This is a genomic window from Legionella quinlivanii, assembly GCF_900461555.1.
GTDB lineage: Bacteria > Pseudomonadota > Gammaproteobacteria > Legionellales > Legionellaceae > Legionella_C > Legionella_C quinlivanii.
This window is the reverse complement of the sequence record NZ_UGOX01000002.1, coordinates 57,672-104,035: the sequence shown is the minus strand read 5'-3', so window position 1 is coordinate 104,035 and position 46,364 is coordinate 57,672. Positions and strand designations below refer to the sequence as shown.

Sequence of the window (46,364 nt, the reverse complement as noted above, 5' to 3'; positions counted from 1 at the left end):
GGAATGCTATAGCCTTTTGATAGCACCAACTGAACAGCATCCTGTTTGAATTCTAAACTAAAATACGGTCTCTTTCTTTGATTCATTACTTTCACTCCTATTGGTTATATTTTAACCTATAAAAGTGTCCAGGCATATTAGACCACTACAAGCCTTATGAAAGAAAGATGGCAACCTTAGTTGCATTTGCTCATCATTTTGAAGATACGACACAGGATGATGCCCTTGATATATTATCTATTGTCTTAAGTGAGCTATTTTCAAAAGCAAAGCGCTCTAATCATAAAAAGAGATTACGAACAATTAAGGATTTAGACTCTGCTGCAGCTACATTGATTGATGCTTGCAAAGTTGTCTTAGATAACAATCTTACTGATCAAGAAAGTTCGTAATAAAATCTTTAATACCGTTGGATATGAGGAATTAATAATTGCTGTTACCGAAGCAAATGCACTAATTCAGCCGCCGGATGATGTTTTTTATCAAGAACTTGAAGATAAGGAACAAAACAATTTAAAAATTTTTTGCCGGCACTTCTTCGTGTGATTCACTTTGAGGGCAATGAAGCAGGAAAACCCATTATCCAGGCTCTTGATTGGTTAAAAAATAAATCAAAAAAAGAAGCACCAATGGTTTTAGTCAGCAAAACATGGAAACGATATGTTCTGGATAAAGGAAATCAGTTCAATAAAACTGCGTATATTTTTTGTGTTCTTGAGAGATTACAAGGAGCATTGAAACGCCGCGATCTCTTTGTTAGCCCAAGTTGGCGTTATTCTGATCCTAGAGCCAATCTTCATGGAGGAACAGAGTGGGAAGCTATACGCCCAGTGATTTGTCGCTCCTTGAACTTAACAAGTGAACCCATGGTTATTTACAGGAGTTTGTTAATGAATTAGATGAAACATATAAATTGGTAGCTAAAAATTTTGATAATAACCCTTTTATAAGATTTGATCTGATTAAAGGCAATGAGGAGCTTATCCTAACCCAATTAGACAAGTTAGATGAGCCTGAATCGCTAAAACTATTGCGCAGTGGTTAAATCTAGACTTCCTCGTGTAGATTTGCCTGAAGTATTGCTAGAAATCGCTAAGCGAACTAACTTTATTTCAGCATTTACTCATATTAATGAAGGTAATGCTCGGGCTGTTGATTTAGAAATCAGTATTTGTGCTGTTTTACTCGCCCAAGCTTGTAATACTGGACTTGAACCTTTTGTTAGAGAAGACATTCCAGCATTAAAAAGAGATCGCTTGATCTGGGTTGATCAAAATTATATTCGCGATGAGACAATAACGGCATCTAACGCCATATTAGTTGCGGCACAAAACCAGAGTAAATTAGCAAAAAAATGGGGTGGTGGAGATATAGCCTCTGCTGATGGGATGCGTTTTGTTGTACCTGTCCGCTCGTTGCATTCAGCTCCCAATCCAAAGTACTTTAATCAAGGGCGTGGGGTAACCTGGTATAATTTACTTTCAAATCAAAGAACGGGATTGAATGATGTTACGGTGCCTGGAACATTGCGAGACAGTTTGATTCTACTAGGAGTAGTGCTAGAACAACAAACAGAGTTAAAACCTACTCGTATCATGACAGATACAGGTGCATATAGTGATATTGTATTGGTTTGTTTCGTCTCTTGGGATACCGTTTTAGTCCACGATTAGCTGATTTGGGAGATGCTCGTTTTTGGCGGGTTGATCCACTAGCAGATTATGGCAAACTCAATATTCTGGCTAAACATCGTGCAAATCTTGATCGTATTATTCCTCATTGGGATGATGTGTTGCGTTTGGTTGGATCTTTAAAACTTGGCCGAGTACCAGCAACAGGGATTATGAGAACTCTTCAGGTTGGTGATAAACCAACAAGATTAGCGCAGGCGATTGCTGAAATTGGGCGTATAGATAAGACTATTCATATGCTTAACTATATTCATGATGAATCCTGTCGTCGTAGCACTTTATTGCAACTGAATTTGACAGAGGGAAGGCATAGCTTGGCACGCTCTGTCTTTCACGGAAAAGAGGAGAACTACATCAACGCTATCGTGAAGGCCAAGAGGATCAATTAGGGGCACTAGGATTAGTGCTGAATGTTTTGGTTCACTGGAACACTATTTATATGGATGCAGCGCTAGATCAGCTAAAGAGCGATAACTTTCCTGTTAATGAAGAAGATGAAGTGCGACTATCACCGTTTGCAAAAGCACATTTTAATATGCTTGGTCGATATTCATTTTCAATGCCTGATGAAGTAAAAGATGGAAAATTAAGGTCACTAAGAGATCCTAATAATCCTTAAGTCGGTTGGCCGTTCCATTACTCCCCAAGCCCCGAATTTAAAATTCAAAATGACGCATCTGATGAGCAATAACCAACGCCTAATAACGTAGTAGCTACACACGTAGTAATACCTGAGGGTAACTTTCGTCCTATCGCAACCAATAAGAGCGCTAAAATTAAAGAGTTATAGTCGAAAGTGGTGTATGACAAGTTAAGTTAGGTGGCGTATTCTGTTGATTGTTTTAGCGGGAACAAAAATCAACAAAGGAGATACGCCATGAAGGATTGTAGTCTAAAGCTTGCGTCAGCACCAGAGAGAGAAAGAGGTCTAGAAGACCCGTTAACTGAGGTGTTAAGGGAAGGAGCCAAGGAATTAATAAGAAAAGCAGTAGAAGCGGAGTTATCCGAGATGCTGTCAGCCTATTCTGAAGTGCGTTTACTGGATGGCCGTCCTTCAGTGGTTAGGAATGGTTATCTGCCTTCTCGCCAGATTCAGACAGGAATCGGCGAGGTGGAAGTTCAGGTACCTAAGGTAAGGGACCGCAGTGGCTCAGGCATTCACTTCAACAGCCAGCTATTGCCGCCTTATTTAAGACGTACTAAAAGCCTGGAAGAACTCATTCCCTGGCTGTATTTAAAGGGGTTATCCACGGGTGATTATACGGATGCCTTATCGGCATTGGTTGGAGAGAGTGCGCGAGGTTTATCGGCCAATACAGTATCCCGCTTAAAGGAAAAATGGCTTTGAGCACAAGGAGTGGCAGCGCCAGGATTTAAGGAGCAAACGCTATGTTTATTGGTGGGCAGATGGTATTTACAGCAAGGTTCGTATGGATGATAAACTGTGCCTTCTAGTGATTATTGGTGTCACCGAGAGCGGATTAAAGGAACTTGTTGCCGTTTGTGATGGCTATCGGGAATCAACGGCTAGCTGGGAAGAAGTGCTGTTAAACTTACGTCAACGCGGTCTTCCTACAGCGCCTAAATTAGCGATTGGGGATGGTGCCTTAGGGTTTTGGGGAGCGATAAGCAAGGTTTATCCAGAAACCCGGCATCAACGATGCTGGGTGCACAAAACAGCTAATGTGTTGAACCAAACTTCCCAAGTCTATGCAGCCTAAGGTAAAAGCCTCGCTACATGAGATTTGGATGGCTGAAAAAGCGAGAAGATGCCTATAAGGCGTTTGATAATACAGTTGCGCTCTACAGTGCTAAATACCCAAAGGCCATGGAGTGCCTTGTCAAAGACAAAGAGGAGCTGCTGGCTTTCTATGACTTTCCAGCAGAGCACTGGATCCACATACGGACAACTAATCCTATTGAATCAGCCTTCTCCACAGTACGCTTGAGAACTCATAAGTCTAGAAACTGCGGCTCTAGAGACACCACTTTGGCCCCTGAGGGCTCCCCCTCATAAATAGGGATATTAAAAAGTGGCAGTGCATGAAGATATATGATCAAATAGTTTTTGCGAACAATTTTGATTAGGATATCTCATGCACATAAAAGCGATTTTTACACAATTTGCTATCAAGTACTATCCATGGAAAACGATTTAATACTCTTAATTTATTTATCAATGCCTTACTCAGGGAAAAAAAGCTGTCGTTAACTCAGTTGGGGCGAGCATTAAAAAATAAGGCTCAAGAAAAGAATAATATTAAACGCTGTGATCGTTTTTTAGGGAATAAAAAACTGCATGGAGAGCGATTCTCGATATACCAAAAAACAGCCCATAGGCCTAGCGCTCCGGAACTTGCGCCCTGACGCAAAAATTTAAAAATACCGTTTCATAGAAAGATTCGGTAATCTACTTCAAAAAGATCAGCGATTCGCTTCGCAAGTTCTTTACCGATAGCACGTCTTCCATTTTCCATGGCAGAAAGATTGGTTTGACTGACGTTTAATTTTTTAGCAAAATCAATCTGGCTCAATCCCTCCCGATATCTTAAGCCTTTTAATAACATACCTGGTTCACCAGATCTTGAGTCAAATCACTAAATAGATCATCAATCGAAATGTACTTATCATCAGATGTAACTTTATAACGTTCCATCACTTCAATTGGAACCGCATAAAGTCCCCCATGCCAAGATATTTTGGCAACATCATCAGTATGGTGCTTTTTCGTGAGTGCCGACATAATATATTTCCGTAATTTTCAATTTTTTATCGATAACTTCCCAACAGCATACATAAGTTGGTTTCCCTTTACTCAGATGGCAGTGGCGTTTATCTCCAGGCATACCTTGTAACTTGCTATAATTTTTTCCAACCCCCACCCAGTCGCTGGGCCATGATGTTCAAGATGGCGAACCAACAATAACACGGCAGCCTGAACCGATTTTGGTAGCTTTAATATTTTTTTCCAACTTTGGTTGGTATTATTATTTTCCAGACCATAACAGTATTGTATATCCTTTTTGATATATATCAAATATTGACAACTTAATTACCTAAGCAGTTGTTTTGTTTGAGGAATATAAGGAATAATGCCGGGCTCTATATGCTTGCTCTTGGATTTCATAGGTGGCTCTTCTGGCATCGATAATAAAACCATTCACCATAATCATCCATACCATAGGGTTATTATCCAAATTACTGCGTAAAGTCCATGCTGGATGGGGTCGCCTCAGAAAACGGAAAATAAAGCACGCTAAGCGAAAGCTCGATCATGCAGTTGGCAGGTCACGCCACAGGCGCATTTGAGGCGGAAACGGCCTGGCTACAACAATCTGCCAGCCCTTGTAAGATGCCGCATGCCTTCTACCTGTCGAGCGCCCTGAGCACCTCTCGCGCAAAACGGCCAAGTGTTTCTTCAACTGTAACAACGCTTCCACGCGGGCCTCTACTTGTTGGATATGGCCATCCAGTAGCGCATTGACCTCGCCGCAATCCTGATTCGGGTTATCTCGCAGGTCCAGCAATGCCTGGATTGCTCCCAGCGTCATGTCGAGCGAACGGCAATGGCGGATGAACTGCAAGCGCTCGACGTGAGCGTCACCGTATAGCCGGAAGTTGCCGCCGCTGCGCGCTGGCTTTGGCAATAGCCCCTCCTTCTCGTAATAGCGGATGGTGACGATCTCGCACCTTGTCCGCTTGGCAAGTTCACCAATCCTGATTTCCATATTTCATCCTCATTTAAAACTTGACTCTATAGTAGCTATAGGGTCTTTAATGAGCAATACAGAAATCTGCGTAAAGGAATTGTCATGAGCGAATGCGGTTCAAAGGGGTGCGGCTGCTCGACCGTGCCGATCAGCCAGCCCCCTGCGCAAGCCCAGCTAACGGCTGAATCGGCCCAAGCGGTCTACCGCATCGAGAACATGGATTGCCCCACGGAAGAGGCGCTGATCCGAAGCAAGCTAGCCGCGCTGCCGGGCGTGGTCGGGCTTGACTTCAACCTGATGCAGCGCACCTTGGCCGTGCGGCATGAACTGCCATCGTTGACTCCGGTTGAGCAAGCCTTGAAGGCCATCGGCATGCAGGCCGTGCGCATGGATAAAGCTTCTGACGAGCAGACGACCAAGCTGGTCATCGCCAAGATGGATTGTCCAACCGAAGAAGCGCTGATCCGCAACAAGCTTGCCACGGTAGCCGGGGTGACCAATCTCGATTTCAACCTGATGCAGCGCACCCTGTCCGTGCGCCATGCTGCCCACACCCTGCCGGAAGTATTGGCCGCGCTGAAATCTCTGAACTTCGAGGCGCAAGTGCTCAATGCGGAGGAAGCCAACGCCTCGCCGGCGATATCGACAGTCGCATCTACCAACTGGGGGCCGCTTGGCATCTCCTTGGCGGCTGCATTGGCTGCGGAAGCCGTCTACTGGTTCCACAACGGCAACCATTGGTCAGTCGTTGTTCTGGCGCTCGTCGCGATCTTCGCGGGCGGCCTTTCCACCTACAAGAAGGGCTGGATTGCGCTCAAGAACCGCAACCTCAACATGAACGCCCTGATGTCAATAGCCGTCACGGGCGCCATGTTGATCGGTCACTGGCCGGAAGCAGCGATGGTGATGGTGCTGTTTGCACTCGCTGAAGTGATCGAGGCAAAGTCGCTGGACCGTGCTCGCAACGCCATTCGTGGCCTGCTCGACCTTGCCCCGGAACAAGCCACGGTGCAGCAGCCGGATGGTTCGTGGCGCGAAGAGGATGCCAAGCAGGTCGCCATCGGCAGCCGGGTTCGGGTCAAGCCGGGTGAGCGTATCGCCCTCGATGGCGAAGTGCTGGAAGGACGCTCTACGGTCAACCAAGCGCCGATCACTGGTGAAAGCCTGCCAGTTGAAAAAGCGCCTGGTGATCTGGTGTTCGCCGCCACCATCAACGAATCCGGCTCGTTTGAGTATCGCGTTACGGCCACGGCCAGCAACTCCACATTGGCCCGCATTATCCACGCGGTGGAAGCTGCCCAAGGTAGCCGCGCACCTACTCAACGCTTTGTCGATCAGTTTGCACGCTGGTACACGCCAACCGTATTCGGTGTGGCGGTTGCGGTCGCACTGATTCCCCCGCTATTCATGGGCGCAGCGTGGCTGGACTGGATTTACCGCTCGCTGGTTTTGCTGGTCGTCGCCTGCCCGTGCGCGCTGGTAATCTCCACACCGGTCAGCATCGTTAGCGGCTTGGCGGCGGCGGCGCGGCACGGCATTCTTATCAAGGGTGGCGTCTATCTGGAAGAAGGCCGCAAGCTGCGCTGGCTGGCACTGGACAAGACCGGCACGATCACGCACGGCAAACCTGCGCAAACCGATTTCGTCGCGTGGGGCGATGCGCTACCAGCCAGCAGCCGAAGCATTGCCGCCAGTCTCGCGGCTCGCTCTGACCATCCCGTGTCCAAAGCCATAGCGCAGGCAGCGCATGCCGAAGGGGTTGCGCTACACGATGTTGCCGAGTTCGTTGCACTGCCCGGTCGTGGCGTGCGAGGCAGCATTGACGGTGTGACCTATCACCTTGGCAACCATCGGATGCTCGAAGAGCTGGGGCATTGTCCACCTGAATTGGAGCAGCGCATCGCTGCGATGGAGCGCGAAGGCAAAACTGTAGTGATCCTGGTGAGCACAAAGCGTGCGCAAGCCCTGATCGCGGTGGCAGACACCATCAAGGACAGCAGCAGGAGCGCTATCGGCGAGCTGCATGCGCTCGGCATCAACACCATGATGCTGACTGGCGACAACCCGCACACCGCGCAGGCAATTGCCACACAAGCCGGGATTGATCGGGCGCAGGGCAATTTGCTGCCAGAGGACAAACTGCGCGAGGTCGAACAACTGGCGCAGACTGGCAAGGTCGGGATGGTCGGCGACGGTATCAACGATGCCCCGGCGTTGGCACGTGCTGACATCGGATTTGCAATGGGGGCCGCTGGCACCGACACGGCCATTGAGACGGCGGACGTCGCCCTGATGGACGATGACTTGCGCAAGATTCCGACTTTTGTGCGCCTGTCACGTGCGACGGCTCAGGTACTGATGCAAAACATCGTGCTGGCACTGGGCATTAAAGCGGTGTTTCTGGTACTCACCTTCACTGGTCACGCGACCATGTGGATGGCCGTGTTTGCCGACATGGGAGCCAGCTTGCTTGTCGTGGGCAATGGCTTGAGGCTGTTGCGCCGATGAACTGGAAATTCATTCTCTATGACTGGTATGGTCTGAACGTCGCGTTGTTCCAGGTCATCAATGCGGGAACGCCTGCCGCGCTGGGACCGCTGGTGTGGTTCTTCAGCCTCGTAGGCAATTACTGGACAGCGCCCTTGACGCTGCTGGGTCTGTGGTGGTGGTCGAAGTCAGCAACCAATTTAGCCCGCGCTGATGCAGTTTGGCATCGGCTCATTGTTTTTGGCACCGCCTTCCTGCTGGCCTTGCTGGCCGCCACTGTCTTGAAGCTGTGGCTCGACTTCCCGCGTCCGCCCGCCGTCTTCGGCGAGTTAGTGCGCATCATCAGTGAGCATGAGCGGCACTACAGCCTGCCCAGTGGGCATGCTACCTATTCGGCGTTAGTTATCGGCGCGCTTTGGCCTTTGATGGGTCGCCGTGGCCGCGTCGGTTTGGTGCTTTATGCCGTCTTGGTCGGATGGTCGCGCATTGCTGCTGGAATGCACTTCCCGGCTGATGTGCTGGCGGGCTGGTGTCTAGGATTGGGCAGCACCGTTCTTGCCGGACGGCTGATACCGCTTGTCGCTCCCACGTGGCAGACGGCTCGCCACACGTCGGCCTCGGTCTGGTATGTGGTGGCCGTGTGCGCCTTCATGGCCGACCAGTTCGCCAAGCTCGCCGTCGTCCGCACGTATGCCTATGGCGAACAGGTCGAAGTCACGCCATTCTTCAATTTCGTTCATGTACTGAATCCGGGGGCCGCATTCAGCTTTCTGGCAGGCGCGGGCGGTTGGCAACGCTACTTCTTCATCGTCCTTGGCTTGGCAGTCTCGGCTTGGCTGGTACGCATGCTGAAACAGCGGTTGCCAAGCCTTGTACTATTATTACATTGGGAGTTGCAAATAGTTCCAAAAAGACAATCGCACAGAACCATCGCGTGGTGGTTCTGTTTATCATTTTAATGATTACTTCGGAAGTGTCACAGGATTTGGATAATGAGATGAAAAAACATAAGGGATTTACACTGATTGAGTTAATGATTGTTGTGGCTATCGTAGGAATTTTAGCAGCTATTGCAATCCCTGCTTATCAAGATTATACGATTCGCGCTCGAGTGACAGAGGGCTTAAGTTTAGCCTCCTCTGCTAAAGCGGCAGTCGCCGAAACCACAATAGCTAGAAATGCACTTCCCACCTCTCAAGCCGCTACTGGGTATGTCTCGCCGGCCGCTACGGCAAACGTTTCCTCCATCACCATTGCAGCAAATACTGGAGTGATAACAATTACTTATACAGCAGCTGCCGGAGGCGGTACCATCCTATTAACGCCTACTCTAAATGCAAATGGTGATTTGACTTGGACTTGCACCGGGGGAACTTTAGCAAATAAATACAGACCAGCTTCTTGTAGGCCGTAAATTCAAACCAGTACAAGACCCATACTATCATTCAATTGAGTGTATCTAGTATAACATTCGTTTTATTAGTACTATTTATTCTTTAGTCTCTTACTCCAGAGCAACTATGAGCTTGCACTTCATTGAAGAATACCCATATCCTGCCTTTCTCTGTGATACAGAAGGGACTATGATTTTAAATAATCAAGCGTATAGAGATTTTTTCCATGTTGAGGAGTGTTTATTTAGTGTTTCCCTCAGTCACTACACTGAGCTTCATGCACTTTTTGAAATTTTAAAAAATTCTGCCCCCGGTTTAATAAAGACCTATCACAACACTATAGTTTTGCAATGGGTAGCAACGACTTGTTTATTTTTATTACAACATCCTGTGATAGCTTGTTTGAGTCAACCTTTGGAACAAGAACAATGATATGAATAGCTCGGTTCGTCCATGCTTTACCCAGAACACCGCCGAAGAAACGAGGTGGTATACAGGCTATAATTGATAATAGGAGTTAACTCTAATAGAAAATAATCCATCGGTAACATTAATTAAAAAAATAAAAAGGTTAATGCAGAGAACATGAAACCAAATCGCTCTCCACTACAAGACGAGTGCTTTTTGTTATTACTGGAAAGCTCTCTTAGGTCAATCCCTTTCAATGGCTTATTATCGGTATTGATATCCTTCTATCTACTCTACCGACAAGCACCACTTCATTGGGTGATGACCTGGTTACTTGCTGTCATCTTTTTAAGCATAGTACGCTTGCTGTATAGTAAGTATTGTATTAAATCAAAGCGTTATCTTCCTCAGCAAAAGCGAGCCCTACACATCTTTATGGCCTTGACATTCCTAATGGGTGCCTTGTGGGGGAGCTCTTATCTAGTATTTTATCCTTACTTTTTAAAAATGAACCAAAATATCATAACCTTGGTTCTCGGGGGAATGGCATCAGGAGCTCTCGCATCATTATCCGTTTATCTTCCTGCCTACTGTGCGTATTTATTACCGATGTTTTTACCTCTAATCGTTTACAACTATTGGTTGGGTGGATTTAATCACAGTATTTTAGCGACGATGTTCTCTTTATTTGTTCTCATGTTACTCATTACAGCAAAATCCCAATCTAAAATTTTACAAAACACTATTCGATTAACCAAAGAAAAAGAGGAAGCACTTATTGAAATCAAGCGTTTATCTATCACCGATTCACTGACGGGCCTTTATAATCGGCGATATTTTGACCAAAGACTAAGTGAAGAGTTTGCTAGAGCCAAACGCAATCATCATCCAATTAACTTGGTGTTAATCGACGTTGATGACTTTAAACGACTTAATGACAACTATGGCCACCCCTCAGGTGATTTGTTTTTAAAGAATTTAGCTGCAGCCATAAAAAATTCTGCCCAGAGAGCAAATGATACTTCTTTTCGGATTGGGGGAGATGAATTTGCTACTATTCTGTCGAACACCTCACTGGAGGACGCTATTCTAGTATGCCAGAAATTACAAAATAAAGTTCAATCTGAAGTGTCGAATGCAACTACACTGAGTATTGGTATCGTGAGTGTGTCCCCAAGCTGCCCAGAGGAAGACGTAGAGCAAATCATTTCAGTAGCCGATAAAACATTGTATGAAGCAAAGAAAAGCGGAAAAAATCAAGTTCGCTCTCAACAGCTTCATTGCCTATAATCCAGAGCAATATTGACATAAGCAGCATTTAAAATAGTTCCAAGAAATAAGGATTCTAGATGAACATACTAATCACTGGTGGCTGCGGTTTTATTGGCTCTCATCTTGCCCAATACTATCTTGGAAAAGGGCATAAGGTTGTATGCGTTGACAATTTAGACACTGGAAAAATTGAAAATATCAATGAATTCAAACAGCATCATTCATTTACATTTGAGAAAACCGATTTATTGACTTGGCCAAACTTGCAAGATACAGTGAGTTGGGCAGATGTGATTTTCCATCTAGCCGCATCGGTTGGAATGTTTAAAGTCTTACATGATCCAATCGCTGTAATAAATAATAATATTATTGCCTGCAACCATTTGCTACAGGCAATCGATAAGGCTCAAAAAAAACCTATTACGGTCATTGTTTCCTCATCTGCTGTTTATGGTGATTCAAAAGGGCTGTGCGAAAGTAGTTCCCTAAATTTGAAACCTCTTACAAACTCCCATATGACTTATTCCATAAGTAAACTAACTGAGGAAATAATCGGGTACGCCTATTTTTATCAAAAAAATATACCTGTCATACTACCCCGAATATTTAATACAATTGGCCCCAGGCAGACAGGGCAATACGGGATGGTTGTTCCACGTTTTATAAAACAAGCTTGTGAGAATGAGCCAATTACTGTTTTTGGTGATGGCCATCAGACCCGCTCTTTTTGTGACGTAAGGGATGTGGTAGCGGCTCTTGATTTACTTATCAATACTCCTGCGAGTATTGGTAAGAGTATCAATATTGGAAATAATAGAGAAATCTCTATCAATAATCTGGCGGAATTAACAAAAAGTTACTCAAATAGTAACTCTACAATTGTTCACATCCCTTATGAAGAGGCTTATGGGGTCGATTATGTGGATATTGAACAACGTTGCCCTAACCTTAACACCTTACTCACGCTAACGTCTTTTCAGCACAAATGGACTTTAGAAGAGACTTTGAAGGATTTAATTACTAAGTACAAACAATCCCCAAATAATGGATGAACTATAGGGCATCCTAATTGATCAAAGATTAGCCTCTGGTATTTGTGGAACTGGCCATCAGTGGACAAGGAAAACACCGTTGACTAGGATTAAAGAGTCTTTGGAGGAATTACCATGTGCGGCCGATTTTCTGTCGACACCGATATCGAGAAACTAAAACAGCAATTTGAAGTCACAACGGTTGAGCCTTTACCCCAAAGTCGCAATGTCGCGCCAACGGAGGCCGCCCTTTGCCTTATTCCCACTGAAGAAGGCTTAAAGGCCGTGCAAATGCGCTGGGGCATTGTGCCCTGGTATGCGAAAAGCAAAAAATCAATGCTGCTCATTAATGCACGCGCTGAACAAGCCGCCGAAAAGCCGGCCTTTAAACAAGCGATTAAATACCGGCGCTGCCTTTTAATTATGAATGGTTTTTTTGAATGGCAGCATCACCCTAAAGACAATAAAACCGTCAAACAACCCTATTACATTCATCAGAAAGACAATGCCCTTTTAGCGGTCGCTGCCATTTGGGAGCGCTTTGAACCTGAGCCAGACCTGATTATTCCTTCCTGCTGCTTACTGACCACCTCGCCCAATGAACTGGTCAGTCAACTCCATGACCGAATGCCCTGGTTTTTAAACGAGACCCAGCAAGCAAAATGGCTCTCCCCTGCCCCGTTTTCCACTGAGGAAGTGAGTAACTTACTCCATCAACCACAGTCGGTTGAGCTCGTCTGCCATCCCGTGACGCCTAAAATGAATTCCGCACTGTATAAGGGGGACGATTGCATTGAAGTTCTGCCGACTGATGCCTCCATGACAGAATGATTTTTGAGGCCCTACAATTTCAAACATCCATGCACTGGATTTTCTTTCGCGTTTAAGCCACCATTATCTGTACCGCAAAATTCCTTTTAAAGACAAGGAGTGTCTATGGAATGGCAAATCGGCGAGACCGTGTACTGGCTAGGCCAGAAACAACACACCCCAGATTTTGGTTTATTCCCTTTATCGATTGCGATTGTAAAAGAGACTATCCAAGACATTCGCACGCATACCCCTCATCAAAATCCTATCGTGACTGCCCGTTTCGCTTTTGGCCTGGATGAGGTATTTAAATGTAAAGAAGACGCATTGAACGCTTTAAAGCAACAAGCGATGGCGCTTTTAAGCAATCCGACGCAACGACTTTCCAATTTTTATCGAATGCAGTAATTCAATCGAGGTCGGCACTATCAAGACAAGCGTTTAGGCAAAGAAACGCTTCCATAACAAGGAGAACAAGGATGTTAAGCATTGGTGATACAGTATACTGGCTTTCACAAGCACAGCACGATGCCGATGAGGGCACATTTCCACTGGATATTTCAATTCAAAAAGAACGCATCGAAGAGATTATAACCGGTGAATCAGGTCACGCGCTGTATAGAACTGACTACGACCGCCACTTAAAAGCAGAAGAAACATTTCCCTCCGCAGAAGAGGCCTTAAAGGCATTGATTGAACAATGCGAAACCCTTCTATTGTCACCGGACACCGAGGAAGCCTCCTTCTTTGCTCTAAGTGACTAAGCAAGCCAGTAGTGCAAAGACCGCAATCAGATACAAAGGGTACAATCCGCTTTTCAATCCAAATCCAGGGATTGATGAAGCGTAAAAAAAGACTGCCAGGGGTTTTCTCGCAAAGTGTGAAGCCGTTTCAGTAATGAGTGAAGGGTATAAAACGTATCCTCAAACTGGTCGGTTAATTCATCCCAATGAAGCGGCACTGCCACCGGCGCTTTTGGGCGGGCTCGGGTAGAATAAGGGGCAATGGCGGTGGTGTCCCATTGGTTGCGCAAATAATCGATGAAGACTTTCCCTTGGCGCTTTTTCTTGGCCATGTTACTGACATAACGGTCAGGTGCGATGGTTTCCAGTGTTTGGACAAAGGCCTTGGTAAATCGTTTAATCGCATCCCAATCGTGTTCGGGGAGAATGGGGGCAACCACATGCAAGCCCTTGCCACCGGTGGTTTTTACAAAGGAGGTTAATTGCATTGTATTGAGATAATGGCGCACGGTTTGAGCCGCAAGAACTACTTCATTCCAGGCCACATCGGGGGCTGGATCTAAATCGAAGACGATAACATCCGCTTGTTCCAGGTGAGCGATGGTGCTGCCCCAGGGATGAATTTCCAATACCCCCATTTGCACTAAACTTAAAAGCCCTTTTTCATCCTCCACCGTGAGATAGTCCTCCCATTGCCGGGTTTTTTTGTCTTGAATGGGTATCGGTTTTAAGGCAGGGCTTGAAGAAGCCGTTCGATGCTTTTGATAAAAACAGTGCTGATAGCCCTCAGGGCAACGTAACAAGGTGAGCGGACGTTCCCGAATGAAGGGCAACATCCATTCAGCCACCGCTTCATAGTAATCATACAGCTGCTGTTTGCTAATCCCATCCTCTGGGTAAAGAAGTTTTTCCGGGTGACTCAGACGAACGCGGGATTTTTCAGATGGCTTCGCTGATTCAGGTACTACCTTTTCAAGCAACGAGACCGTAAGCGTTTCTTCCCGGTGAATCGTCTTTGCGGTCTTATCACGCCGAAGCCCCTTAAAACTCGGATGCCTTAAATTACTTTCTTTAGTCCATTCGCTAAATTCCACCTCAGCGACTAATTCCGGTTTAACCCAAGTGGCGGTGCGACAACCCGGTGGATTGGTGGTGAAGGGATTTTTTTCAATAACCAGCGGCAGTAATGCCTGATAAACTGTTTTTAACGAAGCTTCCGTAAACCCCGTACCCACATTGCCGCTGTACTCCAACTTCCCTTTCTCATTAAAAACCCCTAAATATAAAGAGCCAAAATAACGCCTGGCCCCCTGCGGCGGTGTAAATCCCGCGATAACATATTCTTGGCGTTTGACGCATTTGATTTTAAGCCAGCTTTTGCTGCGTTTGGTCTGATAAGGGCTATCCGCTAATTTAGACACAATGCCTTCAAGGCCCAAACGACAGGCATTGGCGAACACCTCACGGCCCTCGCCAATAATATGGTCGTTGTAGCGAATAGCACTTGGTGCCTGGCGAAGTACTGCTTTTAGTAGCGATTTACGCTCAATAAGCGGCAAAGATAGTAAGCTTTTACTGTGGTAATACGGCATGTCATAACAATAATAACGAAATGGTGAATGGGAACCGGCATCAATGGCATTTTGCATGCACTGAAAACTCGCGCGATTGGATTCATCAAAAATGACCATTTCGCCATCGAGAATGAGGTTTTCAAATGGCAACAGACGAATTTTATCAGCAATCACCTGAAAGGATATTGTCCAGTCGATGTGATTGCGGGACATGATATATACCGTATCGCCCTTCTTAAAGGCCAGCATCCGGTAACCATCCCATTTAATTTCATGAAGCCAGGCATCCCCTGTTGGCGGTATATCTGCCAGGGTGGCGAGCTGAGGTGACATTTTCTCAGGCATCGCCTCATTGTGTAACCGAGCCAGGCGCTCATCGATTCGTTGTTTTGCGCTTCGATGAACTAATTGTGGCTTCGCATGTGGGTTATCAGCGAACTCCTCCAGCGTTAAGCCGCTTAATACACTCGCAGGCATTCGGTCCACAATGGGGATGGGATTGAAGTCACTAAACTCATCGTTCATCTTCACTAATCGCCAGGTGTTTTCTGTGGCACTTCGAATCAGCTCCCAATCCCCCTGGAGTTTCTCACCGTGTAAGCTAAATCGTAAATGTCCTTTATAGAAACAGCCGATGGGATTGTCATCGAGCGGCTCCCAAATGCCGTTATCCCAAAGTATTACCGTACCCGCACCATATTCCCCTTTTGGAATTTCCCCTTCAAATTCCGCGTAATCCAATGGATGGTCTTCTGTTTGAAAAGCGGTGCGTTTGATAGCGGGATTAGAACTCGGCCCCCTTGGCACCGCCCAGCTTTTTAAAACGCCTTGAAGCTCTAAGCGAAAGTCATAATGCAGATGGGAGGCTTGATGCTTTTGGATAACAAAGCGGAACTGATTAGTGAAAGATTCACAGCCCGGAGGTTCACGGGTACGGGAAAAATTTCGTTTGGCGCGATACTGCCCTAAGCCCATGGTTTCTCCAATGCTTGTGACAGAAAAACAAAAACCACCCTGAGGTGGTTTTCTGATGCAGACTAAAGAGTTCGCTTTCGCGATCTTCTGTCTACACTTTAAGTATAGTAAAGCCATACGGGCTGTCAAATTGTCGCAAAAAGGCAATAAGCCGACTTTAAAAACGAACACCCATCATCAATTAATGGTCTAAGAAGCCGCATCAATCCAGGGATTAGAATAACCTTCAATACCAGCCACTTGACTAGCCCACTCTTTTTCCCAAGCCGTTGGCGGAAACTGACGATGCCAGGCAAGAAATAATTGTTTTTGTGCGCCACTTAATGCAATGCCATAGCGGTCAGCCATAAAAAGGTTTGCACGGGCAACAAGGCCTTTCACCGCATCGGCAGGCTCAATCCGACGTGTAGCGCTATCCACGTAAAACTCACAGCCGTAGGTTTTGGATTTATTAGGGAGCTCGGCATAGCGATAATCAGAACGGAGCTGATTTAACAAACCAACTTCCGGCCATAAATTATAAAGCTCAGCTTCCGCTTGACGAAACCGCGGCTCTATTTTTTCACAACAAGCCCGCCCTTTATAAGGTGTTCCGTTAGTACGTCGGCAAAGCGGCTCCCGCCAACAGGCGAATTGCCGGCCAAAATTTGCGGCGGGCATCATATGTTCCCATTCCAGGCGCAGGGCGCGTTTTTTATCGGCGGCGGCATTCATCTGGCAGCTTGCCAAATCAATTTGCTTGTTTTGGTAATGGCACTGGCAATACAGGGTGATGGGATGTGACTCAAATACGGCCGTTGCTATTTTTTTAGCTTGCGCGAAATTAGTAGGCGGTACTGCATCACACACCTGGCTAAATAAAAGAATAATTAAGAGCGATACGGTTTTCATGCGCGAAGCTTAACGATAATGCGCCGATTTTTCCAGTCTTGTCTTTTATTAAACACTCCCCTACCCTACTGTGGTCTTTCTAAGGAGTGAATACCATGTCTCTGCATCAAACCGATTGTCATTTGGATGGAAAACAAGTGACCGTTCATTTCCGCTATTACTGGCCAAAAGCATACGTCCTTTGGCAGCACAAACGATACGGGAGTATCGATATCATTGAGGTGATGGACTCTGATGAACGAATTGACGTTGAGTCCTTGCCGGTCGAATCGCAAATCGCCTGCCGCCATGCAGCCTGGGAGCATTTGCATGGCAATCAACTCCTCAAAGATGCCAACGTCTCCAGTATCTGGCAAGCAGACGAGCATCATAGTGCTCTTCGCCTCAACACAGATTAAAAAATGTCTGGGCAGTGGCTTTTTTCCTTTACTTATCAGCGCTCTAACATTCTATACACATCGTTATCCACAGATTTTGTGGATAAGTGAAACCGTGATTTCTTGTCGTTAATACGCGATAAGCCTTTGTAATCAAGGGGCTTGAAGGAGGAAAGCAATAAAAGAGGGGTTTATAGAGCGATGTTCAAAAAAACTTATCCACAAAAGCCTGGCTTTGGATAAAGATTTGGGAGATGCATTGTATCTTCTTTTTTTAAGAAGAACCAGTCTTGACTTTTTCCGCTGTTTTCTTTAGAGACATTATTTTCTCTATCTCATTGATAATTAATCAAGTTTACCTTATTTCTTTCCGCAGGCAGTGCGACTCTAGAATTTATTTTAAAACAACCCGCTTTATTAATTGATCACATATTGCTTTTTATGATTATTTCTTGTACAATCATCGTCCATGTAATTATGGATAATACATTTATGACCCAAAATCTCTCGCACCTCTTTCCTCAAGACTTTCTTCATAAACTGATTAACTTTCCTAAAGAAACATTGAAAAACCTCTTCATGCTTTGCCAGGAAGCCGTTCACCTGTTCATAACCAACGAGCTGAATGCCCTAGACCCGCTGGTTTGTGAGAATGCTTGCCACATTAGAGCATTTGCTTTATGGCATATGACTAATAAGTATCGCGATACGAGCGCTTTCTCTGTTTGGCATTCGGTGATGCAATCCTTCAATACAATCATTGAAAAAATAAGCGCATTACCGCCAATCAATGAGCATACAAGACAAACCATTGAGAGCTATCTTCAGGAACATGGCCTCTATCTTGGGTTTGATAATGAATTGCTTTTCGATGTTAAATTTATCGTGTTGTCTTATTTGCTAACCCTGACTAAAAAACAACTGCCCTCTTCGTCGTTTATGCTCTATGAAAAAACCTGTTTGGAGGCATTAAATGGTCTTGGATTAGTGCACAATAAAATAAAGTCTTTCGTTTCCAGTGCGCAGAAAGAGTTGTCCTTTATGTCGTGCCAAATTATTCAGAGACATAGTCAGCTGTATGATAACCCAGCACTAATGGAATTGTTAGTCATTCGTTACGACGATCATAAACGCAGCTATCTTCCACAGTATCCAACAGCCAAAGTGATCCTTTTGAGCGCTTTGCAACACAATATTCCACTCATCATTAAGGTTTCTCGTTTTGTAAAGCACCGCTATCATGATGAACTCTTGTTAGGGTTTACACCATCCCTCGACAAAAAAGAATTTTACTTAACACCCCGTTTCGATAATAAGTGTCAAGCGGCGATAATCTGTGAAGGAATTGTAAACTACCCAGACGGTGTTGAACGGCCCGAGACCTATGTTAATCGTTTAAATCAACAGTCGCCTATACAAATCCTTTTGGCGAATTTTGCAGCGCATCCTCAATTTTCAGGCAATCTAAGAAACACGCCCTGTATTTACAAGGAAGCCTATGAAAATAACAGCGCATTCAAGGCCCCTATCACACAGGAATGGGAGGCGTTTAATCAGCATGCTTATTTCGCAAAAAAAGAGGGATGCACTTTTGAAAACCCTAGTCTTTTGTTTTTAAACCATGTGTTTTGTGATTCAATTACTTATTATCCCCTGTATGACCCAACACCCCGTAAATATCAGGAACTATTGTTCAATGAAACTGAACTATAATTAGCTAGAAAAATAAACTATGTCAGAATGGCTAAGACTAAATGAGCGATAATCCTAACGGACTACTGCAGGATGAATTACTAAAACGTCTTCGGGAGCTTGAAGAGGAATTATCCTTTTATCATCACATGATGAATTATATTCCTGGGCATATTTATTGGTTAGATCAAAACAATCGCTATCTGGGCTGCAATCAGGAGCATGCCAACAATATTGGTCTTAGTAACCGATTGGATATTGTTGGAAAAACGAACGACGATATGCCCTGGAAAGAAATTGCCGAAACAGTGAATCAAACCAATAGGGAAGTGATGCGCACCGGAGAGCCCGTTACCATCAAAGAAACCGGGTTAATCAACGGCGTTCAATCCACTTTTCTATCTCAAAAAGTGCCTTTAAAAAATAAAAATAATGAAACGGTAGGAATAATGGGGATATCCATTAACATTACCGAAATAGAACAACTGCAAAAATCACTCATTGAAGCTAAAAAAGGCGCTGAAGCAGCCAGCCAGGCGAAAACAGAATTTCTGGAGAACATGCGCCACGATATCCGTACCCCATTAACCGGTATTGTAGGGTTTGCCGATTTACTTAAAATGGAATCGGATAACCCCCACATCAAAGAATACTCTGAGAACTTGGTAGCCTCCAGCCATGCCCTATTGGATTTATTGGATGAAGTGCTTGAAGCCATTCGTGTCAGTTCAGGAGAAATCCCCAGGCTTAAAAAGAAGTTTGATTTAAAAGCAGCATTAGAGCATGTCATTAAATTGAACATGGCGAGAGCCGCCCAGAAACGATTATCGCTGTCTTTACAATTTGATGAAGCTATCCCCCGTTATGTCATAGGGGATAAGGTGCGTATTCATCGCATTATCCTTGAATTAGTGGCCAATGCCTTAAATTTCACGGATACTGGATTTGTGAAATTATCCGCGCATCTTGCTAAACAGGAAGGGAAGCAATTGGTGTTAATGCTGGTTGTTGAAGATTCAGGCATGGGCATTCCCAAAGACAAACAGCAGGAAATCTATGTTCAATTTAAGCGCTTAACCCCTTCCTACCAGGGCATTTATAAAGGGGCTGGCTTGGGTTTATCGGTAGTGAAGCAATTTGTGGATGAATTAAACGGTGAAATTTATGTTAAAAGTGAGCCTCGCAAGGGCTCATCCTTCACCTGCGTCATCCCTCTCCAGGAGCCGCTTCTCGATAATGATTTAGGCATGGAAGAACAGGATTCGCTGGTCGATCAACTGTACGAAACGACGTATGCACAGCAAATTAAACCACCACCCTGCCCCTCCGTAGAATCCGCTGAGCACCGAGTACTCGTGGTTGAAGATAACATCATTGCACAGCATGCCGCCCGATCATTATTATCCAAACTTCAATGTGCCGTTGATATCGCAGAAGACGGCAAGACCGCGCTCGATTTATGGAAAACGCAACACTATGATTTGATCCTGATGGACATCGGCTTGCCTGATGTAGACGGTTACGAGGTGACGCATGCGATTCGCGTGCAGGAATTAACCAAAAAAACGCATACGCCTATTATTGCCTTAACGGCACATGCCGGCGATGAGAATAAAAAACGCTGTATCGATGCGGGTATGAATGCCGTACTGACCAAACCGCTTACGGCTAAAAATTGTTCTGATATTGTCACGGCGTTTATTCCGGGGCGTCAATCCCCAGATCCCCGCGCTGGAAATGCTGCTTATCGCGCAGACTTGCCAGAGGAAGAAGCGCATTTATTTCAGCTCAATGAGTTTCCACTCTTAGACGTTGAGGAAGGTTTAAAGACAACCGGAACCCAATCTCAGCTGGCTGATATGTTGGCGTTTATGGTGAAGGACTCCTTACCCCAAGATTTTTCGTTAATGCAAAAAGCGCACGATGAGGGCAACTGGGAAAAAACCCAGCAACTCGCCCATAAAATCAAAGGCGGTGCAGTGTATGTAGGCGCTACCCGCATCAAAATAGCCTGCCAATACTTGGAACGCTACTGGAAAGCGGGCCAAAGTGACTTGCTTGAACCATTATATCAGCAGGCGATCACTGTCATTAAAGACAGCACTGAAGCGATAAACGACTGGATCAAACAAACGAACGGCTCGTGATCTTGGGCTAAATGAAATGGTTATTTCTAGCCCAGTCTTTAGCACTTTAATCCTGAGTACCTTTCCACTGAGAACACCAAGTAGGCTGATTCCAGCTTCCTACAGTTCCCCCATACTTATGCACACTGCTTTATGGGATTAAATGGTTGCCGTTCATTCTCTTGCTCAATTAAAAACTGTTGCTGCCATAGCTGCTCCAGTTCGCGTTTTATCTCTTGAATACGCTCTCTAATCGAAACAATCATTTCTTCAGTGGATTGCTGATAAATACTTTGAGTCAACGTCTCAATTAAGAGGCTTTTTTCAAGCATTTGCGCTTCTAACTGGGCAAGTCGTTCGTCTTTTTGCTCTTCAATCCTCTCATAGTCGTAATTTATTTCGTTATTTTTCTGCTGCTGATATCGTTCTTCGCGCAGTGCCTGTTGGTCTTTAAAATCTTGTCCCAAGTAAAAGTGCTTATAGAACCCCTTAGGAGTTCGCCAGCGATTTTCCCGGATCATTTTTGAAAGGATGTTATTACGATGCTTAAAACAGGTCACATCCGGTAAATAAAATTCATTGTTAAGCAGGACAAACAAATATTCCGCTGCCAGTTGTTTCGGAGATGAAAGTTGCTTTTTGTGTGTAAAACTTAGATTGAAGAACGTGCCTAATACCAGTTTTTTGACTTCATCAGGGATTTCTTCCTTGATTTCTGAACAGAAGAAGTTTTGGATAGTATCGAATTGCTGGCTTAATCGCTGTAGTGTGGGTTTATCCACAGAACGAGTTAGTTTTTTAAAACTAATAGTATTAATAAAAGAAGAGGGATAAAGATCACTTATATATAATCCCCTCATTTTGAGGGGATCGATCCCCTCATTTATAGTAACATTATTGCATTTTGGTTTGATCTTGTCCTGATTTTGATGCTTATCCTCATTAGACGCATTGATATCGTTGTTAATATCTTTTATATCCGATGGTGGAATATTGGAAGCAGGTTCAGAGGGCTTAATTAATGCCAGTAGTTTATCGGTAATGTGAATGTAGTTGCCCTTTTTAACTTCAAAGCCACCCTGATCTCTGGTTCTACTATAGAGCGCCTGGCGTCTTTCAATGAATCCTTCTTCGTGTAATTCTTTGATGTATCGCTCCAGGGTGCTTTTGGGGATGCCTGTATCCTCTACGATTTGAGCGTAAGGCTTCATAAACCATTTATTACTTGAGTTTTTTAAAGTGTAGGTACTGGTTTGCCAGCCGAGCAGTATATAATCCACAAGCTGCGCTTTTCGGGCAGATGGAATAACTTTCATGAGACTTTTAAATCTCATGTGAAAAATTGAACAAAGGTTCCCCATAGATAATATCCCTTACCTTTATTGTTTTTATTGTTTTTTTAGGGGAACAAAGCTAAAATAATCCGTGGATGGATCCAAAAATTTCGATGGAACTATTCATTCCTTGATGTTTTTGGTGTTTAGCTTCGTTCCAAGCTAATTGTTATAAGCCATGACTGGTCTGCGAAACTAGTCATGGCCACTTATCTATTAAATTCTAATTGTTCTCTATATCTTTCCTCTTAATTAGATTGCCATATTCAGAAAAATTCAAAAAATATCTTATCCTAGAGGAACTTGCGGTGTCAATGATATTGAATTGGTTCCTAAATGGAACTACTATGGTTCTGCGGTAAATTATTTTAATTAAAAACAGATTTATTTAAAACCAATATGGTCATTAAAAGGGCCGTTCAATGGCGAGGATTCATGATGACAGAAGCAATTCAAGATTTAGACGTTAATGACAGAATAAAAAAGATAAGAGATTTATATTCATTGAAGCAATCGGATATATCTCAAATAACTGGGTATTCCGTCAATACTATAAAAAAATGGATGATGGGTAGGGAGCAGAAATATTATACAAAAGCACCGGTGCAAGCATTAAAAATATTGGAAAGCTGGATAAATAACGAGGGTGGTGATGATAATACTCATTCTCAAATAATGAACAAAGCTGCAGATGTTTGGAGTATTATTACAAATAAGGGCGGTGTAGGAAAAACTACACAATCATTTAATTTTTCACTTATTTTAGCTAATACTTACAAAAAAAGAGTTCTTGCTATTGATTTAGATCCTCAAGGACATTTGAGTTTATCTTTAGTCAAATCCCCTTCAAACATTGGATTATCTACGAGCGATCTCCTTCTTGGGAAAAGTGGAACTCCTTTTAAATATAACGATCACCTTGATGTAATTGCTACTGGGAAAGAATTGAGAGGTGTTTTGGACGCAATCCCACCACAAGATCTGCTGTTTAGATTAAAAGAAAAAATAGAAGGATATAGATCCATATATGATGTAGTAATTTGTGATGGGATACCTACAGACTCTCCTTGGTTTGATGCGATTTTAGCTGCAACAACCAAAGTTGTGATGCCTTTTACTATTGACTTATATGATAGTTGGGGTATGCAAGATGTTTTTGATAAGGTAGATGTTTTAAAAATGAGAAAAGTTGCAGATAATTTAAAAGTTGCAGCTATTGTAGGTAATTCTATGTCAAAGCCCATGTCCGTCTTTGATAGCGCAATTATTAACAGCTTAAAAGAAACATATCCCAAAGAGTTCTGTCCTATTGTTATTTCTAAGAGTGTAAAAGTAAAGGAATGTAAAAGCCCAGCCATTTCTCAGTCAATTGTAGATTATGAGCCAACTTCTAGAGTGGCTGAAGAATACCTTGGTGTAATTGATTTTATTTTGAAGGCGTAGGGGGTAGTGAATGAAAGTTGATATTCGAAAACAGGCTGTAACCGGAGCTATTATTAAGGACAATGCGTCAGATTGGAAAAATATTGCCACTAAAGAAATAGAAGAAAATAAAAGTCTAAAGGAGCAGATTGAATCATTAGAGGAAGAGTTAGCGAATAAAGAAAATTATAATATTTTAGAGATTGATCCTAAAAAATGTCGGAATTGGAAGTATGCAGATAGAAATCGATTTGAACTCGGTAGTATCGACGAGTTAGCAGAAGATATAAAGCAAAATGGACAATTACAACCAGCAATAGTTAGAAAGATAGATTCTTTAGATTTTGAGTATGAAGTTATTGCTGGTGAAAGAAGATGGCGAGCATGTACTATTGCTAATTTGAATTTAAAAGTGGTTATAACAAAAGAAGACGATGCGGGTTGTCTGGTAATTCAAACAAGTGAAAACAAGAAAAAAAGTCTATCAGCTTATTCTTTAGCTGTTGCTTATGAGAAACTAATGATTGATTTAAACATTAGTCAAAATGAGCTTTCTAGAAGATTGAATATACCTAAGACATCTTTTAGTGAACTAATGTCTTTTAATAAAGTGCCAAAAGAAGTTTGGGAATCTGTTGAAGATATGACAAAAGTGAAACCTAAGACAGCGGCTTTTTTGTCTCTGATGTGCAGTAAAGGGGATGAATATTTAGCAGCTGTTATGAATTGTGCTCAAAAAATTAGAGAAGGATATGGAACAGATAATCTCAAAAAGTTTATTGAAAAGCACTTGTCGAATATTAAAACAAACAGAAACTCATCGCGAGTATATGAAGGGAAAACAGGAGAGGTTTTATTTAGAATCACAAGTGAGGGAAGAATTTCGTTATCAAAGCCGATCATTAAAAAAATAGATATTGATAATTTCACTGAATATTTAGGTAAATATTTGGAAGATAAGCTTTAGTGTACGCGGCGCGTACATTAGCCATCGAGCATAACAGGTAATCAATTAAACAGGTATTTTTTACGTATAATCTTTACCAATTACATTGAATATAATATTAAAATACAAAAAAATAAGGTTGCGTGATGAAGTCAGTATGTGTGTATTTGGGTGCAAATTTTGGTAATGACGACGCGTTTAAAGAGGCGGTTATTAAACTCGGAAACGAGATAGCTGATTTGGATCTTACCTTGATTTACGGCGGCTCTAGTCTTGGGATGATGGGATTGTTGGCCAAAACCGTAAAGGAGTCTGGTGGTAAAGTCATAGGTGTAATTACGCGTCACCTCATTGAGAAGGAAAAACCGCTAGAAATATTAGATAATCTGCATGTAGTTGAATCTATGCAAGAAAGAAAAAAACTAATGCAACATTTAGCAGATACTTTTATCGTAATGCCTGGTGGTATCGGTACTCTTGAAGAGGCTATAGAAACATGGAATGCAATAAAAATAGGGGAGATCAATAAAAGAATAGGTTTTCTAAATATAGATGGTTTTTTTGATTCGTTATTTAGTTTCTTGAATATATGTCAAAAAAAGGGGTTTCTTACAGAGGAACAGAAGTCTATTCCTTTAGTGCAATCTAATGTTTGTGCATTAATAAATATGTTAACAAAATTAGATGAACCTGTGATTCGAGAGGATAAGAATCTTTCGTTAGCATGAGTTAATAAAGGTTATATATGGACGGTATAAATTTACAAAAGCATCATGCGTTAACTAGTAGTACAAATATACGGGAACTATTTAATCCTTTACTTGAATCAATTGGAATTACATATTTCAATTACATAAAAATATACAATAGTGATTGCTCCCGAGAGTTATTGACAAATAATCCAGAGTGGATTGCTCATTTTTATAAAAATTCGTTATTTAATTCTATTGGAGCTGTAGATGTAGAGCATTTACTTCCGAAAGGTTATTTTTTGTGGTCGGAATTAGATTGTAAAGATCCTATATATCTTCAAGGTAGAGATTTTTTTAATATCGATAATGGGATTAGCTTTATTATTAAAAGAGAGGATGTTACTTATTTATACATTTTTGCATCAAGCAAAGATAAATATTCAATAAATAATTTTTATATAGGAAATATTGATCTACTTCAGAGGTTTATTCATTACTTCAATGATAAAGCACATTCTTTGATAAAAGAAGCGGAGCAAAATCGCATATATTTACCATTTAAACAAGATATAAATTTTAATCGAGTTAATAATATGGATGTCTCTGAAAAAATAAGGCAAGAGTTTTTAGAGCAAACAAAAATTAATAGATATTTTCTATTAAATGAATCAGATAATTTATATTTGACTGGAAAGCAGGCTGAGTGTGCTCGCCTACTAACTAGGGGGTATACCTCGAAGCATATTGCAAAAGAAATGGAGATATCACACAGAACAGTTGAGGGTTACATCCTTAATATTAAAAACAAGCTTCAAGAGTCATTATCAAAGAATTTGACAAAGTCGCAAATTAATCAGATTTTGCGTTATTCAAATATAATCTAAAGAACGTAATTTTTACTTATATAAATGATAAAAGAAAATTTATAAAATAAAAAAATAGAAGAGTGGAGAACAGGGAACACAGTCGCCAAACAGTCGTTCCCTATTCGGTAGGCAGCTAAGCGCCTTTCAAAATAATAACATTAAATGTTTATTAATTTCAAAAGTTATTTCCTACCTCTTACATATGTTCAGCCACCATTTATTTTAATTGAAATTATAAAATCGAATACAGGTTTATTTTTTTAAGGAAAAGAAATTGGAATCGGATAACAATTACAGGAGTGTTCATATAACAATTCGGCTATCGCAAAGTGCGAATCGTCTTTTGTCAGAATCATGTGGTCGATCAAATAGAAAAAAGATTCAAGAAGCCACTTTGCGATTGGAAGATCATTTAAAGAAATACCGATCAATATCAGAGTTAGAGCATGCGATCCCATTAAACAAGGAATGAAATAGAAATGTTGATTTTATCCAGAAAAGTGGGCGAAAGCATCATGGTCATGAATGAAATATGTATCACCATTCTTAAAAATGTAGATGGAAAAGTTGATGTAGGTATATCTGCTCCAAAGTCAATGGCTGTACACCGATTAGAAATATTTGAAAAAAATAAGGCTCGGGAAATAAAGGATTAATCATGAATGCAAAAAATAAAGTAATACCCAATGCTTTTTTAGTGAGTTCTGTCTTGGCACTAGCAGGCTGTGCTGCAACCCAAACCGCAATCGAACATGGATCATTACAAGTCAGCACAAAACAGAGCGAGACTGTTTTTCTAGAGCCCGTCTCGAATGCTGAGAAAACAGTGTATATTTCCGTGAAATCTACTGCCGATGAAGACATGGATATTACCCCCCAATTAAAAACAGCCTTAATTTCTCAAGGTTATAAGGTGATGAATAATCCAGGGGCTGCCCATTATCTCTTACAAGCGAATGTGCTTAAGGTTGGTAAGATGAGTATTGCTGCAAGCCAATCTGCATTAGGCGGGGGCTATGGTTCAGCTATTGCAGGTGCAGCAGTAGGCACTGCTGCAGGCAGTTTTACCAATTCAAGCAACGGGATGATTGCAGGAGGGCTTGCTGGAGGTGTAATTGGTTTAGCCGCGGATGCCTTAGTAAAGGATGTCAATTACACCATGATTACGGATGTGCTGATTAGTGAGCACGCAGGAAAAGGGGTTCAAATCAAAGAGCAATTCAGGGCGAATATTGGAAATGGATCCTCTAGCGGGACTTCTCAAAGTTATTCAAACACCAGTGCATTTAAAAAATATCGAGTTCGAATCGTGTCGAATGCTGATAAGGTCAACTTAAAGTTTGCTGACGCACGCCCAGCCTTAGAGCAGGGGCTAGTGAAAGTCATTTCCGGGATTTTTTAAGTCGCTCGATAAACAATAAACAAACTGAATTAATTATGCCCTAAAAAATAGGGCAGGGGATTTTTTTACCTAAAAAAGGGAGGGCAACTCAAAATGAGAAGGAATGTTTACAAAAATTCGATGCTTTTTATTGGGGCAATCGTGTTATCAGGCGCTGTGTATTCGGCCTCTGTTGACAAAGAAGAACTGGCTACTGATTGCAAATACCTTGGAAACAATTTAAGCCAATTGGCGGCTACGAACACCAAGGAGTATTGCTCGGTTGATGTCAGCCATGCTGGTGCTGTAATGAAACTATCTGGGGAATACATTGAAAAAAATAGAATTCATTCTGCAACCGAAACACTTAAGTTAGTCCATAAAACACTGGAGCACGTGAAGTCAGAGACATGGAGCTGCGTGTATTTCTCTTCGTTAGTTATCCCCTACATAGAAGAAGTAAAACACATCATTGACCAATTGGAAGTGATACATGGGAAGTTATCAAAATGAAAAAGAAACAATTTATGACTATCAATGCAATGGTCAGGGAGAAAAGCATTCAGCTCCATGAGTTTTTAAAATGGTCAATGCCTGTTCTGGTCTTCTGTTGGTTTCTTATGCTGTGTTTTACCAGTACTGGCCATGCAGAAGCAGGGCAAAATTATCTTAGTGGGATGAAAAGTGATGTCAGTGCTACTTTCGGAAAGAATTCGGACTTACCGGGTTATTTATATGGTGCAGAAACATTGGTGGCCGGGTTTACCTGGATGAAAAGCAAAAGCCCCTGGGTATTTGTGGGCTTACCGCTACTCATTATTTTTACTCATTGGGGTTTAAGTTATGTCTCATAACTATACCACCTTTATGTTGTCAGAAGAGCCGCGTATTGCCGGAATTCCCTTGACTACTGGACTGCCCGTGTATTTGCTCACGGGCATTGGATTACTTATCGGATATGCTCCCCAGCTTTTCATCATTGGTGCGGTTTTAAGTCTCATCATGCATTTTAAATTCGGGGGATTACCGCTAAGGGTTCTACTCGGGATCATTTATTGGTCATTACCGCATGCAATGACAAGCCCTATCTTTAGAACATTTCCTAATTCTGCTCACCGAATTTATATAGGCTAGCCTTATGAACCGAATATTTCGTGACAATGTGGTATTGAAAAACAGGGTGTTATTAAACTTAACTCTTGCCTGGGCATTTTCAGCGACATTTGCTGTGATTATTTTGGGTGGGCTCTGCTTTTATGTGGTTAAACACAAAGAAACGCATTGGTTGCCCATCTGTACGGAAGAGGGGTATTTCCTGGGGAACGCTTCCTACTCTCCATCCTATATTAAAGATATGACCAAAAAGGTCATCCAACTGCGGTTAACCTACAATCCAGAAACCGTTGAGTCACGATTCGCAACCTTAGTTCATTTAATTCCCGCATCTCATCAGGAAGCATTCAAGAAGATTTTAGATTCTGAAATCGGTGTGGTGAAAGAAAAAAATATCAGTAGTGTGTTTTATGAAAAGGATATTGAAATTGATCCCTCTAATGTGCAAGCCAAAATCAAAGGCACCTTGAATCGAACCAGTCATGGACTGGAGGTGAAGCCTCAAGCGAAGGTCTATTTAGTCCAGTTCTCTTATAAGCAAGGGATGATGTGGCCGATGTCAATTCAGGAGGTGCATTCATGAAGTCACTTCATTGTTTGGTTCTGGGCATGGCATTTTCCACAAGCCTTTCTGCAGCAACTCCGGTAGCCACCTTTAAGTTTGAAGAAGGGGAGCAATTTACGCTGTCTTTGTCATCCCTAAACTTTAACCGCATTGATGTGGAAGGGGAGCGAATCGTTAAAGTGAGCTTTCCTGAACACGCCTTCATCGTAGAGCAAAATAAGGAGAATGACGATGACTTAGATGGTGCTGTGGTCTTAAAGCCCTTAGCGCATATTCCCTTAACAGTGTATTTCACTACCGATAGAAACCATCATTTTTCAGCCACTATATCCCCTATAGAAGACTTGGGTAAAACCATCCGATTTGTCTCTAAAAAGATGAGAGGATTTGATTTTGTGGACATGAAGGAAAAGCGGCAATACCAGAGCAGTGATTTGATGACGGCTTTAATGGAGGGAACAATGCCACTGGGCTATCAGGAAGTGCCAGTGAAGCCCACGACGTTTTACCTCCATAAGCATTTAAAGGTAACCCTGGTGAAGCAGTATCAGGGAGAGGATTCTTCGGGCTATGTGTATCGCATCGAAAACCAATCGCGAAGCGAGATGGCACTAACTCCTGCCTTATTTGAGCATCCAAAGCTTGTGACGATGGAGCTTTCAGAAAAGAGACTTAAGCCCCAACAAACCGCTTATTTCTATGGCATTTACCGTGAACAGTCCGCCATCGGTTAACAAGGAGGCATGCGAGATGAAGCTGATTAGCAAGTTGATGAAGAAAAATAAAAATGGGAATCAAAACCATAGCGCCAAAATGGAGCAGCTTCGTAATGCCTTAGCGTTTCTGTTTATCGGGGGTTGTTGTTATGGATTCTATATTTACTCGTCAAAACCGGCACCGATGTCTCAATCGAATAACCAACCGGTTTTCGATGGGGTTTTAGACAGTGCATTTAGTAAGTTAAGTGATGAAGCGGTGCTTGAAAAGCAACAGCGCCAGATTGATGCGCTAAAAGCCCTGGTTGAAAAAAACAAAAAAAAGGAAGCCAAACAATCGGAAAGCGACGATTCTGAGAGTCAGGCATTGCTTAGTGAGATGAAAAAACAATTAGAACGACTTGAGCTCGAAAATAAAGAAATGAATGCCAAACTACAGGTCGCCTTGCTCAAAAACTCGCAAACGCATTTAGCAATGGGAACTGCAAGACCGCCAACCCGCGAGGAAATGGCTGCCCGTCAAAAGCAGCGCATTCAAGCTGAAAAAACGTTTTATTCCAAAGCAGGCCTTGAAACAGTGAATTTCAATTACCGCCGTCAATCCAAGGAAGAACGAACGCCAGACAATTATGTTTGGGCGGGCACGCATGTAGAGGGGTTCATGCTTAGTGGTGCCAAAGGGGATGCAGGGATTAATGGCTCTAAAAATATGGGGACAGCCCTTATCAGGCTCGATTCCGATGGAATAATGCCGAACAATCGCCATTCGCGCCTCAATGGTTGCCTGGCGATTGTCTCAACCTATGGCGATTTATCCGATGATGCAGTGGTGATGCATCTTGAAACCTTATCCTGTGCAAAACCCAATTTAAGTTTTGAGCAGAAGGTCTATGGTTCTGTTTATGATTTGGATGCCATGCAGGATTTGCGCGGAACCTCCATTTTGAAAACCAAACCGCTTTTGGAGTACAGTGCAGCTGCAGGAATGATCGCGGGATTTGGTGATGGACTAAAAAATCTCAACACCGCACAAACCATCAATCCAGGGGCAGGCACCATAACCACTTACGGCCAGGCGTCGACCCTTGCCCAATCTGCTGCAGGCGGGGCGGTGAGTAATCCCGCAAATAAAATATCCGATTACATCATGAAAATCGCTGATATCTATCACCCCTTAGTCGTCGCGCGAGCGGGAAGGCGCGTTTCCGTAATGTTTACCAAAGGATTTTGGATTGATAGGGCGCATCAGTCGTTTGAATCCGGTCAATCGGGTAACAACCAATCCGCGCAAAATGAGGCAGCGATTACGACCACTATCAGCCGGGCAGGGCAAGAGACTGCTCCCAGTGACAGCATTGAGCCCCTTGTTGCGCAGTCCACACCTCAATCGGACTCAAACGCGGCAGAGCAATTCTTAAATCAGAATGGGCTTACTAATCAACCTTTCTTTTCATCTGTGAACCCTAAGGGAGATAGCCATGGTTAAACCATTCTTGGTCTTGTTGAGTGTTTTTTCTGTAATAGGAAGTACGGGATGTTCGCACTCGATTTTCGATCATCAAGACGTTCGCTGCCCTTTTGTTGAGCGTGGAGGTTGTCAAAGCATGGAGCAGGTCAACCGTATGGTGGATGCCAGACGATTTACTCCGGATGGGCAATACGTTCAACAAGAACAATGCAGGGGCTGCTACTTCTCAAGTAAGCCGATGATGAACCAATTATTTTAGGAAAAGCTATGCTCGGAGCGCTTAAACAATACTTCCAGGATTTTAAGGATTCAGTCAATGACTATTTGGTTGCTGGAGAGGAATCTATTTCTCGGCAAAATACCTTACACGCAAGCGACCATCGGTACCCTTTGTTTTGTGAGGAACTTCCCTATCAGTATTATGACGAAGACTCACACCTATTCATTAATCGCTGGAATACTGGGCTATTGTACCGCATTACCCCTTTAACCGGTGCAAATGAGAAGATTGCGGAGCAGCTGGATTCAATCTTAAGAACCAAAGTGTCTGATGAATATTGCCTTCAACTTATTTTGGTAAAGCACAATCAAGTGGGGCATGAATTGGATGCATTCCTAAATCAATTCATCTCCCGGGATTTTAAAAATTTAAACCTGCTCGGCCGATCCCTTCGTTCATTTTATGGCGAAGCGGCCGTTCATGGGTTTAAGTCCAACACCAATGTGAATCCAAGACTTACGCAAACAGAGTGCTATATCGTTATCGATAAAATGAATGGCAAACAGGAGGAAGAGACGAAGGCGCAATTTGCACAATTTCGTGTCGCATTTGAAGCGGCATTGATGTCTGCCAAAATTGGTTTCAGAGCATGCCATGCCGTGGACTTATTGCGCTTACTCCATTTCTACCTGGCGAACGAACCCGATACACTGTATCCCAAATCATCCGCCTATGATCCCAGCCGATTCATTAAATACCAGGCGGTGGGGCATGATTTCGATGTGGAAATCACCAAGGAAGGGCTCCTCATTAGTGGAGTTAATCATCAAGGTAAAGCCTTTGAGACCGTGGCATCGGTTATGACCATTGATGAATTACCGCGTCAGTATCATCTTTGGGATAACATCAATAATACTAATAATGTGTTCCATCCAGAGCAGAGTATTCCTTGTAATCACATCATTTCAGTCACCTATCTGATTGAAGAGCAAACCAAAGCACAGGGACGAGCCAATCGAAAAACCGGCGATTTAGATAAAAAAGCCAAGGGGGATTATGCGCTTCATGTAGCGGGTACCGAAAAAAAAGCCCGCGAATGGCGTCATTTTCGGGATGATTTGGCAGCAGGAAAAACACGCTCTTGTAGGATGCTGTACAACCTTGTTTTATTCTCAAGACCGTCAGAGCAGGCTCGTGATCTGGAGGCTGCCCGGGTTTGCTTTTCTTACAATGGCATTAAGCTCGCTTTAAGCCGTCGGATGCAACCCCCGTATTTTTTAGCATCGATGCCCTTTTTATTCACCAATCATCTGCAAAAAGGGTTCCAGCTGCCCACCATGATGTGGCCAATTTCCTCATGGAATGCGACGCAATACATGCCTGTTCTTTCAGATTGGGCGGGGACTGGAAAAGGGATGTTATTGCCCACACTTCGCAACCAATTCGCCTGCATCGATCCTTTTTCAGGAAAATTAGGAACGAATTACAACATTGCCATTACCGGTACTTCAGGTGGCGGTAAAAGTTTTTTTATTCAAATGTTAATGCTTAATATTCTTTTTAATGGAGGCGACCTGTTTATCGTGGATGTTGGCGGAAGTTACAAAAAACTTTGCCATGCCTTGGGTGGTGTCTATCTTGAGTATGCCAATCTTTCGATGAACCCATTCACCCATGTAACTAACATCGGAAAAGAAATAAAGCATATTCTTTCTTTGTTTCAATTATTGGCTTGCTCAAAAGATGGCGCGAGCGATGATGACCGGGGCACCTTGCGAGAGGCCATTCTTCAGGCCTTCTTTGAACATGGCCAGGCCACCACTATTGATACCGTCCAAAGCCAATTGTTGGAGTTATACCAGCGCGATCGGGAGAAATTCCCCACCGGAAAAATTCTGGCAAAAAACTTAGATCCCTTCTGCACGTATTCAGAGCATGGTACGGTGTTTAATGCTCCTTCAAAACTATCACCCGAAGCACGCATTATCGTAGTGGATTTAAAAGAAATTGAAGATGATGAAACCATTCGCGCACCTGTCCTGCTGTCTATCTTATCCCAATTCCAGAATCGCATGTTTAATTCCGATCGCAGCCGCCAAAAAATGTGCGTCATTGATGAAGCCTGGTCTTTGTTCTCAGGCGATCAAGTGGCGGTTAATTTCATCAATCGAGGGTTTCGTACGGGACGAAGGCATAATGCCTCTTTTGTCACCATCACGCAGGGGATTGATGATTATTATTCTTTTCCAGAGGCACGGGCTGCCTGGGAAAACTCGTCATTAAAACTCGTTTTTCTTCAGGACGCTGATTCGTTAACCAAACATCAAAATGCGCATAACACCTTTTCCGATTATGAACTGACATTATTGAGGTCATTCCCTAAAGCCAAAGATGCGGGTTTTTCGCAAGTGTTGGTACGTGCCGACGGTATTTCATCCTTTCATCGCTTATTCGTTGATCCCTTTACCCGGGTTTTATTGTCTTCAGATGGACACGACTACCAAAAGGTTATGAATTATGTCGCAGAGGGGTTCTCATACGTAGAGGCCAGTTTGATGGTGGCCAGTGAACATTATGGGTTATCCAGGGATTTACTAGTCGGGGAGGGGCTTGTCGATGCGGTTTAATTCTAAATATCTCCTGGCCGTTTTAACGGGTGCCGTACTCTCTGGTGTTTTGACATGGAGCCATCCGAAAGGAGCGCCCATTGCTATTGTCGATATGCAACGTGTTTTGAATCAGCCAGCCGTTTTGTTAAGTCAAAGCCATTTATCTGAAAAAGAGCAGAAGACCGTATTAAGTCATTATTCGTCTTTATTGCCACAGGTGCTTTCAGAATTTGGCGAGTCACGTCACGTGACCTTAATTGCCGCCACGGTTATCGCCAGCGGGTCGCTGGATGTCACAGATGAAGTGATTGCAATCGCTTTGGAGAAACTCAAAGGATCATGAAAAAACGAGCCGGTTTTGCTTTGTCATTATTTATAAGTGTGGTGTCTGTGCACGCTCAAAATCTGGGAAATTATGGAGAGGTGTTCCCCATTATTGAGGAGGATATCCGTGAAGTGATTATGAATAAGCTTCATCGAATGGAGCGTTCTGGCGAATTAAAAGAGCACCAGGAACAATTGATTTCACGTGTTGAAGCCCATGTCAGGCGGCCTAATCCGCTTCATCTATCGACTACAAAGTCTCCCAGAGTATATGAAATAGATCCAAGTATCAACGTTAATCAAACGCTTTATACCCCTGATGGCGTGTTAATCGCTAAAGCAGGTACTCGTTTGAATCCCTTTGAACGCACTTCCTTTTCAAAGACGTTGCTTTTCTTCAACGCCGATGATCCCAAACAAATGGCATGGGTTCACACGCATTACAAACAATATGACTTTGTAAAATTTATTTTAACGGGAGGGGACGTCAGGGAAACGTCGAACTTGCTGGGTTCAATTTATTTTGATTTGGAAGGGCGATTGAGCAGTTATTTTCATCTCCAACATGTGCCTTCCATCGTAAGGCAAAAGGGAGTTGTTTGGAGCATTCAGGAAATCAGCTGCGAATAATTAAATGGAAAGGAAAAGAACCATGAGAACAATGACATTCAAACAGGGCATAAAAAGGACTTTATCCATAAGTCTCTATGGGATTTATCATGCCTTCATTGCGTTAATATTGACCATATTGTTATCTGAACATCCGACGGCGTTTCTTCAAGCCTTAAGTGAACATCAATTCCCTTCTGTTTTAGCGATCAGTGGATGTGTGATTGGCATTTATTTCTCAATGTCTTCGTGTCTCTCCTTGACTGGAAGAGCCATGAGCAATCCAGACCGAGCAACTAATTGGGGTTGGGTTGGTTTTTATATCGCCATTTTAATTCAGATGATTTGGATCCTGCTTCCTGCATTCTTGGTGCAACATGCCGAAGGGCTTAGATCCATTAATCCTTTTCTGCTCCTTGTAAGCGTTTCGTTTTGCTTAAGTATCGCAATGAGTAGCCGTAGGAGGCTGTACATTATTGGGGGTTGGATATGATAAGTCGACTCATTTTAAGGTGCCTTTTACTCGTCTTATTCGGCACTCATAGCGCATTATATGCTTCCCAGTGCAAAGGGCATTTTGTGAATCCCATTACCGATGTGTGTTGGAACTGTTTATTCCCACTGACGATTGGGAGTAGTGACGTCGTTAAAAGCAGTTATCCCGATACAAAAAACCCAGGAACCCCCTTGTGTTTATGCCCCACGCCCATTGGCGAGCGCTTAGGCGTAACCATTGGCTATTGGGAGCCGACTGCATTAGTGGATGTTACTCGTAAGCCCTGGTGCATGGTTAATTTGGGAGTACAGCTGAAAGTCACCAAGAAAGGGTTAGGTGGTTCGCAATTCCCGGAAACCGATGGCCGTGGGGCGTTTTATTATGTGCATTGGTACAAATATCCCCTAGTCTATTGGCTGCAGGTGTTAACTTCGCTTGGCTGTATGGAGACAGAGGATTTTGACATTTTGTATCCTTCCGAATTAGATCCGACCTGGAATGACTCAGAACTCGCCTTCATCATTAATCCTGAGGCGGTATTATTTACGTCCCCTCCTGTAAGAGCCTCTTGTGCTTTTGATGCCACGAAAGCGCTGGGTGGTACAGCGGTTAATAGCCTGTTTTGGTGTCAGGGTGCGCAAGGCTCGACCTATCCATTAACCGGTTTTGTTGCCCATCAATCCAGTCCGATTAGTGCAGCTGTATTATTGGCAGAGCGGGTTGATTTCAAACTCCATCGGCCGCCAACACCAGCCATTCGCGATTCAATTGGCAAAGATTGGCCTGCAATCTGCCATACCTATGCATCCAGCATTATGCCCAAAAACCGCTATCGATATCAGTTAGTCAACACCTTGCCTGAAGCGCATCGTTGCCATCCGTTTGGGCAATCGGTGGTGGGCTGGGAAGCGGGGCACACCTATCCCGGGGATGGCGACAATTTCGGGTTCTTAATTTGGAAAAAAAGAAACTGCTGTTTTCTTTAATGATGAGGAAGATCATGAATTATTTTGGGATTTTGTTAATGAGCTCATTAATGATCACAACAGGCCATGCCAATGTGAATGATCACCTAAACGAGGCATTAGAAACCAGCGAACAGCAGCAGAGCACTATCCCTAAAGAGGTGTTGATGCAGCTAAATCAATCCTCTAATCAGTCGTATGATGCGAATCGAACGCTGATTGAGAACATTATTCAAAGCACGCAAAAGCAAACGGCACACGTACGAACAGGTCAAACCGTTGATGGAGCGGTATTATTCGTTTCCTTTTCAATGCCAGACGCATTGCTGTTTGCACTGGCCGATGAAGCAGCCTCTTATAAAATTCCAGTGGTGATTAATGGACTCATCGAGGGGGATTTCAAAAAAACGATCACAGCTTTTTCTAAACTCAATGCCAAGGCCAAACAACAAAAACTGGCCTTTAATGGGGTATCGGTCGATCCCTTATGGTTTGAGCAGTTTCATATTACGGCCGTCCCCGCACTGGTCGTCAGTAAAAGACCTGTTTCATGCGGCCAGCAGTTGCTTTGCAAAGAACAGCCTTTTGATGTGGTTTATGGCAATGCATCCATTAAAAACAGTTTACAGCTCATTGCGGATAAAGGAGAAACCGCAGCCAAGGTTGCACAACTGATATTGGAGAAAGGCCATGTTTAAGTGGTTTTTCCTTACCGTTTGGTGCTCCTTTGCCTGTTTTGCAAACCAAACCGGGTCTGACTTTGATGCCTTGAAAAATTATGCCAAATCCTTAAGTGCACAGCCTAAAGAGTCAATGAATGGTTTTGAGCCGCGCTCTCTTTTTGATAACTATTCAGAACATCCTGAGCAGGAAAGCTACTACCAGGGAATTCAAACAGAAAAAACGGATTTGTCTAGTAGTGCCCAAGCCGCCATTCAAAATGACCAGGGGGCACGGACGGTCATTGATAATTTTGGGAAGAATCAGTTTGAATTGAATCTTTCCAGTTCTGTCTTAGCGCAATCCCAGCTCATTCAAGATGAAAGTTATGCCATTGTGCATGGGATCTCAAACGATAGGGTTCAGTGCAATAACCAAGCACCGGTTTGCGAAATGAAAACCCATGAAGAGCAGTGCTTTAGTTCGCGGTTATTACCTGATCAAACCTGTAGTCAAACACTAAACGTCGTCGTGGATTCTGAAAAAGTAGTACAGCGCGCTGATTTTTCGTTTGTGGTGGCGAAGAAATGGACTGGAGTGATTACGGTTAATTTATTCACCGGGGTAGTCACCAACGCGGCTTCAAGCATGGTTCCTTATCCTATCCGCATGCAACATCCTTGTGATCAACTGCAAGCCAGTGTCCATGCAATCCAAAACAATGGCGATAATGCCTATTGGGTCCAGATTATAGGGTACCCAAGCTGCGCCAATAACGGGGTGATTAGCTTTTTTATCAATAAGGAGTGGGGAAGATCCTATCCTATCCAAGTGGCTTTAACGGTTAATGCCAACTCAAAGCCTTATATTAGCCAGGAAAACTGGCTAAGCAATTGCACGCCATTTGAAAAGCAAGGCGGGCTTTGCCGGCTAAAAAAAGAACGCTGTACGGACTCCCAGTCCCCGAAAACCATTGAAGGCTTGCCTGTATCGCGTGATTGCTGGGCGCGTGAGTTAGTCTACTCGTGTTCAAGCGCTACGGCAGATGAATGCGCACTGCAGAAAAATAAAGGATGTCTTCAAGTTGGTTCTGAGTGCAGTCGCTATGAGAACAATTACTGTGCGCTTTATAAACAAACCTATAGCTGCCAGGAAAATGTCTGCCAATCGCCTGTGGAGTGTGTCAAAGACTTATTCTGCGCCGATGGCGAGTGTGTTGAACACATCGAAACTCAAAATGCGGAGTTTGGGCAAAGTGTTTCTGCCCTGGCAGTGGTTGGTGAGGCAGGACGCGAGTTAAGTCAACAGCCGACTATGTCGCTTTTTAGCGGCAAAGCGGTTCAGTGCAAAATATGGCCAGTTGATATCATTGACTGCTGCCATGATAAAGGATGGGGAAAAGCAATTGATTTGACCCATTGCCGTGAGGAAGACAAGGCATTGGGCAAAGCCAAATTAAATTATGTGGCTCATTATCTGGGTGAGTATTGCAGTGAAGAAGTCGCAGGGGTTTGTTTAGAGAAAAAGCGCTCTTACTGTGTTTTTCCCAGTAAAATGGCGCGAATCATCCAGGAAGCTCGCTTGACGCAAGTCAATCCACAGGGTTTAGGGAGTGCAGAGGAGCCGACCTGTGCCGGGTTGAGTATCGTTGAACTTCAACACATGAATTTAAATGAGGTTGATTTTGTTACGCCAATCTATCCGTACGGACAGGGTACGCCTAACCGGGAAGCAGGGATTGCAGGGGATTTAAAAATAACTACGCCCAATCCACAAAAGACCCTTGATGAAGTAACAAAGCGAATTCAAAAAAAGGCAAGTGAATTATGAGCCGTCTGCTTTGGTGTGTCGCCTTCTGTTTTAGCTTCAATGGACTTCATGCAGAGATGGTGCAGGAACTGCCAAAAGGATTTCATTGGTATACTGCAGAGCCCGTTAAAAAGCCAGCCCCCAAGACACCGCCAGCGCCTGCGGTGGTTAAATCACCCTATGAGCGCCTAATGGCGATGCGCCAGGAAACACTGAATAAATTAGCACAAGCCTTGTTAGAACCTTCTTTCAATGCCACGCATGATTATATGAAAGCCCAGATGGCGTATTCAAAAAATAACCAGCAGTTTGTGCGCTATTGGCAACAAGTGTTGTTAATGCATCCAGAGCTGGACAGCAGCTTAAATTTCCCCACTGATAACACCGCCATCGCAGTTCGTAATGATGCGCAGAAATTACTAATCAACAAAGTGATCCATGAAAGCAGTGCCCGTTATGGCTTTCTTTTATTTTATCGAGGCACTAGCTCTATTTCCCAAAAATTCGTAATGCATTTACTGCCTTTCATTAAGGAATATGGGTTTTCAATGATTTCAGTATCGACCGATGGCCAATTAATAGAGGGGCTTCCTAATCCCAAATCAATACCTCTTGAGGTGATCCAAAAACAAATGGCGATTGAAGCGAAATACATGCCCGCGCTTTATTTTGTGGATTTAAAAAGCAATCGGATGTCGCCGGTATCTTATGGTTTTTTATCACTGGATGAAATTAAAGAGCGGATTTTTGATGTGATGACCCAGTTTAAACGATTGAGCTATGAAGGGGTGAGTGAATGAAAAAAGGCATTTGGGTTGTCCTCTTGTCCATTCTGACAATGCCTGTTTTTGCGAATGTGGCCTTAGATGAGCTACACGCGCTATTAAATAAAAAACAGGCTCAGTACGAATTGGATAGCAATAGGGAAAAAAGGCTCGATGAGCTTCGGGAAGCCTATTATTTTATCTTTATTTATCGCTCGACTTGCCCGCATTGCCATCAATTTGCCCCCATTCTTAAGGATTTTACCGCTTATTTTAACATCCCTGTGGAAGCTTATAGCTTAGATGGTGAGTCGCTTGAAGGATTTGAGACAAACAATCTAACGCCCCAATTATTTCAAAACTTGTATGTATCGGGTGAATACAAGCCCGTGGTTCCTGCCCTCTACCTGGTAAACCGCCCAACCAATCAGGCGTATGCCGTGCTATTTGGTGAAGCACAGCCTGCCCAACTGGCAAAGCGAGTGGATGAACTGCTGACCCATTTGGAGGAGCAATACCATGACTAAACCTTTTACCTTCATGCGATTGGGTTTTGTTAAAAAAAGTTGTGCAGTCGCCTTACTGTTTGGGTCAAGCCAACTATTTGCTAATGCGGAGTCTGATCTCACGCATTTTTTTAATAACCTGGGTTTTGATGCCAACGTGACCGGATCGCATGCCTATCAAACCCAAGCAGCCGGCTTTGCGGCACTAGGTTCCGTGTATGCCCGTAATCAAGTACGAACTATTCGATTAGCGCATGTGGATGTCCCTGGCATGCGTTCTGGTTGCGGGGGAATTGATTTATTTGCTGGTGGATTCTCCTTTATCAAATCCGATCAGATTGTAAAATTCATGCAAAACATTTTATCAGGAGGGGCAGGCTATGCCCTAAATCTCGCGCTAGAAACCGAACTGCCTGAAATAGCGCATGCCATGCAATTTATGCAGAAGCTTGCCAATGAAATCAATGGGACTAATTTTAATTCCTGTGAAATGGGCGAAAATTTAAGTGCGGCCTTATGGCCTAGAAATCGCGCGGCTCAACAGCGTCTTTGTGAAGATTTAGGCCGCCACAAAGGGACTTTTACGGATTGGGCAATGGCTCGTCAACGCTGCTCTACCGGAGGGGAGGCTGAAACCCTGTTACAGGAAGCTAAAAATAACCCAGAGTATAAAGATCGCGTATTAATCAATACCAATGTTGTATGGGATTCACTGCAAATTAATTCCTTCATTGCGGAAGATCCCAAATTAGCAGAAGTGTACATGTCCATTTCAGGAACGATAGTATTTAATAGTAAAGGGGCATTGCTTACTTATCCCTCCTTAGCCACTAATCAAGATTTTATCAAAGCCTTACTGTATGGCGGAAAATTACCGAGTTACCGTTGTACCGATCCCGGCGCTGAGTCGCATTGTCTATCCATTGATGCAACCAGTACGCAAGAAATTAATGTCAAAAAGGCTTTGGTGTCTCAAGTCCAAGAACTTCTGCAAGGGATATATGACCGTATCAAAATGGGGGAAGCATTAACCGATAAACAAAAGGGCTTAATTGAATTAACCCAGCCGGCTGTCTTTAATCTTATATCCGCCAATGCGCAACAAAACACCGGCATTCAGGGCAGCTTTGAATTAGCGCAAAGTGTAGCCACTGACTTACTAGCACAGTATCTCTCTAACTCCCTCGATGTGATTCGCGCCTCGCTCTCTGGCAAAGAAATCGGTGCGCATAATGAAGAGCGCTTGTATAAAAATCTCCAAATCGCCCAACAGTTCGTCACTCGTTTTAACACAGAAAGCCGTGAACGTTTTAATGCCGCATTGCAAACCAATGAATTGATACGCAATAACGTGAAACAAGCGCTAAGTGCCTTAACCCCGACCTTAAGAACCGCCTATTATGGAGACGTGCAATGAGTTTATTAACCATTTATACGCCGCAAAACGGGGAATATTTAAAGACCGTACTCGATGCGATGGTGACCTTATTAGGGACTTCAACCTATCAGACAGCTCAAGATATTGTCAGTATTCTAGCCGTAGGCGTTGTCGGGTTTCAGTATGTTACTGGAAAGAAAATCCAGGCAATTAGTCGCTATGTCCTTTGTACGTTTTTCTTGCTGTTTTGCATTTTAGGGCTCAAAGTCCCCGTCGCTATTGTGGATATGCAAACTGCGGATTCAGCAGGCTCGGCGCTGACTGTAGATAACGTGCCGTTAGGCGTTGGGCTTCCCGCTGCCATCATCAGTGGCATTGGGTATGGGATCACAAAAGTATCTAGTAATGTACTCCATATGCCGGATGATTTGGACTATACCAAAACAGGGATGCTCTTTGGCGCGCGGACTTGGTTGGCTGCCTCCAGTGCTAATTTATCGCTTTCTCCCGAATTGTCCCGTGATTTATCAGCGTACATCAGGCAGTGCATTTTTTCAGCGAAACTGCTAGGAAGCCAACAAATTACGCCTAATGAATTGAAAGGTAGCGCCGATTTAATCCAGCTTTATTTCGCACATCCTTCGCCTATTTATCGTGTTTTATTCCACGATGGTAGTAATTTAAGCTGTATTGAGGCCGCCGAACAATTAAAACCGCAACTGAATGAGGGGGTTGAAAAACAGTTAGTGCACTTGTCGCAAATCATGACGCAAGGCAACCAAGAGAAATTTAGTGATGGACTCGCTGCCGCACACTCTTATTTTATGAATGTATCCAAGGATGCGGCCAATATTTTAACGCAAAATATTTTAATTAATGCCACGCGTGATTCCGCTTTGGATGCCTTTGCTTTTGCAGGCGCCGATGCGGAATTGATGAATTATACCAATACCTCCAGTCTGCAAAAGATGCATGTCGCGGAGGCCAATAGTTTTTGGCTTGCAGGGTATCGATTGCCATATTACATGACCGTGTTTTGGATGCTGACCTTGTGTATTTTTCCTTTAGTGATGCTTTTAGCACTCGTGCCCGCCATGCATGGGGTGTACATGATTTACCTGCAAACCCAAGTTTTTTTATGGTCATGGCCACCAATGTTCATCATCATTCATTTTTTTGTTTCCTTAGCCTCTGCCACCACGCTGACCTTGTTTGGTGCAAAAAACGGCGGGGTTACTTTTTCTACCGTTGATTCAATCGCCAGTATTCAAAGCAGCTTTGCCTATACCGCTGGTGGCTTGGCCATCAGTGTACCCGTTATTGCGCTGTTTATTGCAAAGGGATTACCTAATCTCTTAAGTGCCGCCTCTCAGCATTTAGGGGGAATGGCGCAATCATTATCCACGGGAGAAGCCCAATCCGCTACCCAGGGAAACATTTCAATGGCTTCCTACAGCGGATGGAATATGAATTACGACAATACCCATGCGCATAAATGGGATACCAATTTCCAGCATATGGAGGGTAGAGCCACCGTACAAGCCGCCAATGGGGCGCTCCTTTCGGCTGGAACAGATGGTTCGCGCGTCATTAATGCGCAGCCGGCGATAAGCCAAATGGCAACCCGATTGCATGCATCAGACCGCATCAGCGCATCCTTGCAAGAAAATGCCAGTCAGTCGTTTCATAATGCCGAAACGTATCGTACAACGGCCGATTCGCATTTACAGCAAGCATTCAGTGGATTATCTCAATTTAGTGAAACTGATGGGAATGAAGTGCGTGAGGGAACAGGGATCAATAAAACGCTCAGTAATGCACTCAATCAAGATATTCGTCAAATGCAGGATGCGGTCAATCAGTATAATCAGCATCATGACAAGTCAGGGCAAGTCTCTATCGATGCAGCGGTTGCAGCAAGAATAGATACTCGCCGGGGAATACTCGGGTCTTTCGCACACTGGACGACAGGCCTTTCTGGGGAGGCCAGTGTGAGCGCAAGAGCAGGCACATCCCAATCCAACTCTGTTCAAGCCTTCTTTAACTCCAGTGAAGGCCAATCCTTTTCCAATGCATTAAATCATATGGAAGCGACCGCTAAGACCCATCATCTGGATGCCAATGATTCGTTTAATTTATCTAAATCAGAGCAGATTGCCGCCAATTTATCCCAAGGACAGGCCTTATCGGATATGGCGTCTACTGAATACAGTAAAGGTGAAAACTATCAACACATGGCCAATCAAGTGAAAGAACACTCCTCCAGTATGGACAGGGTATTAGATCAGACATTTCATGATTGGGTGGTTCAGCGTCATGGAGTTCAAGGGGAGCAGTGGCTTTTAGGCGGCGATGCGGCAAGTTTAAGCGCACAACAAAAACTGGCTGATGAATTTATGGGATCGACTCAAGGAAAATCGGCCATCAAAGAGCAAGTGGGACAGTGGGTTAAACCTTCTTCTGCAGAGGTAAGAAGCCAATTTGAAGCACAACGAGATGCCCTGCGTGCGCACCAACAATCAAAGATTAATCAAGCGCATGCCAGCGGTTCATCGGATGTTTTGGACAAATCCCAGGAAAGGCATTTAAGTATGGTGCAAGACAATGCCCTCCAACAGGCGCATGAGTTACGAATGGAGAATAGGGAAGATTTGTCTCAAACCTATCAAAACCAATCGGCAAATACGCAAAAATCAATCCATTCCACACAATCAGGCTTAACGCATCGATACAGCAAGCAAAAGCAAGAGTATGTGGACAATAACCGATATTACAAGGAGGAAAATCATGAATGATCAGAAACAATTTCAAGAGGCGTTAACGCATGATTTAAATGCGTTGTGTAGTGGTCTAATATGCCTGGACACTTTTATAGGTTAAAATATAACCAATAGGAGTGAAAGTAATGAATCAAAGAAAGAGACCGTATTTTAGTTTAGAATTCAAACAGGATGCTGTTCAGTTGGTGCTATCAAAAGGCTATAGCATTCCAGAAGCAGCTACAAGTTTAGGTGTTTCGATTAGTGCCCTAAGGAAATGGGTTAGTATGGAAAAAGGGGCTGAAAAGAAAGGGGCTAGTACCTCAGGCTCTCAGCTGAGCTTAAACGAACGAGAAGAGTTGTTACGCCTCAGAAAAGAAAATAACAAGCTCAGGATGGAGAGAGAAATTTTAAAAAAGGCCGCGGCAGATTCAACCGATCATTGCAACACCTCGTTCAATTTATCTGCTGGAGACAGAAAGTTCAATGTTTTCCTAGGTCTTTCATTTAATTCTTTAGCAATTCGATCCAAATCAAATTGAGAATGAATACCTAGGTCTGTTTTTTTAGGCATATATTGTCTCAATAGACGATTAGTATTTTCGTTGGTTCCTCGTTGCCAAGGCGATTTAGGATCACAAAAATATACCTTTATTTCAGTGTCGATTGTAAATTTTTTATGCTTTGCTAATTCCATTCCACGATCCCAAGTAAGCGATTTTTTTAACTGGTTTGGAAGCTCTATAATTTTATTGGTAATAGCGTGTACAACACTGGCTGTATCGTTACCTGTAAGCTTAACTAACAAAGTGAATCTAGATGTTCGTTCAACTAATGTAGCAACGTAAGATTTATTTGAGCCGCAGATTAAATCCCCTTCCCAGTGACCTGGTACAGTGCGACTATCAATTTCTTTTGGCCTATCATGAATAGATACAGCATCTATAATCCCGCCTCGTGCGTTACCTTTTGTGTTAAATTTCTTGGACTGCCGCATGACTCTCTGTGTCCGCAGATGCGTCAATAGTTCTTTCTTTAGATGACCTCGAGATTGGACATAAAGTGTTTTATAAATAGATTCATGAGAAATATTCATAGCAGTATTATTCGGATAAGTACGCTTAAGATAACCAGATATTTGTTCTGGTGACCACTTGTTTGAAAGCTTATCTGCAATTATATCATTCAACAGTATATTAATTTGGAGCTTGGATTGTTTAGGGCGTTTTGCTCTTATCCATGTTTGTTTATCCGCTAATATGGCTCGATATTTTGAAATTCCTCCATTACGATTTATTTCCCGAGATATAGTCGACGGTGAGCGATTTAATGTCTTTGCAATAGTCCTGATAGATAAATTTGCTGATAAACCACGTGATATTTCCTCCCGTTCATACAAAGTTAATGCTTGTTTTGAGCGAATAGATTTAACAGGCTTTATACCACCGGATTTTTGTAGGAAACAAAAAATTGAACCCGCATGCTTGTTAAGCTGTCTTCCAATTTCACTAAGTGATTTGCCTTGCGACCATAAAGACCAAATTACATCTTGCTGATGTTCTGTAAAACTCCGTTTTGATA

At 43.3% G+C, this 46,364-nt stretch carries 44 protein-coding genes and 2 pseudogenes (1 of these 46 only partly in view); 39 read left to right on the top strand and 7 right to left on the bottom strand.

The features are described 5' to 3' along the window. Positions 1–152: 152 nt before the first annotated feature. Both DYH61_RS15945 and DYH61_RS15500 read left to right on the top strand, forming a co-directional pair. Positions 153–2,310, top strand: a pseudogene (locus DYH61_RS15945) (Tn3 family transposase); the annotation flags it as partial. 258 nt (positions 2,311–2,568) lie between these two features. Next, positions 2,569–3,687, top strand: a pseudogene (locus DYH61_RS15500) (IS256 family transposase); the annotation flags it as partial. Between the two features lie 394 nt (positions 3,688–4,081). Here the strand turns inward: DYH61_RS15500 and DYH61_RS15490 are convergent. From DYH61_RS15490 to cadR, 3 genes are all read right to left on the bottom strand, one after another. Next, positions 4,082–4,258, bottom strand: coding sequence for a helix-turn-helix transcriptional regulator (locus DYH61_RS15490; protein WP_115343328.1), 177 nt, complete (start codon positions 4,256–4,258; stop codon positions 4,082–4,084). Then, a complete protein-coding gene (locus DYH61_RS15730) occupies positions 4,249–4,434 on the bottom strand; it encodes a hypothetical protein (protein WP_115343327.1) in 186 nt (61 codons plus the stop codon). The genes DYH61_RS15490 and DYH61_RS15730 overlap by 10 nt, the downstream gene beginning before the upstream one ends. A 529-nt stretch (positions 4,435–4,963) precedes the next feature. Beyond that, positions 4,964–5,419, bottom strand: coding sequence for a Cd(II)/Pb(II)-responsive transcriptional regulator (gene cadR, locus DYH61_RS15475; RefSeq protein ID WP_276527729.1), 456 nt, complete (start codon positions 5,417–5,419; stop codon positions 4,964–4,966). Between the two features lie 84 nt (positions 5,420–5,503). Between cadR and DYH61_RS15470 the strand changes: the two genes are divergently transcribed. From DYH61_RS15470 to DYH61_RS15430, 9 genes are all read left to right on the top strand, one after another. Further along, the gene (locus tag DYH61_RS15470; RefSeq protein WP_058523796.1) at positions 5,504–7,909 is read left to right on the top strand and encodes a heavy metal translocating P-type ATPase; all 2,406 of its coding nucleotides are present in this window, start codon (positions 5,504–5,506) and stop codon (positions 7,907–7,909) included. Further along, complete coding sequence (locus tag DYH61_RS15465; RefSeq protein ID WP_083503128.1) at positions 7,906–8,847, top strand: phosphatase PAP2 family protein; 942 nt, start codon at positions 7,906–7,908, stop codon at positions 8,845–8,847. The genes DYH61_RS15470 and DYH61_RS15465 overlap by 4 nt, the downstream gene beginning before the upstream one ends. Before the next feature lie 38 nt (positions 8,848–8,885). After that, entirely contained in the window at positions 8,886–9,302 is a 417-nt protein-coding gene (locus tag DYH61_RS15460) for a pilin (RefSeq protein WP_058523800.1), read from the top strand. A 106-nt stretch (positions 9,303–9,408) separates the two neighbouring features. Then, entirely contained in the window at positions 9,409–9,714 is a 306-nt protein-coding gene (locus DYH61_RS15455) for a hypothetical protein (protein WP_058523797.1), read from the top strand. Positions 9,715–10,011: 297 nt separating this feature from the next. After that, entirely contained in the window at positions 10,012–10,980 is a 969-nt protein-coding gene (locus tag DYH61_RS15450) for a GGDEF domain-containing protein (protein ID WP_218564196.1), read from the top strand. Between the two features lie 59 nt (positions 10,981–11,039). Then, positions 11,040–12,014, top strand: coding sequence for an NAD-dependent epimerase/dehydratase family protein (locus tag DYH61_RS15445; protein WP_058508226.1), 975 nt, complete (start codon positions 11,040–11,042; stop codon positions 12,012–12,014). Between the two features lie 114 nt (positions 12,015–12,128). Continuing rightward, positions 12,129–12,824 (top strand): SOS response-associated peptidase, encoded by a 696-nt coding sequence (locus DYH61_RS15440; RefSeq protein WP_058508227.1) that lies wholly within the window; start codon positions 12,129–12,131, stop codon positions 12,822–12,824. Between the two features lie 105 nt (positions 12,825–12,929). Then, positions 12,930–13,211 (top strand): hypothetical protein, encoded by a 282-nt coding sequence (locus DYH61_RS15435; protein ID WP_058508228.1) that lies wholly within the window; start codon positions 12,930–12,932, stop codon positions 13,209–13,211. A gap of 71 nt (positions 13,212–13,282) precedes the next feature. Then, positions 13,283–13,567: a hypothetical protein gene (locus tag DYH61_RS15430; RefSeq protein WP_058508229.1), complete on the top strand. Its 285-nt coding sequence runs from the start codon at positions 13,283–13,285 to the stop codon at positions 13,565–13,567. 53 nt (positions 13,568–13,620) lie between these two features. On the opposite strand, the gene ligD is transcribed toward DYH61_RS15430, so the two are convergent. Together ligD and DYH61_RS15420 are read right to left on the bottom strand one after the other, a co-directional pair. After that, positions 13,621–16,095: a DNA ligase D gene (ligD, locus tag DYH61_RS15425; protein WP_058508230.1), complete on the bottom strand. Its 2,475-nt coding sequence runs from the start codon at positions 16,093–16,095 to the stop codon at positions 13,621–13,623. A gap of 189 nt (positions 16,096–16,284) precedes the next feature. Further along, complete coding sequence (locus DYH61_RS15420; protein ID WP_058508231.1) at positions 16,285–16,986, bottom strand: endonuclease; 702 nt, start codon at positions 16,984–16,986, stop codon at positions 16,285–16,287. A gap of 95 nt (positions 16,987–17,081) precedes the next feature. Between DYH61_RS15420 and DYH61_RS15415 the strand changes: the two genes are divergently transcribed. From DYH61_RS15415 to DYH61_RS15405, 3 genes are all read left to right on the top strand, one after another. After that, positions 17,082–17,384, top strand: a complete 303-nt coding sequence (locus DYH61_RS15415; protein WP_058508232.1) for a hypothetical protein — start codon at positions 17,082–17,084, stop codon at positions 17,382–17,384. Between the two features lie 471 nt (positions 17,385–17,855). Further along, the gene (locus tag DYH61_RS15410; RefSeq protein ID WP_058508233.1) at positions 17,856–19,076 is read left to right on the top strand and encodes a hypothetical protein; all 1,221 of its coding nucleotides are present in this window, start codon (positions 17,856–17,858) and stop codon (positions 19,074–19,076) included. 41 nt (positions 19,077–19,117) lie between these two features. Beyond that, positions 19,118–21,202, top strand: a complete 2,085-nt coding sequence (locus DYH61_RS15405; RefSeq protein ID WP_115343326.1) for a response regulator — start codon at positions 19,118–19,120, stop codon at positions 21,200–21,202. Positions 21,203–21,318: 116 nt separating this feature from the next. Here the strand turns inward: DYH61_RS15405 and DYH61_RS15400 are convergent, their stop codons facing one another. Beyond that, positions 21,319–22,497: a helix-turn-helix domain-containing protein gene (locus DYH61_RS15400; RefSeq protein WP_233011636.1), complete on the bottom strand. Its 1,179-nt coding sequence runs from the start codon at positions 22,495–22,497 to the stop codon at positions 21,319–21,321. Between the two features lie 453 nt (positions 22,498–22,950). Between DYH61_RS15400 and DYH61_RS15395 the strand changes: the two genes are divergently transcribed. The 25 genes from DYH61_RS15395 to DYH61_RS16015 all read left to right on the top strand — a co-directional run bounded on the left by DYH61_RS15395 (position 22,951) and on the right by DYH61_RS16015 (position 45,325). After that, on the top strand, positions 22,951–23,958 hold the full coding sequence (locus tag DYH61_RS15395; protein ID WP_160037296.1) for an AAA family ATPase: 1,008 nt from the start codon (positions 22,951–22,953) through the stop codon (positions 23,956–23,958). 10 nt (positions 23,959–23,968) lie between these two features. Next, the gene (locus tag DYH61_RS15390) at positions 23,969–24,904 is read left to right on the top strand and encodes a ParB/RepB/Spo0J family partition protein (RefSeq protein WP_058508444.1); all 936 of its coding nucleotides are present in this window, start codon (positions 23,969–23,971) and stop codon (positions 24,902–24,904) included. 125 nt (positions 24,905–25,029) lie between these two features. Continuing rightward, positions 25,030–25,611 carry an LOG family protein gene (locus DYH61_RS15385; RefSeq protein WP_058508445.1) on the top strand — a complete coding sequence of 194 codons (582 nt, stop codon included), beginning with the start codon at positions 25,030–25,032 and terminating at the stop codon, positions 25,609–25,611. 17 nt (positions 25,612–25,628) lie between these two features. Next, complete coding sequence (locus DYH61_RS15380; protein WP_058508446.1) at positions 25,629–26,459, top strand: helix-turn-helix domain-containing protein; 831 nt, start codon at positions 25,629–25,631, stop codon at positions 26,457–26,459. 256 nt (positions 26,460–26,715) lie between these two features. Then, positions 26,716–26,913, top strand: coding sequence for a TraY domain-containing protein (locus DYH61_RS15375; RefSeq protein ID WP_083499263.1), 198 nt, complete (start codon positions 26,716–26,718; stop codon positions 26,911–26,913). A 7-nt stretch (positions 26,914–26,920) separates the two neighbouring features. Next, entirely contained in the window at positions 26,921–27,097 is a 177-nt protein-coding gene (locus DYH61_RS15370) for a carbon storage regulator (protein ID WP_083499264.1), read from the top strand. A gap of 2 nt (positions 27,098–27,099) precedes the next feature. Then, positions 27,100–27,843 carry a complement resistance protein TraT gene (locus DYH61_RS15365; RefSeq protein WP_058508448.1) on the top strand — a complete coding sequence of 248 codons (744 nt, stop codon included), beginning with the start codon at positions 27,100–27,102 and terminating at the stop codon, positions 27,841–27,843. 93 nt (positions 27,844–27,936) lie between these two features. After that, entirely contained in the window at positions 27,937–28,335 is a 399-nt protein-coding gene (locus DYH61_RS15360; RefSeq protein WP_065236176.1) for a hypothetical protein, read from the top strand. Continuing rightward, complete coding sequence (locus DYH61_RS15355; protein WP_233011637.1) at positions 28,332–28,676, top strand: type IV conjugative transfer system pilin TraA; 345 nt, start codon at positions 28,332–28,334, stop codon at positions 28,674–28,676. Before DYH61_RS15360 ends, DYH61_RS15355 begins: the two co-directional genes overlap by 4 nt. Next, the gene (gene traL, locus DYH61_RS15350) at positions 28,666–28,956 is read left to right on the top strand and encodes a type IV conjugative transfer system protein TraL (protein WP_058508450.1); all 291 of its coding nucleotides are present in this window, start codon (positions 28,666–28,668) and stop codon (positions 28,954–28,956) included. The genes DYH61_RS15355 and traL overlap by 11 nt, the downstream gene beginning before the upstream one ends. Before the next feature lie 4 nt (positions 28,957–28,960). Next, complete coding sequence (locus DYH61_RS15345) at positions 28,961–29,518, top strand: TraE/TraK family type IV conjugative transfer system protein (RefSeq protein WP_058508451.1); 558 nt, start codon at positions 28,961–28,963, stop codon at positions 29,516–29,518. Beyond that, a complete protein-coding gene (gene traK, locus DYH61_RS15340) occupies positions 29,515–30,234 on the top strand; it encodes a type-F conjugative transfer system secretin TraK (protein WP_058508452.1) in 720 nt (239 codons plus the stop codon). Before DYH61_RS15345 ends, traK begins: the two co-directional genes overlap by 4 nt. A gap of 16 nt (positions 30,235–30,250) precedes the next feature. Further along, the gene (locus DYH61_RS15335; protein WP_058508453.1) at positions 30,251–31,702 is read left to right on the top strand and encodes a TraB/TrbI/VirB10 family type IV secretion system protein; all 1,452 of its coding nucleotides are present in this window, start codon (positions 30,251–30,253) and stop codon (positions 31,700–31,702) included. Between the two features lie 249 nt (positions 31,703–31,951). Continuing rightward, entirely contained in the window at positions 31,952–34,531 is a 2,580-nt protein-coding gene (traC, locus tag DYH61_RS15325) for a type IV secretion system protein TraC (RefSeq protein WP_058508455.1), read from the top strand. Further along, entirely contained in the window at positions 34,521–34,856 is a 336-nt protein-coding gene (locus tag DYH61_RS15320) for a TrbI F-type domain-containing protein (RefSeq protein ID WP_058508456.1), read from the top strand. The genes traC and DYH61_RS15320 overlap by 11 nt, the downstream gene beginning before the upstream one ends. Then, positions 34,853–35,467 (top strand): type-F conjugative transfer system protein TraW, encoded by a 615-nt coding sequence (gene traW / locus DYH61_RS15315; RefSeq protein ID WP_058508457.1) that lies wholly within the window; start codon positions 34,853–34,855, stop codon positions 35,465–35,467. The genes DYH61_RS15320 and traW overlap by 4 nt, the downstream gene beginning before the upstream one ends. A 22-nt stretch (positions 35,468–35,489) precedes the next feature. Further along, positions 35,490–35,939, top strand: coding sequence for a hypothetical protein (locus tag DYH61_RS15310; protein WP_058508458.1), 450 nt, complete (start codon positions 35,490–35,492; stop codon positions 35,937–35,939). Continuing rightward, the gene (gene traU, locus DYH61_RS15305; protein ID WP_058508459.1) at positions 35,936–36,928 is read left to right on the top strand and encodes a conjugal transfer pilus assembly protein TraU; all 993 of its coding nucleotides are present in this window, start codon (positions 35,936–35,938) and stop codon (positions 36,926–36,928) included. Before DYH61_RS15310 ends, traU begins: the two co-directional genes overlap by 4 nt. A 38-nt stretch (positions 36,929–36,966) precedes the next feature. Then, positions 36,967–37,605 carry a type-F conjugative transfer system pilin assembly protein TrbC gene (gene trbC, locus DYH61_RS15300; protein ID WP_233011639.1) on the top strand — a complete coding sequence of 213 codons (639 nt, stop codon included), beginning with the start codon at positions 36,967–36,969 and terminating at the stop codon, positions 37,603–37,605. After that, positions 37,598–39,397, top strand: a complete 1,800-nt coding sequence (traN, locus tag DYH61_RS15295; RefSeq protein WP_058508461.1) for a type-F conjugative transfer system mating-pair stabilization protein TraN — start codon at positions 37,598–37,600, stop codon at positions 39,395–39,397. Before trbC ends, traN begins: the two co-directional genes overlap by 8 nt. Then, the gene (gene traF / locus DYH61_RS15290; RefSeq protein WP_058508462.1) at positions 39,394–40,176 is read left to right on the top strand and encodes a type-F conjugative transfer system pilin assembly protein TraF; all 783 of its coding nucleotides are present in this window, start codon (positions 39,394–39,396) and stop codon (positions 40,174–40,176) included. The genes traN and traF overlap by 4 nt, the downstream gene beginning before the upstream one ends. After that, positions 40,173–40,667 (top strand): type-F conjugative transfer system pilin assembly thiol-disulfide isomerase TrbB, encoded by a 495-nt coding sequence (gene trbB, locus DYH61_RS15285; RefSeq protein ID WP_058508463.1) that lies wholly within the window; start codon positions 40,173–40,175, stop codon positions 40,665–40,667. Before traF ends, trbB begins: the two co-directional genes overlap by 4 nt. Next, on the top strand, positions 40,660–42,063 hold the full coding sequence (locus DYH61_RS15280) for a conjugal transfer protein TraH (protein ID WP_058508464.1): 1,404 nt from the start codon (positions 40,660–40,662) through the stop codon (positions 42,061–42,063). Before trbB ends, DYH61_RS15280 begins: the two co-directional genes overlap by 8 nt. Continuing rightward, positions 42,060–44,819 (top strand): conjugal transfer protein TraG N-terminal domain-containing protein, encoded by a 2,760-nt coding sequence (locus DYH61_RS15275; protein ID WP_058508465.1) that lies wholly within the window; start codon positions 42,060–42,062, stop codon positions 44,817–44,819. Before DYH61_RS15280 ends, DYH61_RS15275 begins: the two co-directional genes overlap by 4 nt. A gap of 110 nt (positions 44,820–44,929) precedes the next feature. Beyond that, positions 44,930–45,325 carry a transposase gene (locus tag DYH61_RS16015; protein WP_115343298.1) on the top strand — a complete coding sequence of 132 codons (396 nt, stop codon included), beginning with the start codon at positions 44,930–44,932 and terminating at the stop codon, positions 45,323–45,325. Here the strand turns inward: DYH61_RS16015 and DYH61_RS15265 are convergent. After that, positions 45,223–46,364, bottom strand: the 3' portion of a protein-coding gene (locus DYH61_RS15265; RefSeq protein WP_058508500.1) for an IS30 family transposase. It continues 13 nt past the right edge of the window; the window shows 1,142 of its 1,155 coding nt (coding positions 14–1,155); the start codon falls outside the window, past its right edge — the gene reads right to left on this strand; the stop codon is at positions 45,223–45,225. The two genes, DYH61_RS16015 and DYH61_RS15265, sit on opposite strands and share 103 nt — an antisense overlap.

Bases quoted from the DNA above. Each gene is read 5' to 3' on its own strand.
- DYH61_RS16015 (WP_115343298.1), top strand. From the start codon at position 44,930: ATGAATCAAAGAAAGAGACCGTATTTTAGTTTAGAATTCAAACAGGAT.
- DYH61_RS15490 (WP_115343328.1), bottom strand. From the start codon at position 4,258: ATGTTATTAAAAGGCTTAAGATATCGGGAGGGATTGAGCCAGATTGAT.
- DYH61_RS15465 (WP_083503128.1), top strand. From the start codon at position 7,906: ATGAACTGGAAATTCATTCTCTATGACTGGTATGGTCTGAACGTCGCG.
- traU (WP_058508459.1), top strand. From the start codon at position 35,936: ATGATAAGTCGACTCATTTTAAGGTGCCTTTTACTCGTCTTATTCGGC.
- DYH61_RS15440 (WP_058508227.1), top strand. From the start codon at position 12,129: ATGTGCGGCCGATTTTCTGTCGACACCGATATCGAGAAACTAAAACAG.
- DYH61_RS15430 (WP_058508229.1), top strand. From the start codon at position 13,283: ATGTTAAGCATTGGTGATACAGTATACTGGCTTTCACAAGCACAGCAC.
- DYH61_RS15460 (WP_058523800.1), top strand. From the start codon at position 8,886: ATGAAAAAACATAAGGGATTTACACTGATTGAGTTAATGATTGTTGTG.
- DYH61_RS15395 (WP_160037296.1), top strand. From the start codon at position 22,951: ATGATGACAGAAGCAATTCAAGATTTAGACGTTAATGACAGAATAAAA.
- DYH61_RS15455 (WP_058523797.1), top strand. From the start codon at position 9,409: ATGAGCTTGCACTTCATTGAAGAATACCCATATCCTGCCTTTCTCTGT.
- traF (WP_058508462.1), top strand. From the start codon at position 39,394: ATGAGCCGTCTGCTTTGGTGTGTCGCCTTCTGTTTTAGCTTCAATGGA.
- DYH61_RS15450 (WP_218564196.1), top strand. From the start codon at position 10,012: ATGACCTGGTTACTTGCTGTCATCTTTTTAAGCATAGTACGCTTGCTG.
- DYH61_RS15310 (WP_058508458.1), top strand. From the start codon at position 35,490: ATGAGAACAATGACATTCAAACAGGGCATAAAAAGGACTTTATCCATA.
- DYH61_RS15320 (WP_058508456.1), top strand. From the start codon at position 34,521: ATGCGGTTTAATTCTAAATATCTCCTGGCCGTTTTAACGGGTGCCGTA.
- DYH61_RS15345 (WP_058508451.1), top strand. From the start codon at position 28,961: ATGAACCGAATATTTCGTGACAATGTGGTATTGAAAAACAGGGTGTTA.
- DYH61_RS15445 (WP_058508226.1), top strand. From the start codon at position 11,040: ATGAACATACTAATCACTGGTGGCTGCGGTTTTATTGGCTCTCATCTT.
- DYH61_RS15730 (WP_115343327.1), bottom strand. From the start codon at position 4,434: ATGTCGGCACTCACGAAAAAGCACCATACTGATGATGTTGCCAAAATA.
- DYH61_RS15360 (WP_065236176.1), top strand. From the start codon at position 27,937: ATGAGAAGGAATGTTTACAAAAATTCGATGCTTTTTATTGGGGCAATC.
- DYH61_RS15275 (WP_058508465.1), top strand. From the start codon at position 42,060: ATGAGTTTATTAACCATTTATACGCCGCAAAACGGGGAATATTTAAAG.
- DYH61_RS15400 (WP_233011636.1), bottom strand. From the start codon at position 22,497: ATGAAAGTTATTCCATCTGCCCGAAAAGCGCAGCTTGTGGATTATATA.
- trbB (WP_058508463.1), top strand. From the start codon at position 40,173: ATGAAAAAAGGCATTTGGGTTGTCCTCTTGTCCATTCTGACAATGCCT.
- DYH61_RS15405 (WP_115343326.1), top strand. From the start codon at position 19,118: ATGAGCGATAATCCTAACGGACTACTGCAGGATGAATTACTAAAACGT.
- traC (WP_058508455.1), top strand. From the start codon at position 31,952: ATGCTCGGAGCGCTTAAACAATACTTCCAGGATTTTAAGGATTCAGTC.
- DYH61_RS15365 (WP_058508448.1), top strand. From the start codon at position 27,100: ATGAATGCAAAAAATAAAGTAATACCCAATGCTTTTTTAGTGAGTTCT.
- DYH61_RS15280 (WP_058508464.1), top strand. From the start codon at position 40,660: ATGACTAAACCTTTTACCTTCATGCGATTGGGTTTTGTTAAAAAAAGT.
- traN (WP_058508461.1), top strand. From the start codon at position 37,598: ATGTTTAAGTGGTTTTTCCTTACCGTTTGGTGCTCCTTTGCCTGTTTT.
- trbC (WP_233011639.1), top strand. From the start codon at position 36,967: ATGAGCTCATTAATGATCACAACAGGCCATGCCAATGTGAATGATCAC.
- traW (WP_058508457.1), top strand. From the start codon at position 34,853: ATGAAAAAACGAGCCGGTTTTGCTTTGTCATTATTTATAAGTGTGGTG.
- DYH61_RS15380 (WP_058508446.1), top strand. From the start codon at position 25,629: ATGGACGGTATAAATTTACAAAAGCATCATGCGTTAACTAGTAGTACA.
- DYH61_RS15390 (WP_058508444.1), top strand. From the start codon at position 23,969: ATGAAAGTTGATATTCGAAAACAGGCTGTAACCGGAGCTATTATTAAG.
- DYH61_RS15415 (WP_058508232.1), top strand. From the start codon at position 17,082: ATGTCTCTGCATCAAACCGATTGTCATTTGGATGGAAAACAAGTGACC.
- ligD (WP_058508230.1), bottom strand. From the start codon at position 16,095: ATGGGCTTAGGGCAGTATCGCGCCAAACGAAATTTTTCCCGTACCCGT.
- DYH61_RS15410 (WP_058508233.1), top strand. From the start codon at position 17,856: ATGACCCAAAATCTCTCGCACCTCTTTCCTCAAGACTTTCTTCATAAA.
- DYH61_RS15335 (WP_058508453.1), top strand. From the start codon at position 30,251: ATGAAGCTGATTAGCAAGTTGATGAAGAAAAATAAAAATGGGAATCAA.
- cadR (WP_276527729.1), bottom strand. From the start codon at position 5,419: ATGGAAATCAGGATTGGTGAACTTGCCAAGCGGACAAGGTGCGAGATC.
- DYH61_RS15385 (WP_058508445.1), top strand. From the start codon at position 25,030: ATGAAGTCAGTATGTGTGTATTTGGGTGCAAATTTTGGTAATGACGAC.
- traK (WP_058508452.1), top strand. From the start codon at position 29,515: ATGAAGTCACTTCATTGTTTGGTTCTGGGCATGGCATTTTCCACAAGC.
- traL (WP_058508450.1), top strand. From the start codon at position 28,666: ATGTCTCATAACTATACCACCTTTATGTTGTCAGAAGAGCCGCGTATT.
- DYH61_RS15420 (WP_058508231.1), bottom strand. From the start codon at position 16,986: ATGAAAACCGTATCGCTCTTAATTATTCTTTTATTTAGCCAGGTGTGT.
- DYH61_RS15435 (WP_058508228.1), top strand. From the start codon at position 12,930: ATGGAATGGCAAATCGGCGAGACCGTGTACTGGCTAGGCCAGAAACAA.
- DYH61_RS15355 (WP_233011637.1), top strand. From the start codon at position 28,332: ATGAAAAAGAAACAATTTATGACTATCAATGCAATGGTCAGGGAGAAA.
- DYH61_RS15470 (WP_058523796.1), top strand. From the start codon at position 5,504: ATGAGCGAATGCGGTTCAAAGGGGTGCGGCTGCTCGACCGTGCCGATC.
- DYH61_RS15370 (WP_083499264.1), top strand. From the start codon at position 26,921: ATGTTGATTTTATCCAGAAAAGTGGGCGAAAGCATCATGGTCATGAAT.